We start from the raw sequence: 57671 nt of genomic DNA on the forward strand, positions 1-57671 counted from the left end.
GAACCCGGAAGCTAAGCCTTTCAGCGCCGATGGTACTGCAGGGGGGACCCTGTGGGAGAGTAGGACGCCGCCGAACAATTCTTCAGCCTCAACCCTCGAACTCCGGTTCGGGGGTTGAGGTTTTTTGCGTTGTGCCGGCGGCCCATCTCGAACAGCCTTTACAGGCGCCCGGCGGCCTTGAGCGCGAGGTACGCGTCTGCCAGGGCGGGTGCGATGTCGGCCGGAGGGGCGTCCACGACGGTGATGCCGTGACGGACAAGGCGCTCGGCGACGCGCCGGCGTTCCGCGCGGGCCTGTTCGGCGGCGGCTGCCGCGTAGACCGCGTCGATGGTGCCGCGGCCCGCGGCCATGTCGTCGACCCGTGGGTCGGCGACAGAGGCGATGAGGACCTCGTGGCGGTGCGTGAGCTGCGGGAGGACCGGCAGGAGGCCTTCTTCCATGGGGGCGGCGTCCAGGCCGGTGAGGATCACCACCAGGGAGCGGTGCGAGGTCCGTTGAAGCACGGTCGAGACGAGCCCCCGCGCATCGGATTCGACGAGTTCGGCATCCAGCGGGGCCATGGCGTTGACGAAGGCGGGGAGCATGTCGCGGGCCGCGCGGCCGTGCACGGAGGCACGTACGCGACGGTCGTAGGCGAGGAGGTCCACGCGGTCGCCCGCGCGGCTCGCCAGCACTGCGAGGAGCAGAGCCGCGTCCATCGCGGCGTCCAGGCGGGGCGCGTCGCCCACGCGGCCCGCGGAGGTGCGTCCGGTGTCGAGGACGACGAGGATGTGGCGGTCGCGTTCGGGTCGCCAGGTGCGGACGGCGACGGTCGACCGGCGGGCGGTGGCCCGCCAGTCGATGGAGCGGGTGTCGTCGCCCGGGATGTACTCGCGCAGCGAGTCGAACTCTGTTCCCTGTCCCCGGATGAGGACGGACGTGCGGCCGTCGAGCTCCCGCAGCCGTGCGAGGCGGGACGGTAGGTGTTTGCGGCTGTGGAAAGGCGGCAGCACACGGACGGTCCAGGGCACGTGGTGCGAGCCCTGGCGGGCCGCCAGACCGAGGGGGCCGGAGGAGCGGACGGTGACGCGTTCCGCGTGCCGGTCACCACGACGGGTGGGGTGGAGGACGGTGGTGAGGCGGCGACGCTCGCCGGCGGGGATCGTCAGTTCGTGCCGTGAGTACGTGACCTCGGTTCCGGGGCGCCAGCTGCTCGGCGGCCAGGCGTCGCGCAACGCGGCACGGAGCGGTCGACGACCCGGATTGGTCACGGTGAGCGTGACCTCCGCGACCTCGTCGAGTCGAACTGATGTATCACCGGTTCGGGTGAAATGGAGCTTTCGTACTGGCGCGGCGAGGGCGAGGTCGCACAGAATTCCGAAGAGAAGGACGCCTTCGACGAGCAGGATGCCGTTCCAGCCAGGGAGGAGCACCCCCACGACGAGGGCGCCGATCGCGGCGAGGAGGGCGGTGCGTCCGGTCAATGACATCGATCGGCCTGTCGGCTCAGCGGGGCACGGGGACGTGGGCGAGGACCGAGGTGATGACCGAGTCGGGGGTCGTGCCCTCCATCTCGGCCTCGGGCCGCAGTTGGATCCGGTGCCGGAGGGTGGGCAGTGCCAGGGCCTTCACGTCGTCGGGTGTGACGTAGTCGCGGCCGGTGAGCCAGGCCCAGGCCCTGGCGGTGGCGAGGAGAGCGGTGGCTCCGCGGGGGGAGACACCGAGAGCGAGTGAGGGGGATTCACGGGTGGCGCGGCAGATATCGACGATGTAGGCGGTGATGTCGGGGGAGACCGTCGTCTTGGCGACCGCGGCGCGGGCGGCGTCGAGGTCGGCGGGACCGGCGACGGGCCGGATGCCGGCGGAGTCCAGGTCGCGGGGGTTGAAGCCCTCGGCATGCCGGGTGAGGACGTCGATCTCCGTCTCGCGGGAGGGGAGGGGCAGCACGAGCTTGAGCAGGAAGCGGTCCAGCTGGGCTTCCGGAAGCGGATAGGTGCCCTCGTACTCGACCGGGTTCTGCGTCGCCGCGACCAGAAAGGGTTCCGGGAGGGGACGTGGGGTGCCGTCGACCGTCACTTGGCGCTCCTCCATCGCCTCCAGGAGGGAGGCCTGGGTCTTGGGAGGCGTGCGGTTGATTTCGTCGGCGAGGAGGAGGTTGGTGAAGACGGGGCCCGCTTGGAAGGAGAACTCGGCCGTCCGGGCGTCGTAGATGAGGGAGCCGGTGATGTCTCCGGGCATCAGGTCTGGGGTGAACTGGACGCGTTTGGTCTCCAGCTGCAGCGACGCGGCCAGTGTCCGAACCAGCAGCGTCTTGGCGACGCCGGGCACACCTTCGAGCAGGACGTGCCCGCGGCACAGCAGGGCCACCACCAGGCCGGTGACTGCCGGGTCCTGGCCGACGACGGCCTTGGCGATTTCGGTGCGCAGTGCCTCCAGGGAGGCGCGGGCGCTGTCGGCGGTGGGAGCGGCGCTCACGGGATTGCTTTCCTCTCGTTGCGCAGGATGCGGCGTTCGAGTGCGTCGAGGTCGTCGGCGAGGCGCAGCAGGGCGGCGTCGTCGGCCGGGGGAGGGCCGTGCAGCGTGATGTGCGGATCCGTGGAGGGATCGTCGAGGCGTGCGGCGACCGCGGAGGCGAGGGTACCCGGGTCGTGGGCCTGGGACGGCGGGATACCGAGGAGGGGAGCCAGCCGGTCCCGGGTCGCGGTGCGCAGTGCTTCGGCGGCGCGCGCGCGGGCGTTGCCGCGGCGGTAGAGACGCGCCCTCCCCTCGGTGGCCTCCGCGGCCCTCACGGTCGCGGGCAGGCGCTCGGCGACGATCGGGCCGAGCCGGCGGGCGCGCCAGAGCGCGGCGAGCCCTGCGGCGATGAGGAGCTGGAGGAAAGCCCAGTTCCAGCCGTCGGGGATGAGGTCGAGGAAGCTTTGTTGGCCGCCGTCGAAAGCGGCCGCGTCGTCGAGAGAGGGGAGGTACCAGACGAGTCGCGGGTGGGCACCGAGGAGCTGCAGGGCGAGCGAGGCATTGCCCTGGTCGTCGAGGTTCTCGTTCTGCAGGAGTGTGTGGGTTCCGAGGACGACGACGTCACCGTCCGCCGTCGGAAGGCGCAGGAGGGTGGGGTTGCCCGCGCCGGTGCGGTAGCACCCGTCGGCTCCTTCGGCGGTGGTCGTGTAGGTGGTGCCGCCGAGATCGGCGTCGCCCGCGCGGACCGCGGCGGGCAGGTCGCATCCGGCCCTGCGGGTCTGGACGGCGGTGGGGCCCGCGTAGTGGACCCTGGGGGCGAGTACGCCGAGGGAGGAGTCACTCGGGTCGAGCAGGACGGTGCGGCCACCGCCGGACTGCACCGTGGCCCGGTGCAGGCGAAGCTGCTGATGTGGCGTCAGTAGGTCGGGGACGGTGACGAGGAGGGTGGTGTCGGGGGTGACGGCGGCAGCGGCATCGTCGGTGGTGGTGACGACCTTGGTCGTGACGCCTCGGTGTTCGAGGAGTTGCGCCAAGGCCCGGCTTCCTGCCGGGTCGGGAGAACGGGGGTCCAGTGCTTGGTGGTTCTGACCGGATTGCAGAAGGGCGTAGAGGACGCCGAAGAACACCAGGGCGAGGCCCGCGGCCAGTAGGGCGCGCCAGCCGGTCCAGAGCTGATGTGCCGTAGGGGACACGGAAGTCGTGGCGGGAGCCGGCGTCGCGGCCGGGGCGGTGGTCACGGGCGGGCGCCCCCGGACGCCCCGGCTGGGGTCGCGGCGAAGTCGGGCTTGGTGCGCCCCACTTGGGTGTCCAGGTCGCGGAGGGCCGTGTAGGCCTCGGGGCTGCCCTGCCGGTTGCCGTAGGTGACGTCGTCGAAGCTGCGGGCGGCGTCGCGCAGCGCCGCGGCGTGGGCGGGCAGGTGGCGGCCGGCGTCGGCCACGGCCTCGTCGGCGGTGCGGCCAGGGCGTGGATCGATGACTGCGCGTTCCTCCAGGGAGCGCACGATCGCCCGCATCCGTTCCTGGACGGCCTCGGTCCAGACGCCGTTGCGGGCGTGCTCCTCGGCCGCGGCCCGGTGTTCCGCGGCGGTGCGCGGGCCCTTGGTGAACAGGCCGCCGCCCGGGGCCGGCTGGGAGCGCAGTGCGCCGAGCCGCAGTCGGAGGACGACGGCCAGCACGATGACGAGCACGATCACCGTGACCAGGCCGACGGTGCCTCCGGGGGCGGCCCCGGAGGCACTGTCCATCAGGTCGGAGAACTTCCGCCACAGCCACTCCAGGGCGCGCTGGAGGAGGCTGGGGTCGTTCTGGTGGTAGACGGCCTTGGACAGTTCGTCCTCGGCCGCCTCACGAGCCGGAACGCGCGGGATCGTGACCGGTACGTCCCCCGACACCGGCGTCAGGCCCCGGTGGCCGGACTCGCGCCGGGCGTACCGGTCGGCTCTCCGTATCCGGTGACGCCTGCGGCGCGGGCCAGGTCGATGTCGAGGGCCTCGCGCCGGATGCGCTGGTCCATGTAGAGCAGGGCGGTCACGCCCGCGCTGATCGGGAAGGTGATGGTGGATCCGATGACGGCGCCGATGCCGACGACGATCAGGTAGGACCAGCCGAGGCCGGCGGAGTTGCCCGAGGTGAAGGCGGACAGACCGTCGCCGCTGACGGCCAGGCCCACGAGCAGGAAGGGGATCTGGATGATCGACGTGATGAGGTAGACGAGCAGCGAGGAGAGCAACTGGATCCCCAGGACCCGCCACCACGAGCCGCGCACCAACTTGGCGGAGCGCGCCATCGACTTGACCACGCCCTGCTTCTCCAGCATCAGCGCGGGAGAGGCGAGGCTGAACCGGATCATCAGCCACACGACGACGACCAGCGCCGCCAGACCGCCGAACAGGGCGAGGCTGAGTCCGGCTCCGACGGAGCCGCCGACCGCCAGTGCCACCCCGGGGCCGATGCCGACGGTCAGGATGCCCACCGCTATGAGGGCGATCAGGAGGGTCAACCCGAGCAGCCGGGCGAACTGGGGCCGGGCGTCGGACCAGGCCTCGCCTGTGGTGACCTGGCGCCCCAGCACGGCCCTGCTGATCACCATGGTGAGCATCGCGGTGGCGATCACCACGCCGAGCAGCGTGATGATCAGGGTGAGCCCGGCGCCCGCGAGGCTGCCGCCGACGGCGTCCGCGACGTCGTTGAGGCTTGGTTCGGGGTTGTTCTCCAAGGCGTTGAGGCTGCTGTTGTCGTTGAGGGCCAGACCCTGCAGGAGCACCGAGGCGCCCTGGGTCACCAAGGAGACCACCAGGGCGATGCCGAGCACCGTCCGCCAGTGCGCGCGCATGGTGGAGACCGCCCCGTCCAGGATCTCGCCCACGCCCAGCGGCCGCAGCGGGATGACGCCGGGCTTGGGGGAGGGCGGGAGACCCCACTGGGGCGGCTTCCAGCCGGACTGTGCGGTGCCGCCCCAGGTGGGGGGCGGGGGCGGGTTGCCCCACCCTCCGCTTCCGGCGGCCTGCCACTGGCCGGCCGGAGGCTGCTGCTGGGTCCAGTTCGGGGGCGCAGAATCCTGCGGCGTGTCGGGGCCGTTCGTGTGCCCCGGCTCGTCGGAGGGGGAGGATCCGGGCGAGGCCCAGCCCGGAGAGTCGTTCATCATCGCTCCTTCGTTACTGCGCTACCCGATCGTTCAACGCCGGGACGGTGGCAATCGTGCCATGGGGTAAGTGGCCTTGTACCCGCGGATGCGGTGCACCGCAACCGTTCAAAACGTGCTGCCGTTCACGGCAGACTGGGCAGATGGGTGATCAGTACGTGGTATCTCTGGCCAACGAAACCAAGGGGAACCCCGACGAACCGCTCCCGGCGCTGCGCTGGGAGGAGCCGCCGGAAGGGCCCGTCCTCGTCCTGCTCGACCAGACACGCCTCCCGGCGGAGGAAGTTGAACTGGTCTGCACCGATGTGCCCGCACTCGTCGAGGCGATCCGCGGCCTCGCCGTGCGCGGGGCGCCGCTGCTCGGCATAGCAGGCGCCTACGGTGTGGCGCTCGCAGCCGTACGCGGCTACGACGTCGACGACGCCGCTGAAACGCTCGCGCACGCCCGACCCACCGCCGTCAACCTGGCCTACGGCGTCAAGCGCGCCGTGGCCGCCTACCGCGCCGCCCTCACCGGCGAGGCGCACGGCGACCCCGACCGCGCCGCGGCCGCCGCCCTCGCCGAAGCCCGCCGTCTGCACGCCGAGGACGCCGAGGCCAGCACCGCCATGGGCCGCAACGGCCTCCAACTGCTCTCCGAGCTCCTGCCCGGCGGTGGGTACCAGATCCTCACGCACTGCAACTCCGGAGCCCTCGTCTCCGGCGGCGAGGGCACGGCCTTCGCCGTCGCCCTCGCCGCCCACCGCCGCGGCCAACTGCGCCGGCTGTGGGTCGACGAGACCCGCCCGCTGCTCCAGGGCGCCCGGCTCACCGCCTACGAGGCCGCCCGCACCGGCATGGCGTACACACTGCTCACCGACAACGCCGCCGGTTCCCTCTTCGCCGCCGGGGAGGTGCACGCCGTCCTCGTCGGCGCGGACCGCATCGCTGCCGACGGGTCCGTCGCCAACAAGGTCGGCACCTACCCGCTCGCCGTCCTGGCCCGCTACCACAACGTGCCCTTCGTCGTTGTGGCCCCCACCACCACCGTCGATCTGGACACCCCGGACGGGGCGTCCGTCGAGATCGAGCAGCGCCCCGGCCACGAGGTCACCGACGCGGCCGGAGTCGCCATGGCTCCGCTGGGCACCCAGGCGTACAACCCCGCGTTCGACATCACGCCACCGGGCCTGATCACGGCGATGGTCACCGAGAACGGGGTGATCTCGCCGGTCACCGCGGATGCCCTGGCGGCACTGTGCTCGCCTCGTGCTCCAGGTCACGACCAGGCGCGGGGATGATCCCGGCCTGAAGCAAGGTGACGGCCCCCTGACCCGTGCGGACGCACGGGTCAGGGGGCCGTGCCATTGACCTGCGACCGCGTCCGTCGGCCGGCTCTCCCGCGCAGGCTGGTACTGGCAGTCCGTGGAAAACGAAGGCACTGGCTGCCACGGCCGCCGGCCCGTCCACTGGTCTGGGGTGAGGAGGCCGGCCACCGGCTCGATCCCCGTCGTCGAGCACCCGTGAAGGAGTCACCATGAGCACCGACCAGAAGATCGCCGTCATCACCGGGGCCAACCGCGGCCTGGGACGCGCCAGTGCCCTGCACCTGGCCGCGAGCGGCGTCGACGTCGTGATCACGTACCGGAACAACCGGGCCGAGGCGGAGGACGTCGTGGCGGCCGTCGAGGGTCTGGGCCGGTCCGCGGCCGCCCTGCGTCTGGACACCGGCGCCGTGAGCTCCTTCGCGGACTTCGCCGGGCAGCTGGCCGGCGAGCTCACGTCCCGCTGGGACCGGACGACCTTCGACTACCTGGTCAACAACGCCGGCCACGACCTGACGGCGTCCTTCGCGGAGACCACCGAGATGGACTTCGACGCCCTGGTCGACGTCCATCTCAAGGGCGCCTTCTTCCTCACCCAGACCCTGCTGCCGCAGCTCGCCGACGGCGGCGCCGTCGTGAACGTCTCCACCGGACTGACCCGCATCATCGCCCCCGGCCACGCCGCCTACGGCGCGATCAAGGGTGCGGTCGAGGTCCTCACCCGCTACCTGGCCAAGGAGCTCGGCGGACGCGGTATCCGCGTCAACACGATCGCCCCCGGAGCGACCGCCACCGACTTCGGCGGCGGTGGCATGAAGCACAACGAGCAGGTACGGGCGCGCGTCAGCTCGCAGGTCGCCCTCGGCCGCATGGGCGAGCCCGACGACATCGGCGCGGCACTCGCCGCGCTGCTCTCGGACGCGAACCGGTGGGTCACGGCACAGCGCATCGAGATCTCCGGCGGCCAGAGCCTGTGACACCGGCCCGAACCGGCCTGAACCGCCCCGAAGTGACCTTCGTCAGAGAACAGGGTCATACGACCCGTCGCGCAGCTCGCCATGAACCTGGCAGGGTGTTCACTGTCCGGAACCAGGTGTCCGGAGCCGGTACGCGGGAATGACCTCGACGGCCCCCGACATGCCAGGTCAACGGCAGATGTCAGTGGATGGAGATCACGGCGGAGTGACGACGAACACCATGGTCAAAGCTATCGATGCGAAAATGGGATGATGGTCGCTATGAAGGGACGCGTCCTGGTCGTCGACGACGACACCGCACTGGCAGAGATGCTTGGCATCGTGCTGCGCGGCGAAGGTTTTGAGCCGTCGTTCGTGGCCGACGGTGACAAGGCCCTTGCCGCTTTCCGTGAGACCAAGCCGGATCTGGTTCTCCTCGACCTCATGCTCCCCGGGCGCGACGGCATCGACGTGTGCCGTCAGATCCGGGCCGAGTCCGGGGTGCCCATCGTCATGCTCACCGCGAAGAGCGACACCGTCGACGTGGTGGTGGGACTGGAGTCCGGCGCCGACGACTACGTGATCAAGCCGTTCAAGCCCAAGGAGCTCGTCGCCCGCGTGCGAGCCCGGCTGCGCAGGGCGGAGGAGCCGACGCCCGAACAGCTCACCATCGGTGACCTCGTCATCGACGTCGCCGGGCACTCGGTCAAGCGGGACGGGCAGCCGATCGCGCTGACCCCCCTGGAGTTCGACCTCCTGGTCGCGCTCGCCCGCAAGCCGTGGCAGGTCTTCACCCGCGAGGTCCTCCTCGAGCAGGTCTGGGGCTACCGGCACGCGGCCGACACCCGGCTGGTCAACGTCCACGTCCAGCGGCTGCGCTCCAAGGTCGAACGCGACCCCGAGCGCCCGGAGATCGTGGTGACCGTCCGCGGCGTCGGCTACAAGGCCGGACCGGGCTGATATGGCGACCTCGTACGAGCGTGAGCGGCAGGAGAGCCGGCACGCGGACCCGCTCACGGGCCTGCTGCCGGTGCTCCGCTCGTGCGTGCGCTGGGCCCGGCGGCCGCTCCAGCCCGCCACCCGGCTGTGGCGCCGCAACATCCAGCTGCGCGTCGTCGCCACCACCCTCCTGATGTCGCTGGGCGTGGTGCTGCTCCTCGGCGTGGTCGTCATCGGCCAGGTCAAGAACGGGCTGCTCGACGCCAAGCGGCAGACCGCGCAGAGCCAGGCCGTCGGCGGCTTCGCCGTGGCCAAGGAGAAGGCCCGCAACGTCACCGACAGCGGCGACACCGGCACCGACGGGCGCAGCCAGACCGACACCGCGACCTGGCTCAACAACCTCGTCGAACAGCTCGCCAGCGGCGGCCAGGGCGTCTACTCCGTCGTCGCCCTCAGCTCCAACGCCGAGCAGCAGATGACCTACAGCACCCAGGCCGACAGCCCCGGCACCCACGGTCCCCGCGGCTCCGGCGGGGTGTGGCCCGAGGAGAGCGTGCCCGCCGACCTGCGGCAGTCCCTCGACGGCACGCTGGAGGTCTACGAGCGCTACACCTCGATGAAGAGCGACAGCGTCCCCCAGGGGGAGCCCGCCCTGATCGTCGGACAGCGCCTCAACGACCCCAACGGCAAGCCCTACCAGCTGTACTACCTCTTCCCCTTCGACCAGGAGGAGAAGACCCTCGGCCTGGTCAAGGGCACCCTCGCCACGGCCGGCATCTTCGTCGTCGTGCTGCTCGGCGCCATCGCCTGGCTCGTCGTGCGCCAGGTCGTCACCCCCGTGCGCATGGCCGCCCAGATCTCCGAACGGCTGGCCGCCGGCCACCTGCAGGAACGCATGAAGGTCACCGGCGAGGACGACATCGCCCGCCTCGGCGAGTCGTTCAACAAGATGGCACAGACGCTCCAGGTCAAGATCCAGCAGCTGGAGGACCTGTCGCGGATGCAGCGCCGCTTCGTCTCGGACGTCTCCCACGAACTGCGCACCCCGTTGACCACGGTCCGCATGGCCGCCGACGTCATCCACGAGGCCCGCGAGGACTTCGACCCGGCGACGTCCCGCTCCGCCGAACTGCTGCAGAACCAGCTGGACCGGTTCGAGTCGATGCTCTCCGACCTGCTGGAGATCAGCCGCTTCGACGCCGGTGCCGCGGCCCTGGAGGCCGAGCCGATAGACCTGCGCGACGTCGTGCGCCGGGTCGTCGACGGCGCCGAGCCGCTCGCCGAGCGCAAGGGCAGCCGCATCGTCGTCCACGGCGACGAGCAGCCAGTGACCGTCGAGGCCGACGCCCGGCGCGTCGAGCGCGTCCTGCGCAACCTCGTCGTCAACGCCGTCGAGCACGGCGAGGGCCGCGACGTCCACGTCCGCATGGCGTCCGCCGGCGGCGCCGTCGCCGTGGCCGTCCGCGACTACGGCGTCGGCCTCAAGCCCGGCGAGGCCACCCGCGTCTTCAACCGCTTCTGGCGCGCCGACCCCGCGCGCGCCCGCACCACCGGCGGCACCGGCCTCGGCCTGTCCATCGCGCTCGAGGACGCCCGGCTGCACGGCGGCTGGCTGCAGGCCTGGGGAGAACCGGGCGGCGGCTCGCAGTTCCGGCTGACCCTGCCCCGCACCGGCGCCGACAGCTTGCGCGGCTCCCCGATCGCCCTGGAACCCGAGGACTCCCGCCGCAACCGCGAGCTGAACGCGGGCACGGCCCACCGCACCATGCCCGCCGGCGCCACCGCGCTCGGCGCGGCCCTCGAAGGCGCGGCGGTCCAGCCGCACACCCCGGCCCTGCACGGCGTGCCGGTGTCGCGGTTCGCCGCGCCCGCCATCCCCAACATGCCGCTCAGCCCTCCCCGGCCCCCTGCCGCCGACCCCGCCGCGCTGCCCGGCAACGGCGCCCGCGTCGTCGGCCACCGCGCCGGCAGCGGCACGGCCACCCACACCACCACGGACCAGGCGCGGGAGGACGAGAGCTGATGCGCGCGAAGGGGGGCGGCCGACCGCGGCCGGTCAAGGCGGGCATGCTCCTGGGCTGCCTCCTCGTGCTGCTCACGGGCTGCGCCTCCATGCCCGACAGCGGCGAGGTGCACCGGGTCGGCGGCGAGCAGCACGCCGACAGCGACCCCCAGGTACGCGTCTACGGGGTGAAACCGCAGAAGGGCGAGACGCCCCGGGAGATCGTCAGCGGATTCCTGGAGGCGACCACCAGCGACGAGGCGAAGTACGACACCGCCAAGCTCTACATGACCAAGGAGCAGGCCCAGCGGTGGAAGCCGGACTCCGGCATCACCATCCTCGCCGACGGCCCTACCCAGGTGCAGGAGCCGGGATCCGCGGGCGACGGCAAGGCCGACGACGGTACCCAGATCAGCCTCACCGGTGAGAAGGTCGCCGCCGTCGACGCCCGGCACGCGTACCGCGCGGACGAGGGCACCTTCAGCACCGGCATCAGGCTGACCAAGGAGAACGGCGAATGGCGCATCGCCGGCGTCGCCGACGGGCTCGTGCTGAGCGAGGCCGACTTCACCCGCTTCTACCGCTCGGTGGACACCTACTACTTCGCCTCCCTGGGTCCTGATGCACTCGCCGAGGGAAAGCGCCGCGAGGCCCTGGTCGCCGACCCGCTGTACCTGCGCAAGCGCATCAACCCACTGGGCGCCACCGTCGACGCCCTGCTGGCCGGGCCCACCGAATGGCTCGAACCCGTCGTGGAATCGGCCTTCGCCAGCGGCATCCGCGCCACCAGGGTCACCCTCGACGACACCCAGCGCCTCACTGTCCGGCTCAACCGCGCGCCCGGCGACAGCCTCCGCTGCCGGCGGATGGCCGCCCAGCTCATCCAGACCGTGCAGGGCATGTCCTCCAGCCCCCTGCCGTCCGTGGACGTGCAGGGCCCGGGCAACCGCACCGCCTGCTCCCTGCAGCGCGAGCAGGCCGCCCGGGACTACGCCCCGGAGGGGCTGGCCGGGCAGGGCAACGAGCAGTACTTCGTCGACGCCGACCACCACCTCGTCAGCCTCAGCGGCGACGGAACCCAGCCCATGACCGTGTCCGGACCCTTCGGATCGGGGGCGCTCAAGCTGGGCACCGTCGCGGTGCGGCGCGACGAGCAGTCCGCCGCCGGGGTCACCGAGGACGGCGCCAACCTCTACGTGGCCCCGCTCGACGCCGGCGGCGAACTCGGGCCGGTCGTGGCCCACAGCCAGGCCGCCGACAAGAAGAACCGGCTCAGCGCCCCCAGCTGGGACGGCTACGGCGGCCTGTGGGTCGCCGACCGGGACCCGAACCGTCCCCGGCTGCTCATGTTCCGCAACGGCGCCGGCACGGCCGTCGACGTCACGGTGCCGGAACTCGGCAACGGGCGCATCGAGTCGCTGCGCGTGGCCGCCGACGGTGTCCGTATCGCCCTGCTGGTGAGCGAGGACAAGCACACCACGCTGCGGCTCGGCCGCATCGAGCGCACCGGGCCCTCCGACGACCCGCAGATCGCCGTCGCCGACCTGCGCCGGGTGACCCCGCAGCTGGAGGACGTCATAGCGGCCTCCTGGGCCGGGGTGAGCCGCCTCGTGGTCGTGGGCCGGGAGACCGGGGGCGTGCCCCAGATCCAGTACGTCGACGCGGACGGCTCGGCCTCCTTCACCCCGAGCCTGCCCGGCATCAGCGGCGTGAAGTCGGTGGCCGCGTCCGAGAACCAGGACAAGCCGCTGCTCGCGGAACTGGACGGCGGCATCTTCCGGCTGCCCCCGGACGCGAACTGGAAGGAAGTCACCCCCAAGGGCACCGCGCCGGTCTATCCGGGCTGAGTCTGCCCGGTGCCCGGTGCCGGACACCGGACGTCGGGCCGTCGGGCGCCGCTCCCACGAGGCCTTTTCCGGGCTGTCCCGGCCTCCTGCGAAGCTTTACCCACAGGAGTTATCCACAGGCCTGTGGAAGACCCTGGTGAATGTCGCCCCCACCCGGCATCGTTGAGTCATGCGAGGCCTACGGGGATGGTGGCGCGAGATCGCCGGGCTGGTGCTGCCGGGGGAGTGCGCGGGGTGCGGTGCGCCGCGCACCGGACTGTGTGAGGAGTGCGGGGCGACGCTGTACGAGCCGGGGGCGCGGCGCGTGTGGCCGGACCCGCCGCCCGCCGGGCTCCCGGAGGTGTGGGCCGCGGCCGTCTACGCCGACCAGCCGCGCGCCGTGCTGCTCGCGCACAAGGAGCGCGGTGCCCTCGGGCTGGCGCGCCCGCTGGGCGCGGCGCTGGCGGGCGCCGTCTACGCGGCGGTCAGGGGAGGGGGTGGGGGTGGGGCCCCCGAAAGCGGGCCGCTGCTCCTCGTCCCCGTCCCCTCCTCCCGCCGCGCCGTCGCCGCCCGCGGTCACGACGCTACCCGCCGCATGGCCCGCGCCGCCGCCGCGGAACTGCGCCGGGACGGGCTCCCCGTGCGGGTCGCCGCGGTCCTGCGGCAGCGCCGCGCCGTCGCCGACCAGGCCGGCCTCGCCGCCGCTGACCGCCTCGCCAACCTCTCCGGCGCACTGGAAGCCGTACCGGGCGCCGCCGGACTGCTCGCACGCAGTGCCGCCGTCCTTGTGGACGACCTGATGACCACCGGTGCCTCCCTGGTGGCCGCCGCGCGGGCCGTCGAGTCGGCCGGCGGCCACGTCCTGGGCGCCGCCGTGATCGGCGGCCCGGCCCCGCTGCGCCGCCGAACGGAGTAGCGGGCCATCGCACGGGGGTGTCGCGCGGCGGGCCGCGGCACGGCACGGACGAGCGCCGCGGACAGCGCGCTCCGGTGTTCGGGAGAGGGCCCGCGTACCCCTCGCGCGCGGGTGGTCACCTCCGCGCGCCGGCAAACGGAACCCCCCGGGCACCGGCGATGTTGCAGGTTGCGCAACCGCTCTTTCACCCGAACGGAGGTATAGCCCCGCTGGGGGTGCCGACCGTGGTGCTCCGGGTCTATGTTCGGTTGTGAGGGACGGAGCCGCCCGCGGTGGCCCGCCGTTCCGCGGACCGCGGGTTGTGGTTCACCCACCGTTCAGTGGATGTTGATCTTTCTCCCGGGGGAGGAGGAGGTGAGAGTCGCGGCTTCGCCGCCCCGGAAGGCCTCCGGAGGTGCGTGGAGCGGCAACGAACGTCGACGCCGGGCGGGACCTGGTGCCCGCCGGCCTCAGCGCAAGGGATCCGTCCTGTGCGAACGGGGCGATCCGGGAACGGAGTTCTGCGTGGACATCGTCGTCAAGGGCCGCAAGACCGAGGTGCCCGAGCGGTTCCGGAAGCACGTGAGCGAGAAACTGGACAAGATCCAGAAGCTCGACGGCAAAGTGATCAGCCTCGAAGTCGAGGTGTCCAAGGAACCGAACCCCCGGCAGGCGGACCGCTCCGACCGGGTGGAGATCACTTTGCTCTCGCGTGGACCGGTGGTCCGGGCCGAGGCCGCCGCTACGGATCCGTATGCGGCGCTCGACCTCGCGGTGAGCAAGCTCGAGGCGCGACTGCGCAAGGCCGCCGACAAACGCAGGGTGCACCACCGCGGCGGGAGCCGCGCAACCCTGAGCGTCGCGGAGGCGACGGCCGTCCTGGCCGCCGAGGAGCCCAACGGCACCCGGCCCGCGGACGAGTCCGCCGCCGGCGTGCCCACCACCAAGATGGGTTCCCTGGAGGTCCAGGGCGAAGGCCCCCTGGTGGTGCGCGAGAAGACGCACGCGGCAGCACCGATGACGCTCGACCAGGCGCTCTATGAGATGGAACTGATCGGGCACGACTTCTATCTGTTCATCGACTCCGACACGGAACAACCGAGTGTCGTCTACCGGCGGCACGGCTACGACTACGGCGTCATCCACCTGAAGGCGGACCCGTCCGTCATGGTGGCGCCGTCCGGCGCGGGAGGAGCGCTGCGCCGGTGATGTGACGGTCTCGGGTGGCGCCCCTGGGCGGGAAACGACCTCCGCCCGGGGGCGTTGCCGTGCTGCGGCATGGAATCATGGCCGGGCAGCCGACTTTCGGGCCGCATCGCCCGGTTGGCCTGGCACGAACGTGCACAAAAGCGTGCAACGACCACGGGCTGCCGGCCCGAGGGGGAGGAACCGATGGCCGACAGCTTCGAGCCCGCGCCGTCCGGTGTGGCGGAACCCGCCGGCGGGGCCGCGCGGGACGCGGGCGCGAACGACGCGCACGGCACAGGTGGTGCGCCGCGAAGGGAGCCCATCAGGGTCCTCGTGGTGGACGACCACGCGCTCTTCCGGCGGGGCCTGGAGATCGTGCTCGCGCAGGAGGAGGACATCCAGGTCATCGGTGAGGCCGGGGACGGTGCGGAGGCGACGGAGAAGGCCGCCGACCTGCTCCCGGACATCGTGCTGATGGATGTGCGGATGCCGAAGCGGGGCGGGATCGAGGCGTGCACCTCCATCAAGGAGGTGGCGCCCAGCGCGAAGATCATCATGTTGACGATGAGCGACGAGGAGGCCGACCTCTACGAGGCGATCAAGGCCGGCGCCACCGGCTACCTCCTGAAGGAGATCTCCACGGACGAGGTCGCCACCGCGATCCGCGCGGTCGCCGACGGGCAGTCGCAGATCAGCCCGTCGATGGCGTCCAAGCTGCTCACCGAGTTCAAGTCGATGATCCAGCGCACCGACGAGCGCCGGCTCGTCCCGGCACCCCGGCTGACCGACCGTGAGCTGGAGGTGCTGAAGCTCGTCGCGACGGGGATGAACAACCGGGACATCGCGAAGGAACTCTTTATCAGCGAGAACACGGTGAAGAACCACGTGCGCAACATCCTGGAGAAGCTCCAACTGCACTCGCGCATGGAGGCCGTGGTGTACGCGATGCGGGAGAAGATCCTGGAGATCCGCTAGCGACGGGCCGACGGGCCGACGGGCCGACCGGCCGACGGGCCGACCGCCCGACCGGTCGGCGGTCGACAGGGCAAAGACCGCCGGCGCGCGCCGCGGCCCCCGGGGTCACGCCACCGCGGCCCGCAGTGCGGCGGCCAGCGCGGGGTCGTCCAACCGCTCGACGCGGACACTGTCGCAGCCGACCCATTCCGCGGCTTCGCGCAGTGCTTGTGCCATGGGTTCCACGGCGCGCGCGGAATCCAGGGTGACCTGACGGGCGATCAGGGTGCTCCCCTCGCGTGCCGGGTCGGCGCGCCCGACGAGCCGGCCGCCGGTCAGCAGCGGCATCGCGAAGTAGCCGTGGATGCGCTGCGGTTTGGGGACGTAGGCCTCCAGGCGGTGCGTGAAGCCGAAGATGCGCTCGGTGCGCGGCCGGTCCCAGATCAGGGAGTCGAAGGGCGACAGCAGGGTCGTGCGGTGCCGGCCGCCGCGCGAGAGCTCCGCCAGGGCCGCGGGGTCGGCCCACGCGGGCTTCCCCCAGCCCTCGACCTCGACCGGGACCAGACCGGTGTCGGCGATCACGGCGTCCACCTGCTCGCCCTTGACGCGGTGGTAGTCGGCGAGGTCGGCGCGGGTGGCGACGCCCATGGCCGCGCCGGCCTGGGCGACCAGCCGGCGCAGGCACTCGGCGTCGTCGATGTCGTCGTGGAACAGGGCGTCGGGGACGGCGCGTTCGGCAAGGTCGTAGACCCGCTTCCAGCCGCGCCGCTGGGCGCAGACCACATCACCGGTGTCGAGCAGCCACTCCACCGCGATCTTCGTCTCGGACCAGTCCCACCAGGGGCCGCCGTTCTTGGCGCCGCCGAGTTCGGTCGAGGTGAGCGGCCCGTCGGCCTTGAGCCGGTCCAGCACCGCGGCGACGGAGCGTTCGGCGTCCTGCAGCACGTGCCAGCGGTGGCCGCGGGCGCGGCGGGCCCGGCGCCGGAAGGCGAAGTGCGGCCATTCCTCGACGGGCAGGATGCACGCGGCATGCGACCAGTACTCGAAAGCGTGGTTCTCGGTCCAGTACGCGGTCTCGACCGCGCTCCTGCCGACCGCGCCCAGCCGTGCGTACGGGATGAGTTCGTGCGAGCGCGCGAGGACGGAGATCGTGTCGAGCTGCACCGCGCCGAGCCGCCGCAATATGCCGCGCACGCCGCCGCGGCGCTCCGGGGCGCCGAGGAATCCTTGGGCGCGCAGTGCCATGCGGCGGGCCTCGTCGGCGGAGAGGGGCGCGGGCTTGTTCATGCGCCCCAGCGTAGAAGCAGGGTCCGACAGTCCTTCCCGGCGGCCCCGGTCCGCCCCGGCTCTCGGCGCCGCACCGTGGGGCGCGGGGTCACTCGCCCGGGTACGGCAGGTACGCCGTCGCGCCGCCCCTCCCGAGGTCGGAGGGGAGCAGTGAGCCGGTCCAGGCGTCCCGCCGGGTCCCTTGGTGGACGATCCGGGCGCGCAGGGTGCCCTCCATCCGGAAGCCCGCCTTGAGGGCGACCGCCCGGGAGCCGTGGTTGCCGGCCTCGGCGTACCACTCCAGTCGCTCGACGCCCAGGTCGGTCAGGGCCCAGCGGACCACGGCGGCGGCGGCCTCGGCGGTCAGGCCGCGGCCGCGGTGCTCCTTGGCGGTCCAGTAGCCGAGCTCGGCCTGGCGTTCCGCGCTGTGCAGTCGCTCCAGGCGCACCAGCCCCATGGCTCCCACGAGGCGCCCCTCGCCCCGGGTGACCACGGCGAAGTTGTAGACCAGGTCGTCGCGCCAGCCCTCGGTGCAGATGCGGCCGACGAAGTCCTCGGCGTGCTCGCGGGTGTACGGGGACGGCACCGAGGTCCAGCGCGGGATCTCGGGGTCCTGGCAGGCGGCGAGGACGGCGTCCGCGTCGTCCGGCCCGAAGGGGCGGAGCAGCAGGTGCTCGGTGGTGAGGGTTATCGGTTCCATGCGGCCTCCATGTGCGGGAGTATCCAGGAACGGGCGGTCGGTCACGACCGGATATCGCCTCTTGGGCGTGGTGGTTCGCGGGTGAGAACCGCCCGGCTTGATGACGGACCTCCCGGCCTGCTGGGGTCCTCGCTTACGATGGCCGTTGCAGCGGGGTGTGACCTGCTGTGCCCAGCGCGAGAACCCGTGCCAGGCCCGACCGGCAAGGAGCCAGCCTACGTGTCCGTCCTCAACAAGATCCTGCGTGCAGGCGAAGGCAAGATCCTGCGCAAGCTGCACCGCATCGCGGACCAGGTCAATTCCATTGAAGAGGACTTCGTCAACCTGACGGACGCCGAGCTGCGGGCCCTCACGGACGAGTACAAGCAGCGCTACGCCGACGGCGAGAGCCTGGACGACCTGCTCCCCGAGGCGTTCGCCACCGTCCGCGAGGCCGCCAAGCGCGTCCTGGGGCAGCGCCACTACGACGTCCAGCTGATGGGCGGCGCCGCCCTGCACCTCGGCTACGTCGCCGAGATGCGCACCGGCGAAGGAAAGACCCTGGTCGGCACGCTGCCGACGTATCTGAACGCGCTGTCCGGCAAGGGCGTGCACCTGATCACCACCAACGACTACCTCGCCGAGCGCGACTCGGAGTGGATGGGCCGGGTGCACCGCTTCCTGGGCCTGAAGGTCGGCTGCATCCTGGCGAACATGAACCCGGGGCAGCGCCGGGAGCAGTACGCCTGCGACATCACGTACGGCACCAACAACGAGTTCGGTTTCGACTACCTGCGCGACAACATGGCGTGGTCGAAGGACGAACTGGTGCAACGCGGCCATTACTTCGCGGTGGTGGACGAGGTGGACTCGATCCTCATCGACGAGGCCCGTACCCCGCTGATCATCTCGGGCCCGGCGGACCAGGCCACCAAGTGGTACTCGGACTTCGCGCGCCTGGTCACCCGCCTGAAGCCGGGCGAGGCCGGCAGCATGGGCAAGGCGGAGACCGGTGACTACGACTTCGACGAGAAGAAGCGCACCGTCGCGATCCACGAGAGCGGCGTCTCGAAGGTCGAGGACTGGCTGGGCATCGACAACCTCTACGAGTCGGTGAACACCCCGCTGGTGGGCTACCTGAACAACGCCATCAAGGCCAAGGAGCTCTACAAGAAGGACAAGGACTACGTCGTCATGGACGGCGAAGTCATGATCGTCGACGAGCACACCGGCCGTATCCTCGCCGGCCGCCGCTACAACGAGGGCATGCACCAGGCGATCGAGGCGAAGGAGGGGGTGGAGATCAAGGACGAGAACCAGACGCTCGCCACGATCACCCTCCAGAACTTCTTCCGCCTCTACGACAAGCTCTCCGGCATGACCGGTACGGCGATGACCGAGGCCGCCGAGTTCCACCAGATCTACAAGCTCGGCGTGGTCCCGATCCCGACGAACCGCCCCGTGAGCCGTCAGGACCGCGCGGACCTGATCTACCGCACGGAGGAGGCGAAGTTCGCGGCGGTCGTCGAGGACATCGTCGAGAAGCACGAGAAGGGCCAGCCGGTCCTGGTCGGCACGACCTCGGTGGAGAAGTCCGAGTACCTGTCGCAGCAGCTGAACAAGCGCGGCGTCCCGCACGAGGTGCTCAACGCCAAGCAGCACGAGCGTGAGGCGTCGATCGTCGCGCAGGCGGGCCGCAAGGGCGCCGTCACGGTGGCCACCAACATGGCCGGCCGCGGTACCGACATCAAGCTCGGCGGCAACCCCGACGACCTGGCCGAGGCGGAGCTGCGCCAGCGCGGCCTGGACCCGGTGGAGCACGTCGAGGAGTGGGCGCAGGCGCTGCCGGAGGCGCTGGAGCGCGCCGAGGCGGCGGTCAAGGCCGAGTTCGAGGAGGTCAAGGAGCTCGGCGGCCTCTATGTGCTGGGCACCGAGCGCCACGAGTCGCGGCGCATCGACAACCAGCTGCGCGGTCGCAGCGGCCGTCAGGGCGACCCGGGCGAGTCCCGCTTCTACCTCTCGCTCGGTGACGACCTGATGCGCCTGTTCAAGGCACAGATGGTGGAGCGCGTCATGGCGATGGCGAACGTGCCGGACGACGTGCCGATCGAGAACAAGATGGTCACCCGTGCCATCGCCTCCGCCCAGTCGCAGGTCGAGCAGCAGAACTTCGAGATCCGCAAGAACGTCCTGAAGTACGACGAGGTGCTCAACCGGCAGCGCGAGGTCATCTACGGCGAGCGCCGCCGCGTCCTGGAGGGCGAGGACCTGCACGAGCAGGTGCGTCACTTCATGGACGACACGATCGACGACTACATCGCGATCGAGACCGCCGAGGGCTTCGCCGAGGACTGGGACCTGGACCGGCTGTGGGGCGCCTTCAAGCAGCTCTACCCGATCACGGTGACCGTCGAGGACCTCGAGGACGCCGCCGGGGACCGGGCGGGCATCACCGCGGACTTCATCGCGGAGATGGTCAAGGACGACATCCACGAGCAGTACGACGCGCGGGAGAAGCAGCTCGGCTCGGAGATCATGCGCGAGCTGGAGCGGCGCGTGGTGCTGTCGGTGCTGGACCGCAAGTGGCGTGAGCACCTGTACGAGATGGACTACCTGCAGGAGGGCATCGGCCTGCGGGCGATGGCGCAGCGCGACCCGCTGGTGGAGTACCAGCGCGAGGGCTACGACATGTTCAAGGCCATGATGGACGGCATCAAGGAGGAGTCCGTCGGCTACCTGTTCAACCTGGAGGTCCAGGTCGAGCAGCAGGTCGAGGAGGTGCCGGTGGACGCCGGTGCCGAGGACGCGGTGCCGACGCTGGTCAAGCAGGACGCCCGTCCGGAGATCCGCGCCAAGGGCCTGGAGGCCCCGAAGCGGGCGGACCGGCTGCACTTCTCCGCCCCGACCGTCGACGGCGAGGGCGGCGTCGTGCAGGGCGAGTTCGACAACGGCGACGGCGACGTCCCCGAGTCGGACGGCCTGACCCGGGCGGAGCGCCGCCGCGCGGCCAAGGGCGGCCGGCGCCGCAAGAAGTAGGCGGCGACGGCGGAGCACATCCGCGGTGTCGCGCGCGGCCGGGGCCGGTCTCCTTCGGGAGGCCGGCCCCGGCGGCGTTCAGCGGGCCTCCACGGCGGTGCAGCGCCAGCAGCCGGGGCCGCCGCCCGGCCGAGTTCCGTCGCGCTCCAGGCGGAAGGCGAGCGCCCGCACGATGTCCGGGGCGAGGACGACGGCGGCGGCGACCTCGACGGCCCTGCCGTCGGAGGAGGGGGACACGTGCGGCCTCCTGAGCAGCCGCGGCGTGTGCCCGCGGGCGACGTAGGCCCAGTCGGTGCGGGTGTTCACCAGGTTCCACAGGTGGTCGTACGCCTCCGGGCGCACGCGTCCCGCCAGGCCGGCCACGGGCCGCCGTCCGGTGAGGACGTCCAGCAGCCGTCCGGCGAACCAGATGTGGGGCGGCAGGGCGGTGACGTTGTGTGCGCGAATGATCGCGCTGCGTGATGGTGTGGTGACAGGCATGTGCGGACCCCCGTGGTCTACCGATTGGTAACCGGGTTGTACGGGGGGCGCCGCCGGACGGGAAAGCCGGGCGGGGGCGGCGCGGGAGGCGGGCCGGGATTCACCTATCCGGGGTGCCGCGCACGTATGCTGACGCCATGCGCGTCTACATCCCCACGACCCTTCCCGGCCTGGCCGAGGCGCACAAGGCCGGTGAGCTGGGCCCCGCCCCGCTGGACGCCTTCGCGGTCACCCCGAGCCTGCGCGAGTGGTACGTCTCCGACGACATCGAGGAGCTGGAGTACGCCGCCCTGACCCGGGCCGCCCAGAGCTCGCTGCGGCAGCTGGCGCTCGCCCCGGACGCGCCGCGCCGCCGTGTCGTGCTCGCCGTGGACGTCGCCGACGCCGCCGTCTCCTTCGACCCCGACCGCGCCCTGGACCCCTCCGCCCTCGGCTCGGTCCGCCTGTCCGCGCCCGTGCCGATGGCGCGCGCCGCCGCCGTGCACGCGGACGCCGACGACGCCGAGCGGGACATCGCCGCGGCCGCGGACGCCCTGGGCGCGGCCGACGCCGGCGACGACGACGCGCGCTTCACGGTCGACGGAGCCGAGGACCACGAACTGCTCTGGTTCGCCACCCAGGAGATCCCCGCGCTGATCGCGTGACGCGTGACGCGTGACGCGTACCGCGCGGAGGGGTGTCCCGGGGACCCGATGTCTACGATGCGGCTTCGTATGTGACCTCGGCACTTGCCTTGGGCCGGGAGGGTCTGGGTACGGTTTCGGATGTGAACGCGCATCTGGTGTGGGACTGGAACGGCACGCTGCTCCACGACATCGACGCGGTGATCGAGGCGACGAATGCCTCCTTCGCCGAGATCGGCCTTCCGCGGATCACGCTGGAGCGCTACCGCGAGCTGTACTGCGTGCCCGTGCCGAGGTTCTACGAGCGGCTGATGGGACGCCTGCCCACCGAGGACGAGTGGGAGGTGATGGACGAGATCTTCCATCGCCACTACTGGGCCCTGGCCGGCACCTGCTGCCTCGCGGAGGGCGCCGCGGAGATCCTGGCCCGCCGGCGGTACGAGGGGCTCACCCAGTCCCTGTGCTCGCTGGCCCCGCACGAGCAGCTGATACCGATCCTGCGCACGCACGGCATCGAGAACCACTTCCTGCGCGTGGACGGCCGCACCGAGGGCAGCCACACCGGCAAGTCCGAGCAGATGGCCCGGCACCTGGCGGCCATGGACGGCATAGTCGCCGGCCGGGTCGTGGTCATCGGCGACGCGGTCGACGACGCGGTGGCCGCCCAGCACGTGGGCGCCCTGGCGGTGCTGTACACAGGCGGCTCGCACAGCCGGGCCAGCCTGGAGAAGGCCGGCGTCCCGGTCGTGGACACCCTGGTCGAGGCCGTGGAGACGGCCGAGGCCCTGGTCGCCTGAGGGCCCCGGCCGCCGGGGCGGACCCGGCGCCCGCCTCAGGTCACCGGCGCCTTGGACCGCAGCACGGTCAGGAACTCCCGCATCCACGAGGGGTGGTCCGGCCAGGCCCGCGAGGAGACCACCATGCCGTCCACGACGACGGCGGTGTCCTGGAAGCCGGCGCCCGCCGCCTCCATGTCCATCTCCAGCGCCGGGTAGGCGGTGACCCGGCGGCCGCTGAGGGCGCCCACCGCGGCCGTCAGCAGCGGTCCGTGGCAGATCTGGGCGACCGGCTTGTCGGCGTCGAAGAAGGCCTTGAGCACCTTGCGCAGCTCGGGGTCGTTGCGCAGGTACTCGGGGGCGCGCCCGCCGGGGACGACGACGGCCGCGTACGCGCCGGGGTCGACGTCGGCGAAGGACAGGTCCGCCTGCCAGGTGTAGCCCGGCTTCTCGGTGTAGGTGTCGAAGCCCTCCTCGAAGTCGTGCACGACGAACCGGAGCTTCTTGCGGGTGGGTGCCGCGATGTGCACCTCGTAACCCTCTTCGAGGAGTCGCTGGTACGGGTACATGACTTCGAGCGACTCGGCAGCGTCGCCGGTGACGATCAGGATCTTGGTGGCCATGACCGGGTTTCCCGTCCCTTCCCGTCGCGTGTGTAAACGTCTCGCTACGACCTCCGTACGGTCACCTCCTCAACCTGCACCCGTGCGGCCGGACTGTCCAGTTCGTCAAAGATTGGTTCGTGGTTTTGTACACAAAGAGCCCCTGACAGCCCCCCCGGCCGTAGCGATAGCCTTACAGCGTGATCAGCGCTGATCCATCGATCACCACGACCTACGTCACGCAACGGCGCGCGACAGGGAGCATGAGGACATGCAGACCAAGCTGGACGAAGCCAAGGCCGAGCTGCTGGAACGGGCGGCCCGCGTGGGCCCCGGACCTTCGGCGGGGGGAACGCCGGCTCCCGGCACGGCAGGGGCGGGCGACGGCCAGGGCCCGGTGAAGGAGGCGCTGGACTCCTTCCTGCAGCGCTACTACCTGCACAGCGCCCCCGAGGACCTCCTCCACCGCGACCCGGTGGACGTCTACGGCGCCGCGCTGTCCCACTACCGCCTCGCCGAGGTCCGCCCGCAGGGCACCGCGAACGTCCGCGTGCACACGCCCTCGGTCGAGGAGAACGGGTGGACGTGCAGCCACACCGTCGTCGAGGTGGTCACCGACGACATGCCCTTCCTCGTCGACTCCGTCACCAATGAGCTGTCCCGGCAGGACCGCGCGATCCACGTGGTCGTCCACCCGCAGATGCTGGTCCGCCGCGACCTGACCGGCAACCTGCTGGAGGTGCTGGAGGCCGTCCCCGGCGACGGCGCCCAGCTGCCGCACGACGTGCTGACCGAGTCCTGGATCCACGTCGAGATCGACCGCGAGACCGACCGCGAGGACCTCAAGCAGATCGGCGCCGACCTGCGCCGCGTGCTGTCCGACGTCCGTGAGGCCGTCGAGGACTGGCAGAAGATGCGCGACGGCGCGCTGCGCATCGCCGACGAGCTGGCCGCGACCCCGCCGCCGCTGCCCGAGCAGGAGGTCGGCGAGGCCTGGGAGCTGCTGCGCTGGCTGTCGGACGACCACTTCACCTTCATCGGCTACCGGGAGTACGCGCTCACCACGGAGAGCACCCCCGAGGGCCAGGAGGACGTGCTCACCGCGGTGCCCGGCACCGGGCTCGGCATCCTGCGCTCCGACCCGCACCACCACGACGCCGAGGGCCGCCACAACGCCCACCCGGTGTCGCCGTCGTTCAACCGGCTCCCCGTCGACGCCCGCAAGAAGGCCCGTGAGCAGCGGCTGCTGATCATCACCAAGGCGAACAGCCGGGCCACCGTGCACCGGCCGTCGTACCTGGACTACATCGGCGTGAAGAAGTTCGACGCCGACGGCAACGTCATCGGCGAGCGCCGCTTCCTCGGCCTGTTCTCCTCGGCCGCGTACACCGAGTCGGTGCGCCGGGTCCCGGTGATCCGCCGCAAGGTCGCCGAGGTGCTGGAGGGCGCCGGCGTCTCGCCGGACAGCCACGACGGCCGCGACCTGCTGCAGATCCTGGAGACCTACCCGCGCGACGAGCTGTTCCAGACCTCGCCGGACGAACTGCGCGAGACCGTCACCAGCGTGCTGTACCTGCAGGAGCGCCGCCGGCTGCGGCTGTTCCTGCGGCAGGACGAGTACGGGCGCTACCTGTCCGCGCTGGTCTACATGCCGCGCGACCGCTTCACCACGGCGGTCCGGCTGCGGCTGACGGACATCCTCAAGGAGGAACTGAACGGCGTCACGGTCGACTTCACCGCCTGGAGCACCGAATCGGTGCTCTCCCGGCTGCACTTCGTGGTCCGGGTCGCCCCCGGCACGCGGCTGCCGCAGCTGAGCGACGGCGACGTCGAGCGGATCGAGGCCCGGCTGACCGAGGCCGTGCGTTCCTGGGCCGACGGCTTCGCCGAGGCGCTGAACGCCGAGTGCGGCGAGGAACGCGCCGCCGAGATGAACCGCCGCTACGCGCACGCCTTCCCCGACGGCTACCGCGCCGACTTCACCCCGCGTGCCGCCGTCGCCGACCTGCAGCACCTGGAGCGGCTCAACGGCGAGGACTTCTGCCTCAGCCTGTACGAGCCGGTCGGTGCCGCCCCCGGCGAGCGCCGCTTCAAGATCTACCGCACCGGTGCGCCGGTCTCGCTGTCCGCCGTGCTGCCGGCGCTGCAGCGGCTGGGCGTCGAGGTCACCGACGAGCGCCCCTACGAGCTGCGCCGCACGTCCTCCTCGTCGCAGGCCGGCGAGGAGGGCGCGGGACGCGCCTGGATCTACGACTTCGGGCTGCGGATCGACCCCAAGCTCGGCGACCTCGGGTACGACGCCCGCGAGCGCTTCCAGGACGCCTTCACCGCGACCTGGACCGGTCAGGCCGAGAACGACGGCTTCAACTCGCTGGTGCTGAGCGCCGGTCTCAGCTGGCGGCAGGCGATGATGCTGCGCGCCTACGCCAAGTACCTGCGGCAGGCCGGCACGGCCTTCTCGCAGGACTACATGGAGGACACCCTCCGCAACAACGTCCACACCACCCGGCTGCTGGTCAACCTCTTCCAGGCGCGGCTCTCCCCGGACCACCAGCGGGCCGGCAGCGAGCTGACCGACGCCCTGCTGGAGGAGGTGGACGCCGCCCTGGAGCAGGTCGCGAGCCTGGACGAGGACCGCATCCTGCGTTCCTTCCTCACCCTGATCAAGGCGACGCTGCGCACCAACTACTTCCAGCGCGCCGAGGGCGGCAGGCCGCACGCCTACCTGTCGATGAAGTTCGACCCGCAGGCGATCCCGGACCTGCCCGCGCCGCGCCCGGCGTACGAGATCTGGGTCTACTCCCCGCGGGTGGAGGGCGTGCACCTGCGCTTCGGCAAGGTCGCCCGCGGCGGCCTGCGCTGGTCCGACCGGCGCGAGGACTTCCGCACCGAGGTGCTCGGCCTGGTCAAGGCGCAGATGGTGAAGAACACCGTCATCGTGCCGGTCGGCGCCAAGGGCGGCTTCGTCGGCAAGCGGCTGCCCGACCCCGCGGCCGACCGCGACGCGTGGCTGGCCGAGGGCATCGCCTCGTACAAGACCTTCATCTCCGGCCTGCTCGACATCACCGACAACCTGGTGGGCGGCCAGGTCGTGCCGCCCGCCGACGTGGTGCGCCACGACGGCGACGACACCTACCTGGTGGTCGCGGCCGACAAGGGCACCGCGTCGTTTTCCGACATCGCCAACGAGGTCGCCGACTCCTACGGCTTCTGGCTCGGCGACGCGTTCGCCTCCGGCGGCTCGGTCGGCTACGACCACAAGAAGATGGGCATCACCGCCCGCGGCGCGTGGGAGTCCGTCGAGCGGCACTTCCGCGAGATGGGCCACGACACCCAGAACGAGGACTTCACGGTCGTCGGCGTCGGCGACATGTCCGGTGACGTCTTCGGCAACGGCATGCTGCTCAGCGAGCACATCCGGCTGGTCGCCGCCTTCGACCACCGGCACATCTTCATCGACCCTCAGCCCGACGCGGTGACCTCCTACGCCGAGCGCCGCCGGATGTTCGAGCTGCCGCGCTCCTCGTGGGCGGAGTACGACGCGAAGCTGATCTCGCACGGCGGCGGGATCTTCCCGCGCAGCGCCAAGGCGATCACGATCACCCCGCAGATCCGCAAGGCGCTCGGCATCGAGCAGCCGGTGGCGAAGATGACCCCGGCCGACCTGATGAAGGCGATCCTCAAGGCCCCGGTGGACCTGCTGTGGAACGGCGGTATCGGCACCTACGTCAAGTCGTCCGCCGAGTCGCACCTGGACGTCGGCGACAAGGCCAACGACGCCATCCGCGTGAACGGCGCCGAGGTGCGCGCCAAGGTCATCGGCGAGGGCGGCAACCTGGGCCTGACCCAGCTCGGCCGCATCGAGTTCGCCCTGGCCGGGGGCCGGGTCAACACCGACGCCATCGACAACAGCGCCGGGGTGGACGCCTCCGACCACGAGGTCAACATCAAGATCCTGCTCAACGCGGTCGTCGCCGAGGGCGACATGACGGTCAAGCAGCGCAACACCCTGCTGGCCGAGATGACCGACGAGGTCGGTTCCCTGGTGCTGCGCAACAACTACGCGCAGAACGTCGCGCTGGCCAACAGCATGGCGCAGGCCCCCAGTCTGCTCCACGCCCACCAGCGCTTCATCCGCCGGCTGGTGCGCGACGGCATGCTGGACCGGGCGCTGGAGTTCCTGCCCACGGACCGGCAGATCCGCGAGCGGCTGGCCGCCGGCCAGGGGCTGACCCAGCCGGAGCTCGCCGTCCTGCTGGCCTACACCAAGATCACCGCCGCGGAGGAACTGCTCGCCACCGACCTGCCGGACGACCCGTACCTGCGGCGGCTGCTGGACGCGTACTTCCCGAAGGCGCTGGGCGAGCGCTTCTCCGCGCAGATCGACGCCCACGCGCTGCGCCGCGAGATCATCACGACGGTGCTGGTCAACGACACCGTCAACACCGGTGGCAGCACCTTCCTCCACCGCTTCAAGGAGGAGACCGGCGCCACCAGCGAGGAGATCGTCCGGGCGCACACCGCGGCCCGCGCGATCTTCGGGCTGAGCCGGATCTGGGACGACGTCGAGGCGCTCGACAACGTCGTGCCGGCCGATGTCCAGACCCGCGTGCGGCTCCACTCGCGGCGGCTGGTGGAGCGGGCCTCGCGCTGGCTGCTCAACAACCGGCCGCAGCCGCTGCGGATCGCCGAGACCATCGAGTTCTTCCACGACGGGGTCACCCGGGTCTGGGCCGAGCTGCCCAAGCTGCTGCGCGGCGCGGACCTGGAGTGGTACCAGTCGATCCACGACGAGCTGACCGGCGCGGGCGTGCCGGAGGAACTGGCCACCAAGGTGGCCGGGTTCTCCTCCGCCTTCCCGGCGCTGGACATCGTGGACGTCGCCGACCGCAGCGGCAAGGACCCGCTGGCGGTGGCCGAGGTCTACTACGACCTGGCCGACCGCCTGCAGATCACCCAGCTGCTGGACCGCATCATCGAGCTGCCGCGCGCCGACCGCTGGCAGTCGATGGCCCGTGCCTCCATCCGTGAGGACCTGTTCGCCGCGCACGCCGCGCTGACGGCGGACGTGCTGTCGGTGGGCAACGGCTCCTCCACCCCGGAGCAGCGGTTCAAGAAGTGGGAGGAGGCCAGGGGCGCCCTGGTCGCCCGGGCCCGCACCACCCTGGACGAGATCCAGGGGTCGGAGGCGTTCGACCTGGCGAACCTTTCGGTGGCGATGCGGACCTTCCGCACGCTGCTGCGCACGCACCACTGACGGTCCCCGCGAGGGCCGCGGCACAACGGGAGGGGCCGGGGGAGATCCCCCGGCCCCTCCCGTGCGGTCGGCGCCCGGTCACCCGATCCGGTACAGCCGTTCGTGCGTGCGCGGGCCGGTGGCGACCAGGGAGGTGCCCGGCGGGACCGGGGCCTTGGGAGCCGTCATGATCCAGCGGACGTGGTAGCGGCGGGCGATGGCCTGCCGCAGGTCCGGCGCGGTCGTAGGGGCCAGGAAGGTGCGGACGTCGGCGGCGCGGCGCCCCCGCTCAGCCGCCGTGGTCGACGGGTCGGGCCAGGTGGGGGCGACCAGGAACGCGCCGTAGGCCGGCATCACGTGGGAGGGACCGTAGGCGTCGGTCAGGACGACGTCGCCGACCGCCACGTGCCGCTGCGCCCACTGGTAGCTCGGCCAGTGGTTCAGCCGCTGCAGGTGCACCGCAGGCGGCACGTAGCGCTTCGGGACGATCGCACCGGCCTGCGCCACCAGGCCGACGCAGGCCGCCACGGCGGCGAGCGGTGCCAGCACCGTGCGCAGCAGCGTCCACGGCGGGGCCTCGGCGAGCTCGACCGCCAGCGCGAACTGCAGCGGCACCAGCAGCAGGCCGAAGATCCGCCCGTAGGAGTACTCGCCGCTGAACCAGCCGTACGCGGCCACCGCGCAGTCCCCGGCGAACATCAGCACCAGCGGGTCCAGCGGGTTCAGCCGCAGCCGGTACAGCAGCGCCGGCAGGCCCGCCAGGGCGAGCCCGTACCACTGCCACAGGTCGCCGTAGAGCTGCCGGTGGATCCCGTCCACCGTCGGGTCGCCGAGCAGCGCGGAGACACTGAAGTACGGCCACCACCCGGCCACCGCGAAGGCGACGGCGGCGGTCAGCGCCCAGCGGCCCAGGATCCCGGCGACGATCGGGGTCTGCTGCAGGCCGAGCACCAGGGCGGCCACGCCGATGACGGCGCCCATCGCGGTGAACGGGTGGACGAGCAGGATGACGCCGAGCAGCAGTCCGAGCCCGGTGTGCAGCCACGGGCCGCCGACGCCGCGCCGCGCGGTGCGCGCGGTGATCGCCCACGCCCAGAAGGTCAGGCCGATCGCGAACGCGCTCGGGTAGGTCAGCCCGCGGGTCATCGACTGCAGTGAGAGGAAGCCGCTCCACTCCTTGTGCTCCGGCCCCCACAGCAGCACGAACGCCGCCAGTGCCAGGACCGGCGCCCAGCGGCGGGTGCTGAGGGTGCGGGTGAAGGCGCCGATGCCGGTGACGACCAGGGCGAGGTTGAGCGGGCCGCAGGCCTTCAGCAACTGCCAGCCCGGCACGCCGGTGAGCTTGCTCAGCAGCCCCAGCAGCACCGTGTACGGGGTGAAGTAAGGGCTGCCGGTGCCGGGCATGTCGAGCAGCGGGTTGGACGGGTGCCGCCAGTCCGCCGCGATCCGCTCGATCGCGGCGGCGTGCTGCCCGAAGTCGGCGGCCGGTACGGCGTCCCAGGTCTTCAGGGCCACCACCAGCCAGAACAGGGTGCCCAGAATCAGGTACGGCGAGGGGCGCCGCACCCGGCGCAGCTCGTAGGTCTGGATGCGCCAGTCCCGCTGGGTCGTCAGAACGCCGGTCACGCAGCCCTCCCGGCCGTCGTCAGCTCGTCACCACGATGTTCGATCGTGGCACGCGGTGCTGCATCCCCGGCGGGTCCGTACGGGGACGTGTCCGCGTGCGGCCACCCGTTCGTGGGAGGGGCTACGGCCGACTGGCGGCCTCCCCGTGCGGCGGCCGGGGCGCGGGTGCCCGCCCGCTGCGGCGCCGCCGGTACTCCGGCAGCACGTGGTCCGGGCGGGAGATCCGCTCCGCGGTGGGCACCGTCGTGTACGGGACCGGGGCGCTCGCGGACGCCGTCGCCGAAGGCGAAGCCGTGCCCCCGGCGCAAGCCCCTGCGGTGGACCCGGTGGGAGGCGATCGCGAACAGCCCCAGGAACTCCGGGCGTTCGGTGACCGGAAGGCCTCGGTGCCGGCGGAGGACGGCAGGTCCCGCACACGGCTCTTCCCGGCGGTGTCCCACCGGTAGGTGCGCGCATGGTCGAGGTGAGGAGGTCAGGGGCGCCGTCCTGGCGCGGCCGCCGTGCGGCCGCCGCCGGCGACCCGGGGCAGGGTGTCGTCGCCGTCGAGGAGGAACAGGGGCTCCCCGGTGGCCCGTTCGGCGTCGGTGCCGCGGGACCGCCCGGCGCCCGGGTCGCGCTCGTGGTGCACCGCGACGACCCGCGGTTCCCGGGGCCGGCGACGGGCTGGGGCGGCACCGGGTCCACGGCAGGCGCGGGGGGAGCGCGGGGACCGGCGGACGGACCGTTCAGCGGCGTGCGGTGCCGCCGAGGCCGAGCAGGCGGTCGGTGGCGCGGGCGGCGGCCCCGCCGTCGTCGAGGTGGCAGAAGGTCGCGCGGAAGTGGGCGTACGCGTCGGCGCTGTGCCGTGCCACGGTGTCCAGGTCGCGCAGCGCGCCGGCGACCTCGGCGGTGGAGTGCAGCAGCGGACCGGGCGCCTGGGCCTCGAAGTCGGGGTAGAAGCCGCGCAGGGTGTCGCGGACGTGCTCCAGGTCGGGCACGAGGAAGAGCATCGGGCGGCCGGTGTTGGCGAAGTCCGCGGCGAGCGAGGCGTAGTCGGTGACCAGCACGTCGGCGAGCAGCAGCAGTTCGGCCGCGTCGGGGTGCGCGGACACGTCGCGGACGAAGCCGGAGCGGCCCGGCCGCAGCCGGTCGGCGACCATCGGGTGCGAGCGGTACAGCAGCACGTGGTCCCTGCCGAGGGCGGCCTCGGCGCCCGCCAGGTCCAGGTGGGGGGAGCGGCGGTAGTGGCCGGCGTCGTACGCCCGGTCGTCGCGGCGCGTCGGGGCGTAGAGCACCACGGTGCGGCCCCGCGGGATGCCCAGCCGGTCCCGCAGCGAGGCGGCGATCTTGTCGCGGTCGTCGGCGAACAGCACGTCGGTGCGCGGCAGTCCGGTCTCGGCGACCTCCCCGTCGAAGGCGAGCGCCGTGCGCAGCGCGCCCGTGCTGTGCGCGTTCGGCGACAGCAGCACGCTCCACTGCCGGCCCGTGTCGCGCGGCGGGCGCGGCAGGTGGGCGAGCTCCGCGCACAGGGTGCCGGCCAGGTCGCGGCCGGTGCGCTTGACCGGAGCGCCGTGCCAGGTCTGCAGCACCCGCTGGTCGGGGCGGCGGACGAACCACGGCGGCAGGTGCGTGTTGGTGACCACGTAGCGGCTGCGCGCCAGCGCCTCGTACCAGGCGGCGCTGTGCAGGACCACGGGCCGCGCGGTACCGGGCGGCACCGCCTGGCCGTCCCGCACCACCCACAGGTGCTCCAGTTGGTCGGCCTCGCGGCGGCGCAGCAGTTCCTCGTGGACCGCGCGCGGGGAGTCGCCGCTGCTGCGGCCGTCGAAGGAGCTGTAGAGCACGGTGTCGCGGCGCGGCAGGCCCCGGGTGCGCGGGTAGTGCGTCTCGCGCAGCACGCGCTGCCGGTAGGGGCCGCGCTGCGGCTCCGGCACGGTCGCTCCGGCCTCCACGAACAGCCGGTCGTGCCGGTGCCGGTCCACGGTGAACGCCTTGCCGCCGGAGCCCGCCGCCATCGGCAGCGCGTCGAACGCCGCGGGGGCCACCCGCACGGGCGCGTCGTGCCCGCCGGCCCGCAGCCACAGGTCCCAGCGGCCCTCGGCCAGCGGCACGGTCCCGGCGAGGGTCTCGATGCGGCCGGGGCGCACGGTCACGGTGAAGCGGCGCCCGTCGCGGTGCCGGGCCCGGCCCGCCGGGGCCGGCGACGCGGCCGCGCTGTCCAGGCGTACGGGGAAGGCGTGCTCGGCGCTGAACGTGCCGTGCCGCAGGACCAGTTCGGCCCGGCCGGGCGGGGTGTCCGGCGCCAGCCGGCCGGTGAGGACGAGCGCGCCCTCGGCGGTCCAGCCGACGGCGTCCACGACCGGCTGGGGTGTGCGGTCGCGCAGCACCAGCCGGCCTGCGGCGTCGGCCTCGACCAGCAGCTCGCGGTGGACACCGGCGAACCGGGCGTCCGTGCCGAGCGGGTAGTGGCCGGCCGGCAGGTCCCCGTCGAGATGGACCGGGTCGGTGCGGCCCGGCCGCATCAGGACGGCCTCCCACGTCTCGGTGGTCTCCGGGGCGATCTGCCGGGGGCCGGGTTCCAGCGCGGGCCGGGCGTCCCCGAGGTCGGCGAGGCGCACGCGGACCCGGCGGACGCCGTGGTCCGCGTCCTGGACCGGATACGTGAGGACCGCCCGCGTCGAGGCGAGCGTCAGGCGCAGCGCGGTGGCGTCCGGCGCGCCGGTGACGTCCAGCTCCACCGTCTGGTCGGGGCCCGCCCGGTGGTCCACCACTGTCCGGGTCACCGGGTCCACCGACAGGTGCAGCCGTCCCGCCCGGTGGTACGGCACCACCCGGGTCCCGTCGCCCGCCGGGTACGACTGCGGGGAGGCACCGGAACCGAGGTCCGCGGCGCGCAGTCCCGCCGTGCGGATGACACCTCGCGCGGCGACGACCACCGCGATCCGCCACCTGCCGGGCCGCAGCCGTGCCGGGTCGACGGTGATCTCGAAGCCCGACCAGTCGTAGCAGTGTTCCTCCTGGCGGGAGCCGACGGTCGCGGCCGGTTCCTGGTGGATGCGCACCGGCAGCAGCAGGACCTTGACCCGGCGCCGCCGCCCGCTGAGCGCGACGGCGGTGATGTGGGCGTCGCCGGGCTGCCCGGCGTCGATGTTGCGCAGGTAGGCGTGGCCGCGCAGCACCAGCCGGCCGTTCTCCCGGGACACTTCGGCGACCTCGGCGTGCACGGACAGGTCGGCGCGGCGCAGCCGCACCACGGAGGGGGGCAGTGCCATCGGGGTGCCGTCCGCGGCGGCGACCACCGCGCGCTTGCGCAGCGGCGGCCCGGCGACCGTGAACCCGGACGGATTGGCGCGCTGGTGGTCCAGGAACGCGACGAGGTCGTCGAGCCGGTCCTTGGCGACCAGGTGCCAGATGATCCGCTGCGCGACGGGGAGTTCGGGGAAGACGCCGGGGTCGGCACGGCTGAGGAAGTCCCGGCAGCGCTCCATGAACACCCGCCGGTACTCCGGTCCCGCGATCGGCAGCGCCTCGACGAGGTCCTGCAGGTCGTCGGTGAGCACCGAGCGGTCGTAGGCGCGCTTGTACGCGCCCCGGGCGGGGTGCGCCGGGTCGGCGAGGAAGCGGCTGACCGAGTCGACGGCCGCGACGCGGTCCGCCGCGCCGCGCGCGCCCCGCACGCCTCGCACCTCGGTGCGCCGCCCGGCGGCCGAACCCTCGTGGACCCGCCGGTAGTGGACGTGGTCGTGCAGGACGTCCACGGCCTCGGCGAGGAAGTGCGCGCGAAGGGTGAGCGGGGCGTCCTCGTACTGCAGGTCCTCGGGGAAGGCGAGGTGGTGCCGCTCCCAGAAGTCACGCCGGAAGACCTTGTTCCAGGCGGCCCGGTCGGAGAGCAGCGCCGGGTCCCGGGTGACATGGGTGCGCGGCACGGTGCGGCTCGTGTCGCGCCGCGGCCAGGCCTCTTCGCGGCCGTCCTCGGTGAGCCGCCAGGCGTTGCCGGTGGCGAAGTCCGAGCTGGAGGCGTCCAGCATCCGCACCAGCGTCTCGTACGCGCGCGGCGGCAGGACGTCGTCGCCGTCGAGGAAGGCGAGGTAGGAGGTGGCCGGATCGGCGTGCCGGACACCGGTGTTGCGGGCGTGGCCCAGGCCCGCGGCTTCCTGGCGGACCAGCCGGAAGCGGGGGTCGCGGTCGGCGAAGGAGCGCGCGATCTCGGCGCCGGCGTCCGTGGAACCGTCGTCCACGACCACCACGTCGAGCGCGTCGAGGGTCTGCGCGGCCACCGAGGCAAGGCACTCCGCCACGTGCGCCTCGACGTTGTGGACCGGGACGACGACGGTGAGGCGGGGCGTGCGCGGGGCCATCGGCTGACGTCACCCTTTCCGGGTACGGGCGGTGTGCGGGGACGAGGAGTTCAACTCGCCCCGGCCGCGTCGGTCACCTCCTCTGAGCCGAACGGGTGAACCGCTGGGGACGTCAGGCGCCGGGCGCCGGGTCGCGGGTCTGGTCGTACACCCCGCCGGGCTCCTGCGCGCAGGCCTGCGCCCGGGCCTGCGCCCGGACCTGCTCATGGGCCCGGTCCGGGGCGGGGGCCGGGCGGCGGCCCCGCGCGGGAGCAATCGGGGGCAGGCCGCCCGGCTCGCCCAGGAAGACCCGGCGCACGACCCGCTCGGCGGCCTGCCCGTCGTCCCACGGGCAGTAGCGCTCCCGGAAGGCGGCGCGCAGCCGGGTGGACAGCGGGCCGCGCCAGGCGCCGGTGCGCAGGATGTCGAGAAGTTCGTCCCCGGACCCGGCGACCAGCCCCGGCGGCTCCGCGGTGATGTCGAGATAGGCGCCGCGCGCGATCCGGTACGCCGTCCAGTCCTCGGCGTGCACGACCACCGGCCGGTCCAGGACGGCGTAGTCGAACATCAGGGACGCGTAGTCGGTGATCAGCCCGTCGGATGCCAGGCACAGCTCCTGCACGCTCCGATGCGCGGAGACGTCGAGCACGTTGCCCGGCAGGTCCTCGGGGAGGCCGGCCGCGCATCCGCGGTCCGGGTGCTCGCGCGGTGCCCGGTACAGGATCATGAATCCCGGGCCGAGTTCCCGGCCCAGCCGGGCCGGGTCGGCGGGCGGGCGGAAGCCGTGCCGGTGGTCGCGGTGGGCCGGGGCGTACAGCAGGGCCGTGACGCCCTCGGGCAGCCCGAGGGCGGCGCGCAGCCGCAGCACGTCGTCCGCGGAGGCCCGGAGCAGCACGTCGTTGCGGGGCTGGCCGTACTCCAGGGTGACGTAGCCGGCCGGGTAGGCGCGCTCCCAGACCACCGAGGAGTGCGGGTTGGCGGACAGGCAGTAGTCCCAGCGGTCGGTGTGGGCGAGCATGCGCGCGAAGTCCCGGCCGGCCGAGGCGGCGGGGTCGCCGTGCACGTCCAGTCCCATGTGGCCGAGCGGGGTGCCCTGGTGGGTGTGCAGGTTCACCTGGCCGGGGCGCTTGACGTACGCGTGCGGGAAGTTGACGTTGTTGACCAGGTACGTGGCCCGGGCCAGCGCCGTCCAGTACGCGGGCGAGTCCGGCTGGAGGCGGCGCACCCCGGGCGGCAGCGTTCCGGCGTGCTCCTCGGTGGTGATCCAGGCCGTGCGCAGGTGCGGGGCGAGGCCGCGGACGGCGGTCTCCAGGGCGGCGGGGTTGCAGGCGTAGCCGCCGTACCGGTCGGCGGCGAAGACGGCCGACCGCGGGTCGAGGGGCCGCCGCCGCTGCAGGCGGTAGTGCGCCCGCAGGGCCGCCGTGCGGACGGTGAGACGGGCGGCCCCGGCCAGCGCGCGCAGCCGCCCGCGCAGCGCGCCCGCGGCCCGCACCGCGTCGAAGACGTGGCGGGCGCCGAGCCGCACCAGCAGCCGCCGGGGCTCGCCGCCGCGCCCGGGGCGGCCGGCCTCCGGGGGCCGCAGCCGGCGCAGGAGCAGACCGCAGCGCTTGAAATAGGCGGCGCGCGACGAACGGGGCAGCCGGTCGGCGCTGTTGTAGATCAGCAGCAGGTGGTCGGCCATCCGCCGGAAGAGCGCGGGCCGCCACGGGTCGTGCGCGGGGTGGCGGTCGAGGAAGGCGAAGAGCCGCTCGTACTGCTCGAAGACGTCGAAGTGGCGGGTGCTGGTGGTGCGCGGGACGCTGCCGTGGCGGCGCTGCCGGTCGTGCACGCAGACCCGGTCCAGCACGGCGACGCTGCCGGCGCCGAGCAGCGCGGGGTACGTGAAGGGCACGTCCTCGTACCAGCCGGGCGGGAAGGACAGGCCGCGCCGCTGGACGAACTCCCGCCGGTAGGCCTTGTTCCACGCCACCGGCAGCAGGCGCAGCAGACCGGGCCGGTCGGCGAGGGGACCGGGCGGCGGCCCGGCGTGGGAGAGCGGGCCGGCGTGGCGGCCGCGGACGACGCGGCCGTCCCAGTACGTGCGGGCGTGGTCGAAGACCAGCACGTCGGGTTCGGCGGTCTCGGCCAGCCGGTCGGCCACGGCCCGCAGCGTGCCGGGTGTGAGGGTGTCGTCGCCGTCGAGGAAGAGCAGGTAGTCGCCGGTGGCGTGGGCGATGCCGGCGTTGCGGGCCCGCCCGGGGCCCACGTTCTCGGCCAGGTGCACGGCGGTGACCCGGTGGTCGCGGGCCGCGTAGGACTCGACGACCGCGCCGCAGCCGTCGGGGGAGCGGTCGTCGACGGCGATCAGCTCGACGTCGGTGAAGCTCTGCCCGAGCACCGACTCCAGGCACTCGTGCAGATAGGCCTGCACCTTGTGGACGGGCACGATGACGCTGAACCGGGGCAAGGCAGCACATCCGTAGGATCGACGTACGCGGCTTATGCCCGTTATATCCTGACGGGCGTGCCGCGTCCGGCGACCGTTCCGGCCACGGAGTGTTGCCCGGCCCCGGCCCTGCCCCGCGCGCCTACTTCACGGCGCCCGCCATGACGCCGGAGACGAACTGCCGCTGGAAGGCGAAGAAGACGACCAGCGGGACCACCATCGACACGAAGGCGCCCGGCGCCAGGATGTCGATGTTGTTGCCGAACTGCCTGACCTGCTGCTGCAGTGCGACGGTGATGGGCTGCGAGTCGGCGTTGGAGAAGATCAGCGCCACCAGCATGTCGTTCCACACCCACAGGAACTGGAAGATGCCGAGCGAGGCGATCGCCGGACCGCCCAGCGGCATGATCACCCGCGCGAACAGCCGCAGCTCGCCCGCCCCGTCCAGCCGCGCGGCCTCCAGCAGCTCCCGCGGGATCTCCGCGAAGAAGTTGCGCAGCAGGAAGATCGCGAACGGCAGGCCGAAGCCGGTGTGGAACAGGACGACGCCGATGATGTCGCCGAAGATCCCGATGTCACCGAAGAGTTTGGCCACCGGGACCAGCGCGATCTGCACCGGCACCACCAGCAGCCCGACCACCAGCAGGAACAGCCAGTCCCTGCCCGGGAACTCCATCCAGGCGAAGGCGTAGCCCGCCAGCGAGCCGATGACCACCACCAGCAAGGTGGCCGGCACCGTGATGAGCGCGGTGTTCAGCAGCGACGAGGTGACGGCGTCGTTGCCCAGCAGCTCGCGGTAGTTGGCGGCGGTCAGCTGCGAGGGCGCGGTGAACACCTTCCACCAGCCCGTGGCGCCGATGTCCACCGGTCCGCGGAACGAGGAGATCAGCAGCCCCACGGTCGGCATCAGCCAGAACAGCGCGACCAGCACGAGGAACACGCGCAGCACGCCGGCGCCGGCCCGCTCCACCAGGCGCGCGGCGAGCGGCGCCCTGGCGGCCCTGCCCGCGGTCTCCGGGCCGGCGGGCCGGGCCGGTCCGGCGGGTTCCGCTGTGCCTGCGACGGTCGTCATCGGCGGGCCTCCCTGCGCAGACGGCGGATGTTGAACACCATGACCGGGACGACCAGGAGCAGCAGGATGACGCCGATCGCGCTGCCGACGCCCTGGTTGTTGCCGCCCCCGAAGGACGACAGGAACAGTTGCAGCGCCAGGACGTTGGCGTCGTCCTGCGAGGTGCTGGGCGCGATGATGTAGACCAGGTCGAAGATCTTCATCACGTTGATCATCAGCGTGACGACCACCACGACCAGCACCGGAGCCAGCAACGGCACGGTGATCCGGCGGAACACCTGCCACTCGTTGGCGCCGTCGATCCGCGCCGCCTCCATCAGCTCGCGCGGCACCCCGGCGAGCCCCGCGGCGATCAGCACCATCGCGAAGCCCGCCCACATCCACAGGTAGGCACCGATGATGGCGGGCGTCACCAGCGTCGGGCCGAGCCAGTCGATGCCGTTGTACGGCTGCGCGAAGTTCGAGGCGGGCAGCCGCAGTCGGGCGCCGGCCGCGGACGCCGGGAGCGCGAAGGTGCCGTCCGCGCCGGACGTCGCGGAAGCGACCACCCGGCCGTCCTTCACGGCCTCGACCCGCACGCCCTTCAGCGCCTTCTCCCCGGCGTCGACGGCGCCCGCCGTGCCTCCGCCGCCCGGCTTGAAGTCCAGCCACACCGTGCCGGTCACCCCGGGCCCGGCGGCCGCCTGCCGGGCGGCGCCCGTCCCCGCGGGGAGCTCGGCCGCCGGGATGCCGATCAGCGGCAGCGCGACCGCCGTGCCCTGCCGCGCCGCCTGCTGCGTGGTGTACGAGCCGCCGCCCGAGGCCGCCAGCTCCCCGCCCGGGCGGGGTCTGGCCCCGGGGTAGGCGGAGGAGTCGGCGAAGGTGTCGTGGACGCCGACGACGACCGCGTTCGCCGCGCCGCGCGCCGGGTCCTGCTCGTACACCAGCCGGAAGATGATCCCGGCCGCCAGCATCGAGATCGCCATCGGCATGAAGACGACCAGCTTGAAGGCGGTGCCCCAGCTCACCCGTTCGGTCAGCACCGCGAAGACCAGGCCGAGCGCCGTGGCCAGGACCGGCGCCACGACCACCCAGACCGCGGTGTTGCGCAGCGCGGTCAGGGTGCTGTCGTCGCTGAAGACCGAGCCGTAGTTCTCCAGCCCGACGAAGCCCGATCCCGCCTTGTCGAAGAGGCTGCGCCAGAGCGTGTACGCGATCGGGTACACCACCAGCGCCCCCAGCAGCACCAGCGCGGGCAGCAGGAAGACTGCCGCCACCCAGCGCCGGGTGCCCGTCACGCCCTTGCGCCGCGCCGCGGGCACGCCGCCCGGGGCGGCCGGACCCTGCACGGTCGCCGCCGTCGCTATCGCGGCCGCCTCAGCCGGCGTACGCCTTGGCGGCGTCCGCTTCGAGCCTGGCCTGCGCGCCCGCCACGTCCGAGGGGTTCTTCAGGAAGTCCTGGAGGTCCTTCCACTCGCCCTTGCCCGCGGTGCCGCCGAAGGCCGCCGGGGCCTGGTCGGACATGTCGAAGCGGAAGTCGTCGCCCGCCGACACCAGGCCCTTGGCGATGGAGCGCGAGACCTCGTCCGGGTACACCGACAGGTCCAGGGACTTGTTCGGCGACACGAAGCCGCCCGAGGACGCCCACACCCCGGCCGCGTCCGTGGAGGCGAGGAAGGTGACCAGCGCCTGCGCGCCCTTGGAGTCCTTCAGGACGACGCCCACGTCACCGCCGCTGACCACCGGCGCCTTGCCGGAACCGACCGCCGGGAAGGGGAAGACCTTGGCGTCCTCGCCGACCTTCGCCTTGGTGTTGTCGCCGATGAACGCGCCCACGAAGTCGCCCTCGTAGACCATCGCGGCCTTCGGCGGGTTGCCGGTGAAGGTCTGCGTCACCGACTTGGGGAAGTCGGTCTGCAGGGCGCCGCTCTGGCCGCCGGCGATGAGGTCCTTCTTGCCGAAGAGCCCGCCGAGGGTGGTGAGCGCCTCCTTGACCGAGGGGTCCGTCCACTTGATCTTGTGCTCGGCGAGCTGGTCGTACTTCTCGGGCCCGGCCTGGGAGAGGTAGATGTTCTCGAACCAGTCGGTGAGGGTCCAGCCGTCGGCCCCGCCCACCGATACCGGCGGCGTGCCCGACTCGAAGATCGTCTCCGCGGTCTTGAGGAAGTCGTCCCAGGTGGCGGGAGGAGCGGAGATGCCGGCGTTGTCGAAGGCGGCGGTGTTGTACCAGACCAGCGACTTGTTGGCGGCCTTGGCGTAGACGCCGTACTGCTTGCCCTCGTACGCGCCGAGGTCCTTCCAGCCCTGCGTGAAGTTCTTGTCCAGCTGGGCCTGCGCCTCGGGGCCGAGCGGCTTGAGCCAGCCCTTCTGCGCGAACTGCCGCAACACGCCGACCTGCGGCAGGAACGCCACGTCCGGCGGCTGACCGCCCTCGATCTTGGTACCGAGGAAGGTGGAGACGTTGTCGCCGGTCGGCACGAACGTGACCTTGGCGCCGGTGCGCTTGCCGAACTCGTCGATGACCTTCTGGAAGTTCTTCTGCTCGGGGCCGGTCCACACCGCGGCGACCTCGAGGCTCTGCCCCTTGAGGTCCGGCAGCGCCACGCCGCCGTTCCCGCCGCCCGAACCGCTGGGCGACGCCGCTCCGTTGTCACCGGTGCCGCCGTTGTCGTCGTCGCTGCCGCCGCAACCGGCCGCTGTCAGTGCCAGGGCGGCCGCCGCCACCGCGGCGACGACGGCCCTGCGCGTACCTCGCGTGCGCCTGCTGGATGTCCGCATCTGCCTGCCCATCCCCTCAGCGCGGAAGCACGCCGCGGTGGCAGCCCGCCGGTTGGCCGAGGCAGCTGCGCCGGGCGTCCCGTCCCCGCGTCATCCGCTGTTCCGCGTTCAGTGTTACGCCCGGTCTGATAACCGCCGCAATACCGCCCACGCACAAGGCCGTTGGATCGTGACCTTCATGTGACCGGCGAACCGGTCGAGCGGGCGAGGGCGCCGTCGGCACGGCGGACGTAGAGAGTGAGCGACTTCGCGGAACCGGTGAGCGTGGCGCCGGTGCGGCTGGTGGCGCTCACCGGGACGGGCGCCCAGCCGGACCCGGCGCCCACGGCGGCGGCCAGGGCGCCGCCGCCGGACGGGGCCAGGACGTACAGCCGGCCCCCCGACACCGCGGCCTCCGGACGGCCGGTCGCGTCCAGGCCGGGGACCAGTTCCGAGGGCCGCCAGGCGCCGTTGACGTACGGCAGGCGCAGCACGGCCCCGTCGGCCTTGCGCACGACGAAGGCGTCCAGGGTGCCGCGGGCGCGCGACACCAGGCCGGGCGCGGAGGTGATGCGGCCGGCGGTGGGCACCAGCGCCCAGGCGTTCCACCGGCCGTCGACCCAGGAGGAGGTGACCAGGTCGCCGTCGGAGCGGGCGACCAGGTCGATCCGGCCGGGGGCGGAGGACGCGGCGGCCGGGGTGGTGTCGAAGGTGGCGGGCTGGTCCACCTGGTACCAGCCGCCCCAGGCGCCGTCGCTGAGGGTGCGCCGGTAGACCTTGTGGTCGGTGCCGAGCGCGAACACGTCGAGCTGCCCGGCGCGCGAGGAGACCGCCGAGGGGTCGTCGGCGACGCTTATCCCGGTGAGCCGGTGCCAGCCGCCGTCCACCAGGTACCACAGGTTCCGGTCGGTGCCCCGGGTGAAGACGTATGTCGCCCCTGCGGCGGAGACCGCCCGCGGCCTGCCGGTGGTCTCCACCCCCGCGACCGGGAGCGGCGGCAGCGCCGTCAGGCCAGACCAGTGCAGCGACGCCTCCCCGGCCGTGTCGGCGGCGTCGGCGGGGGAACTGACGGCACCCTGCGGGGAGGCCGCGGCGCCGGTGGGCGCGGTGGGGGTGGGCGCGTGCGTCGTGGAGTCGCCCGGCTCCCGGTCCTCACGGCTGGTGGAGCCGCCGTCGTCGGAGCCGGAGGCGGCGATGGCCCAGCCGCCGAGCCCGGCGGCCACCAGGGCGGCTGCGGCGGCCGCCCCGATCTTGGCCCGGCGGCGCTGCGGCGAGTCCGCGACGGCACGGTGCCGGTGCCGGGCCCGGCTGCCGCGGGGGTCGTCGCCCGCGGCGCGGCCGGCGGCGAGTTCCTCGGCGGTCGGCAGCTTGATGCTGGTGTGCGTGTCCCGGGTGGAGTCCGGGGCGGCGCCCCTGACCAGCGGGACCGCGCCGCGCCGGCGGCCGGCCGGCGGGTCGTACGGCTCGCCGGCGCCCGCCGGTTCGGCGCCGAAGCCGCCCGCGTCCTCGTGGTGGTGGTCGCCGGGCGCGTCCACCTCCAGCGGCGGCAGCCCGGCCAGGTCCGGCAGCAACTCGCGCAGCCGCGTGGCCACTTCGGCGGCCGTCAGCCGCGAGGCCGGCGCCTTGGCCAGGCACTGGGAGAGCAACTGCCACAGCTCGTCGGGGAGGTCGGGCAGCGGCGCCACCGACTCGGTGACGTGCCGGCGCAGCACGGCCCCGGGGTGGCCGCCGCCGAACGGCGTGAAGCCGGCCAGCAGTTCGTACAGGACGGTGGCGAGCGCGTAGATGTCGACCGAGGCGCGCGGCGGCAGGCCCTCGATGATCTCCGGCGCGAGGTAGTCCGGGGTGCCGATGATGCGGGTGGCGCGGGTGCGGCGCGGGGAGTCCACCAGTCGCGCGATGCCGAAGTCCGTGAGCAGCGCCGGGGGCGCCCCGCCCGGTCCGGGCGGCGCGGCGGAGTCCAGCAGCACGTTCTCGGGCTTCACGTCGCGGTGGACGACGCCGGCCGCGTGCGCGGCGGCCAGGCCGTCGGCGACGTCGGCGGTGACCGAGACGGCGGCCTCGGGCGCGAGCCTGCGCTCCCGCTCCAGGCGGGAGCGCAGGTCGGTGCCGCGCACGAGGTCCATCACGAGCGCCAGGTCGGAGCCGTCGACCACCAGGTCACGGATGCCGACGATGTGCGGGTGGTGCAGTGCCAGCAGGGCCGTGCGCTCCTGGACGAAGCGGCCGACGAGGTCCTGGTCGGAGGCGAGGTCCTCGCGCAGCAGCTTGATGGCGACCGGGCCCTCGGGGCCCTCGCCCAGCCACACCGTGCCGGCGGACCCGCGCCCCAGCACCTGGTGCGCGGTGTACCGGCTGCCGATCTTCCGTCCCAAGGCTGCTCCGACTCCTCCGACGTGCCGTCGTGTTGGCGACAAAGCTACGCGGATGCGAGCCGGTTGGGGGAACCAGTCCGGGGTGAGTGCGGCTTCTGCGGAAGAAATCACCCTCCAGAAGTCGACAAATCACCACCATGGGCAGTCTCAGCCGGTGAACGTGAACCAGTTGAGATTGACGAAGTCGGCGGGCTGACCGCTGGCGAAGGTCAGATAGACGTCGTGCGTCCCGGTGATCGCCGCGGTGTTGGCCGGAACCGTCGTCCAGTTCTGCCAGCCCCCGGTGCTGCCGACCGCGAAACTGCCCACGGGGGTCGCGGTGGGACTGTCCAGCCGCACCTCGACCAGCCCGCTCACCCCCGCCGCGGCGCCCGAGGCGACCCGGGCCTTGAACTGGTGGGCGGCGGTGGAGCCGAAGGCGACGCCGTTGTAGCGCAGCCAGTCGCCGCCTCCGATCCAGCCGACGTCCTGGCCGCCCCCGGTGTCGGTGGTGGTCTCGGTGGCGGTGCCGGACTGGGCGGCGTACGACTCGGCCTGGATCGTGCCGTAGGCACCCGTGCCGCCGCCTCCGCCGCCTCCGCCCCCGCCGCTGCCGGCGGAGTTCCAGACGGCCACGTAGTCGACCAGCATGGGCACGCCCGAGGCGGTCGAACCGGTCGGAGTGCCGCTGCCCGCGACCCCGTTGGGGAAGGCGCCGCCCATCGCCACGTTCAGCAGCACGAAGTGGCCGTGGTGGGTGGCGTTGGCCCAGGTCGTCGCGTCCATCTGCGAGGCGTTGACGGAGTGGTACTGCACACCGTCGACGTACCAGCGCAGTGTCTCCGGGCTGACGCTGCGGTCCCACTCGAAGGTGTACGTGTGGAAGGCGCCCTGGCAGGCGCTGCCCGGGCACGCGTGGACGGCGCCGAGGCCGTTGGTCTCGTTGCAGGGGCCGCCGGGGTTGCCGCCGCAGTGCAGCGTGCCCCAGACCTGGTTGATCCCGTTGACGTTCTCCATGATGTCGAACTCGCCGATGCCGGGCCAGTTCTGGTAGTTGCCGCGGTAGTCGGCGCCGAGCGTCCAGAACGCCGGCCAGTAGCCGGCCGCGGCGGCGCCGGTCACGTTCGGCATCTGGATGCGCGCCTCGATGCGGGCCCGGCCGCCCGCGGCCGCCTGGAAGTCCGTGCGGCGGGTCTCGATCCGGGCGGAGGTCCAGCGGCCGGAGCCGTCGCGGACCGGGGTGATGCGGAGGTTGCCGCTGCCGTCCTGCTGGAGGTTGGTGCTGCTCGCGGTGTACGTCTGCACCTCGCCGGTGCCCCAGTTCGCGGGGCCGCCGGGGTAGGAGGTGCCGGTGTCGGTGATCCAGTCCGTGCCGGAGGGGGCCGACCCGGCGCTGCCGGTGAAGTCGTCGCTCCAGGTCAGGGACCAGCCGGTGCCGGGTGGGGGGACGCTGGCCGAGGCCGGGCCCGCGAGGGCCGCGGCGAGCGCGAGCAGTGCGGCCGCGCCGGCCCGGACGAGAGGTTTGGACGCGCGCATGACAAGTCCTCCTGTGGGGAGAGGTGGGGGAGCGCGTGAAGGGGGGTGCCCGGGCAGTTCACTGTCCGCCCGGGCTGACGAGGCGTCAAGACGTGGCGCTTGAAAACGCTCTCAGAATTTCCCGCCGTCACTCCTTGAAGCCAGGAGCTGCCGCACTCTTTGGGAGCAGGAGCTGCCGCGCTTCCTGTCGCGCTACTGGCTGGGAGTGCCGCTGGTGGAGTCACCCAGCGAGCTGATCCCGTTCCAGATGTCGCTCACCCATGTGGACAGGGTGTCCCAGAGTCCCTTGCCGGTGTCGAACCAGCCCTGCAGCGGCCCGAAGTACCAGGCCAGCAGGAAGATGACGACCACGACGACGATCATCGTGAAGCAGCCCTTGAGGCAGCCCAGGCCGGGGATGCGCATCGGGTTGGCGCTGCGCCGGCGCGGTTCGCGGGCCGGGGGCGGCTCGGGGGCGGGTGGCCGCTGCGGCTCGTACCGCCGGGGCTGCTGCTGCTCGTAGCGCGGCGGCACCGGCTGCTGCTGCGGCCGGGGCGCGTACTGCTGCTGCGGCTGCTGCTGCGGCGCGTACTGCTGCGGTTGCGGCTGGCGGTGCTGCGGCGGGCGCGGGGGTTGCTGGTGCTGGGGCTGCTGCGCGTACCCCTGCCCACCGGGCTGCTGCCGCTGCTGGTAGGACTGCGGGGGCTGCTGCGGCGGCTGGCCGCCCGGCTGACGGCGCGGGCGGCGCCGCAGGGGGTCCTGGTCGGGGTCCAGGTACTGGATCTCGGTCTGCTCGGCACGCGCCCGGGCCCGGTTGAGCTGCGACTCCCACGGGTGCGGGCCCTGGGGCGGCTCGTTCGGCGGGCCACCGGGCACCGGCGGCATCACACGGGTGCCGTCGGCGCCGCCGGCCGGGCGGGAACCGCCCTGGATGACCTGGGTCGGGTCGGCGCCGCTCTCGGCCCCGCCGGCGGACAGCACACTGGTGGCGGCCGTCGGGTCGTACCCGGCCATCGGCGAGCGGTTGGGCAGCACCTGGGTGGGGTCGGCGGTGCCCGGCGGCACCAGGGGGGTGTCCGGCACGGTCGCCGGTGCGGGGTCCGGGGCGAGCAGCGCGGCCACGCCGATGGCGGCCTCGGCCTGCGCCGGGGAGGCGTGGACGCCCACGCCCGCGGCCACCACGCGCAGGGCGCGGGCCAGGTTCTCGGCGCTGGGGCGCTCGGCGGGCTCCTTGCGCAGGCAGCGCTCGATGACCGTCCACAGCGGTTCGGGGACGGTGGTGGGGCGGCGCGGTTCCGCGCTCAGGTGCCGCTGCAGCACTTCGAGCGCGCTCTCGCCGTGGAACGGCGGACGGCCGGTGACCAGCTCGTACAGCAGGATGCCGGCGCCGTAGATGTCCACCGCGGAGGTCTGCGGGCGGCCCTGCGCGGACTCCGGCGCTATGTAGGCGGGGGTCCCCACGAATTCGTGGGTCCGGGTGAGGCCGGGCGAGTCGGCCAGCCGGGCGATGCCGAAGTCGGTCAGCATCGGGTGCATCTGGGCGCTGCCGTCCGGGCCGGTGACGGTGGCGAGCAGCACGTTGGCGGGCTTCAGGTCGCGGTGCACGACGCCGTCGGCGTGGCTGGCGGCCAGGGCGTCGGCGATGGCCGCGGTCAGCAGGGCGCCGCCCACGGGGGAGAACGGACCGTTCTCGCGCAGGTGGCGGTAGAGGTCCGGGCCGTCGATCAGGTCCATCACCAGGGCCAGCAGGTCGCCCTCGACGACCAGGTCGCGCACGCGGACGATGTGCGGGTGGCGCAGCCGCAGCAGCACCGAGCGCTCCCGCAGGAAGCGCATCACGACGTCGGGGTCGCTCGCGAGCTCTTCCTTGAGCACCTTGATCGCGACGGTCTCGCCGGTGTCCCGCACCTGGGAGCGCCACACGGTGCCCGTGGCACCGCGTCCCAGCGGCTCCACCAGTTCGTATTTGCTGCCTACCGGCCGCACGTCTCGCACTCCCTGGATCTTGGCCTGGTCCGTGGCCTGTGTGCGCCCACTGTAGTGCCGCGTCATGGGAGCGGAGCTCGTTCACGCACGGGGCGGGCGTGGGATTAGGACGCGGAGTACGGTCGTTTGGTTGCTTTTTCCGCCCAATGCTGATCATTCAAGATCGTGAAGGTGGGCACCGGCGGCAACCTGTCGGTGGCGAGTGGGAGGATGCGCGTGCGGATCGCGGATCGCTGAGCAACGGGAGCCGGTCGGTTCGTTCTTGTACGTGTCGATGTGCCCGGACACGGCGGGTGGGGCGAGGCCCCTTCCCGCCTTCGGACCGGGCAGAAGGGACCGTGGACGGAGATGCAGATCCGGCTGACCGTTCTCGGGCCGCGCGGCGGCCGGGGGGCGCGCTCCTCCGACGTGCTCGTCACCGCGCCCGCGGGCACCCTCCTGGGGGCCGTGGCGGGTGCCCTGACCTCCGGCACGGGCGGCTCCGGGCAGCCCGCGCGGTCCACGGCGTCCCTGAGGTCCCTGCCTCCGCTGTACGCCGGTGCCGAGCGGCTGGACCCGGCGACCGCCGTGCTGGGTGTGCCGCCGCTGCTCGACGGCGCCGTGCTCTCGCTGCACGCCCCGGCCGACGGCCACCACGAGGAACGACCCTCGGCCGCGGCCCGGCTCCATGTCATAGGCGGTCCCGACGCCGGCGGGGTCCACCTGCTGCAGGGCGGGCAGATCCGGGTCGGGCGGTCCGCCGACGCGGACGTCCCCCTGGACGACCCCGACGTCTCCCGGCTGCACTGCGCCATCACCGTGGACGCCGGGGGCCGGGTCACCGTCCACGACCTCGGCTCCACCAACGGCACCACGCTCGACGGGCAGCCGGTCGGGCCCCGCGGTGTCCCGTTCGCCCCCGGGGCCCTGCTGCGCATCGGCGAGTCCGTCCTCCAGCTGGAGCCCACCCCGCCCGGGTCCACGGTCCCGCCGCCTCCGGCTTCCGTCCCCGCCATCCCGGACGCCGAGGGCCATCTGCACGTCACCCTCCCGCCGGCCTCCTGGCCCGACGGCGAGGCGGTGGCGGCCTGGCGGCCCGCGCGGTCCGCGGAGCGCCCGGCCGGGCCCGCCTCCCCCGGCGGGGCCGCACCGGATCCCCGCCCGGCGCCCGCTCCCGGCGCGGCGCAGGCGTCCCCGGCACCCGCGGTACCTCCCGCGGCCCCCGTCGCCGCCTCAGGAGGCCGCCGCGACACGCCGCAGCGCGGCCTGTCGGAGCAGACCCGGGCGGTCCCGCCGGCGCAGGCCCGGCGCACCGCCGGCCGGGCCGCCGAGGCCGGGAGCCGGATGGCCGGGGCCATAGGAAGCTGGGCCCGTCGGCTGGCCGCGGGGCGTGGCCCCGCCGACGGCACGGGGCCGGACGGGGCCGCCGGCCCGGGCCACGACGTCACCGACGCCGCCGGGCTGCGCGACCGGTGGCCGGACCCCGCCGCCGTGCTGCTGACCGCCCTCGGGCCGGGCCCGCGGCTGTGGGAGCGCGCCCCCGGACACCCGGACACGCTGACCGTCCGCCTGGGCACCGCCGACCTCCCCGCCGAGGACGGCTACCGCACGCTGCCCGCCGTCCCCTTCACCATCGACCTGCGCGACCCGCACACCCAGGTGCTCGGCCTCGCCGGCCCGCGCCCGCGGCTCACCGGGCTCGCCCGGGCCGTGATCGCCCAGCTGTGCGCCCTGCACGCGCCCGGCGCGCTGGAGGTGGCCCTCCTGGCGGCCGACCGCTCCCGGCCCGCGGAACAGCGCGCGGAGGAGTGGGCCTGGCTGCACTGGCTGCCGCATCTGCGCCCCGCCCACGGCCAGGACTGCCGGCTGCTCACCGCGACCGACCGCGAGCAGGCCGAGGCCCGCGTCGCCGAGCTGGTCCGGCGCATCGAGGAGGGCCCGCTCGGGAACGGCTGGGCGACGGCGACCGCGGAGGCGGTCGCCAAGGCCGCCGCCGATCGCGAGGGTCCGCACACCCTGCTGGTCGTGGACGGAGACCCCGGCTCGGCCTACCTCGGCGAGGCCGTCGACCGGATCGCCGCCACCGGGCCGTCCGTCGGCGTCCATGTGCTGTGCCTGGCCGAGAGCGCGGAACGGCTGGCCGCCCAGTGCGGCGCCGTCGCCGTCCTGGAGGGCGACGTGGCCACCACCTTGCGCATCGAGCCGCACGGCCCGGAACGGATGACGGTCGAGGCGGTCTCCACCGCCTGGGCCGAGCGGTTCGCCCGGGCCCTGGCACCGCTGCGCGAGGGCGACGCCGCCGCGCCCCGCGTCACCCGCACCGCGCTGCCGCGCACCGCCCGCCTCCTGGACGAGCTGGACCTCGGCCTGGCCACCCCGGCCAAGATCGCCGCCCGCTGGGCCGAGCCCGCGCCCTCCGGCGGTGCCGCCGCGGCCGTCCTCGGCGCGGGCCCCGGCGGCCGCGTCCTGGTCGACCTGGTCGCCGAGGGCCCCCATCTGCTGGCCGGCGGCGCGCCCGGCTCGGGCAAGACCGAACTGCTGCGGTCCGTCGCCGCCGCCCTGGCCGCCGCCGAGCGCCCGGACCGGCTCGCCCTTGTGCTGGTCGACGGCGCGGGCACGGAGCGCGGCGAGGGCCTGCGGGTCTGTACCGACCTGCCGCACGTGTCCACGTACCTGTGCGCCTCCGACCCGGTGCGGATGCGCGAGTTCGCGCAGGCCCTGGCCGCGGAACTGAAGCGGCGCGAAGAGCTGCTGGACGGGCTGGACTTCCGGCAGTGGCACGACCGCCACCGCGTGCCGGTGGTGCCGCGCCAGGCCGAGCCGGGCCGCGCGCCGGCCGCCGCGGGGGAGACGCAGCCACAGGGCGCGGTCCGCGTGCAGACGCGCACCGCGGCACCGCTGCCCCGTCTCGTCGTCGTGGTCGACGACTTCGACGCGCTCGTCGCGCCCGCCCTGGGCAGCCCCGGCCGGCCCGCCGCCGGCTCCGTCGTCCGGGCGCTGGAGAGCGTGGCCCGCGACGGCGAGCGTCTGGGCGTGCACCTGATCGCCGCCACCGGCCGTCCCGAGCGCACGGCCGGAACCGAGGCGGACGACGCCGCGCGGCTGCGTATCGCGCTGCGCACGGAGGAGCCGGAGTCCGCGGCCCTGCTGGTCGCCGTCGAGGAACCGGCCGCCCTGGACGACACGCTGCCCGGCCGCGGCTATCTGCGCCGCCCCGACGGGGCCGTCACCGCCTTCCAGGCCGGCCGGGTCAGCGGCCGCATCCCGCGGACGGCCACCCTGCGCCCCACCGTCGTCCCCCTGGAATGGGACCGCATGGGCGACCCGCCGACCCGCCGCCCGGTCCGCGAGCTCGGCAACGGCCCCACCGACCTCGCGCTTCTGGCCAGTGCCCTGCAGCGGGCGGCGGAGTCCGCGGCCGCGGATCCCGCGCCGCCGCTGCTCTGACCCGGGGGTGACCGCCACCGCATCCCCGGGCCCGCGGGGTGCGGGAACGGGGGTGCGGTGGCGGGACCGCCGAAGCTTCGCCGCCCACCCGGTACGCTGGGGGACGTGGCAGTCCTGGATGTATCCGAAGAGCTCAAGTCCCTCTCCTCGACCATGGGGTCGATCGAGGCCGTTCTGGACCTCGACAAACTGAGGGCCGACATCGCCGTGCTCGAGGAGCAGGCGGCGGCGCCGTCGCTGTGGGACGACCCCGAGGCGGCCCAGAAGATCACCAGCAAGCTGTCGCACCTGCAGGCCGAGCTCCGCAAGGTCGAGGCGCTGCGCGGCCGGATCGACGACCTGGCGGTGCTCTTCGAGCTCGCCGAGGCCGAGGACGACGCGGACACCCGCGCCGAGGCCGAGGCCGAACTGGACTCGGTCCGCAAGGCGCTGGACGAGATGGAGGTCCGCACCCTCCTGTCCGGCGAGTACGACGCGCGTGAGGCGCTGGTCAACATCCGCGCCGAGGCGGGCGGCGTCGACGCCGCGGACTTCGCGGAGCAGCTCCAGCGCATGTACCTGCGCTGGTCCGAGCGGCACGGCTACGCGACCGAGATCTACGAGACCTCGTTCGCCGAAGAGGCCGGCATCAAGTCCACGACCTTCGTCGTCAAGGCGCCCTACGCCTACGGCACACTCTCCGTCGAGCAGGGCACGCACCGCCTGGTGCGCATCTCGCCCTTCGACAACCAGGGCCGCCGCCAGACCTCCTTCGCGGGCGTCGAGGTGCTGCCGGTCGTGGAGCAGAGCGACCACGTCGAGATCGACGAGACGGAACTGCGCATCGACGTGTACCGCGCCTCCGGCCCCGGCGGCCAGGGCGTCAACACGACCGACTCCGCGGTCCGGATCACCCACATCCCGACCGGCATCGTGGTCTCCTGCCAGAACGAGCGCTCCCAGATCCAGAACAAGGCCAGCGCCATGAACGTGCTGCAGGCCAAACTGCTGGAGCGGCGCCGCCAGGAGGAGCAGGCCAAGATGGACGCCCTCAAGGGCGACGGCGGCAACTCGTGGGGCAACCAGATGCGTTCCTACGTGCTGCACCCGTACCAGATGGTCAAGGACCTGCGGACCGACTTCGAGGTCGGCAACCCGCAAGGCGTCCTCGACGGCGACATCGACGGCTTCCTGGAGGCGGGCATCCGCTGGCGGAAGCAGCAGGAGCAGGCCGCGGCGGTCTGACGCCGGCGTCGAGCGTTCACCGTTCACATCTTTTCGTCGTTCGCACAACTGCCGTCCTCATGGGCGGCAGTTGTGCGTTTCGGATTACGGCGGAGCAAGCAATCGGCCGCCACCGCAGGTCATTCCAGGTAATGCGGCCGGAATGACCTTGACGACGGTGCGCATTCTGGGAATCGTCGTGCACGGCATGCGTATGACCGGGGCGTGAGCGAACGGGGGCGAGCCCGGGCCGGCCCGGATCCGGATCCCGAGTACGTCCCGTTGAGGCTCCCCTGTGCACGCCGCTCCCTTGACGCGTGCCGCGCAGGCCGGACGGCGCCACCGGTACCAGCACGGACGGCACCGCTACGGAAGGCGCCGACGGGGCCACGACCGGCGAGACCGCGACGGACGGTCGCAGCACCACGGACGGCGGGTCCTCGGCCGACGGCGGCTCCACGGGCTCCGACGGCGGCACCCGCACCGACGGCGGCAGCACCACCGGCGATTCCGGCGGCGACACCGCCCGCGCCGTCTCCGGTGACAGCGTGAGCTGCGTGGAAGGCACCGGCACCGACGACGCGGGCAGCGGCGAGGTCGTCACCCAGGGTGACACCAAGGAGGGTCTGGCCGGGACCGGTGCCGGGGAGACCGGTTTCCCGCTGATCGGCGCCGCCACCATGATCGCGGGGGGCATCGGATTCCGCCTGATGCCGCGCCTGGCCGGCGGGTCGCAATACCACCGTGTGATCACGCGATTGCGTACGGCGAGGGGCCCGGGACGTCATCGACGACCCGGGCCCCTTCCGCTGCGGGTGGTGCCGCTACGCGGTGGCCTCGTGAACCACCCATGCCACGGCGAGCAGCGCCACGAGCAGGGCGATCAGGGCCGCCGGCGTGATGGCGGCGAAGGGGTTCTCCTGCTGCAGGCGTGCACGGTGGGCGCGGCAGACCGCGCAGCGGCCTTCGCTGACGGGGCCGGCGCAGTTGGCGCACACCAGTCGGTCGACTGTCATGCGGTCGCCTCCTCCCAATGCGGCCCTACGGCCGCTCCATGAACAACGCGCGTCGGGGACGGTCCGTTCCCGGGTCCCCCCACCACTGTGCCAGTTTCCGGGGCGGCAGGCGCGCCCCGCGCGATTCCCGCGACTCCGAAGAGTGACCCGCGAGGCCAATGCCCACTTTGTCTGCTTTGGCCGGTGAATAAACGCACCAACCCGGACCGCGAACTGCGCGGCCCCTCGGCGTTCGCGTAAGGTCGCCTCCGATCCCCTGTATCCGGAGTGCGACCGTGATCCGATTCGACAACGTCTCCAAGACCTACCCCAAGCAGAACCGTCCTGCACTTCGGGACGTTTCGCTGGAAATCGAGAAGGGCGAGTTCGTCTTCCTGGTGGGCTCCTCGGGCTCCGGGAAGTCCACCTTCCTGCGGCTCCTGCTGCGCGAGGAGCGCACGGACACCGGCACGGTGCACGTCCTCGGCAAGGACCTGGCCCGGCTGTCGAACTGGAAGGTGCCGCACATGCGCCGCCAGCTCGGCACCGTCTTCCAGGACTTCCGCCTGCTGCCCAACAAGACGGTCGCGGAGAACGTGGCGTTCGCCCTCGAGGTGATCGGCAAGCCGCGCGGCACCATCCGCAAGACGGTCCCCGAAGTGCTCGACCTGGTCGGCCTCGGCGGCAAGGAGGACCGTATGCCGGGCGAGCTCTCCGGTGGTGAGCAGCAGCGTGTCGCGATCGCCCGCGCGTTCGTCAACCGCCCGATGCTCCTCATCGCGGACGAGCCGACCGGAAACCTCGACCCCCAGACCTCGGTCGGCATCATGCGCCTTCTGGACCGCATCAACCGCACCGGGACCACGGTGGTCATGGCCACCCACGACCAGAACATCGTCGACCAGATGCGCAAGCGCGTCATCGAGCTCGAGAAGGGGCGGCTGGTGCGCGACCAGTCGCGCGGCGTCTACGGCTATCAGCACTGATCCCCGGCCCTGGACATCGCAAGCCCGCTGAAAGGACATCATGCGCGCCCAGTTCGTGCTCTCGGAGATCGGCGTCGGCCTCCGCCGGAACCTGACCATGACCTTCGCGGTCATCGTCTCCGTCGCCCTCTCCCTCGCGCTCGCCGGCGGCTCGTGGCTCGCCCGCGAGCAGGTCGACTCGATGAAGGGGTACTGGTACGACAAGGTCCAGGTGTCGATCTTCCTCTGCAACAAGAACGACGCCAAGACCGACCCCAACTGCACCAAGGGCGCCGTCACCGAGGAGCAGAAGCAGGACATCGAGAAGCAGCTCAAGGCGCTGCCGCTCGTGGAGAAGTACTTCCACGAGAGCGCGGAGGACGCGTACAAGCACTACAAGGAGCAGTTCTCCGACTCCCCGCTGGCCGATTCCCTGACGCCGGATCAGATGCAGGAGTCGTTCCGGGTGAAGCTCAAGGACCCGACCAAGTTCCAGGTGGTCGCCAGCGCCTTCCAGGGCCGCCCCGGCGTCCAGGAGGTGCAGGACCAGAAGGCCCTGCTGGACAACCTGTTCGGGCTCCTCAACGGCATGACGCTGGCCGCCCTGGTGGTCCTGGCGTTCATGCTCGCGGTGGCGATGATGCTGATCGTCAACACCGTGCGCGTGTCGGCGTTCAGCCGCCGCCGCGAGACCGGGATCATGCGCCTGGTCGGCGCGTCCAGTTTCTACATCCAGATGCCGTTCATCATGGAGGCCGCCTTCGCCGGCCTGGTCGGCGGCGGCCTGGCGTGCCTGATGCTGCTCGTGGGCCGCTACTTCCTGATCGACCACGGCCTGTCGCTGCAGACCAAGGTCCCGCTGATCAACTTCCTCGGCTGGGGCGAGGTCGTGCAGGTGCTGCCGCTGGTGCTGGTCGTGGGCATGCTGATGCCCGCGGTGGCCGCCCTGATCGCGTTGCGCAAATACCTCAAGGTCTGATTCGCGCAAAGGGCGCCGTACGGCCAACTTTCCGTACAGCGCCCGGTTCTCGCCTAGACTGCCCGACGTGCTGAGCCACTGTCTGTCCGGGAAGCCGCGCCGCGTCGGCCGCGCGGCCGCCCTGACCTTGGTGTTCGGCGCGGTTCTGGCCACCGGGGCGGCCACCGGTTCCTTCGGTGACGCACTCGGCGGGGACCGGCAGGCGCGGAGTTCCACCCGCATCCCGGCGGGTGCGGTGGCCGACACCGACGAGATCGCCGAGGCCATCGCCGACGGCAAGGTCGGCCCGCAGGCCGCGGAGGCTCTGGTCAGCCGCAGCGGCGACCGCTGGTCCTCGTTCTACACCGCCCAGGAGTACGAGGGCTTCCAGCACTCCCTCGACGGCCGGTATGTGGGGGTCGGGCTCTGGGTGCGCCGCGTCGAGAACGGCCGTATCGAGATCGACCGCGTGCAGTCCGGCAGCCCCGCCGCCCGGGCCGGCGTCCGCGCCGGGGACCGGTTGCGCACCATCGACGGCACCGATGTCACCGGCCGCCCCGTCACCGAGGCCGTCTCCCGGCTGCGCGGCGTGGGCGACGCCGGCACCACCGTCGTCCTCGGACTGGAACGCGGCGCCCGCTCCTGGGAGGTCGCGCCCCGGCGCGCCCTGCTGCCGACCGAGTCGGTACGGGTGCGGCACCTGCCCCACCGCATCACCGCCGTCAAGGTCGACGCCTTCACCAGGGGCGCGGCCGGGCAGGTCCGCCGGGCGCTGGCCGCCCGCACCGCGGGCGAGGGCATACTCCTGGACCTGCGCGGCAACTCCGGCGGCCTGGTCACCGAGGCCGTCGGCGTGGCCTCGGCCTTTCTCGACGGCGGCCTCGTCGCCACGTACGACGTCCACGGGCGGCAGCAGGCGCTGTACGCCGCCGACGGCGGCGACACCGAGACGCCGCTGGTCGTCCTCGTCGACGGCGGCACCATGAGCGCCGCGGAGCTGCTGGCCGGTGCCCTGCAGGACCGGGGCCGGGCCGTGGTGATCGGCTCGCGCACCTTCGGCAAGGGCTCCATCCAGATGCCCAGCCGCCTCCCGGACGGCTCCGTCGCCGAACTCACCGTCGGCCACTACCGGCTGCCCGCCGGGCGCAGCGTCGACGGACGCGGTGTCGAGCCGGACCTGAAGATCTCCGGCGGCACCGATGCCGGTGCCGAGGCCCTGGAGATCCTGGACGGCCTCGGCGCCTCGGCGCGCTGACCTCGCGTCCCCGGCGGCCCGCCGCGGAATCCGGTACCCCGAGCGGCCCCAGAGTGCGAGAATGGCCGCGCTATGGCAAAGGAAACGGGTCGCAAACTGATCGCGCAGAACAAGAAGGCGCGGCATGACTACCACATCCTCGACACGTACGAGGCCGGCCTGGTGCTGACCGGCACCGAGGTGAAGTCGCTGCGTCAGGGGCGTGCCTCCCTGGTCGACGGCTTCGGCCAGCTCGACGGCGGCGAGGCGTGGCTGCACAACGTCCACATCCCCGAGTACACGCAGGGGACGTGGACGAACCACACGGCGCGGCGCAAGCGCAAGATGCTGCTGCACCGGGCGGAGATCGACAAGCTCGTCCAGAAGTCCCAGGAGACCGGGCACACGATCGTGCCGCTCGCCCTGTACTTCAAGGACGGCCGGGCCAAGGTCGAGATCGCGCTCGCCCGCGGCAAGAAGGAGTACGACAAGCGGCAGACCCTGCGTGAGAAGCAGGACCGCCGCGAGGCCGACCGGGCGATCTCGTCGGCGCGCCGCCGGCAGCGCGAGGGCTGACCGCGCCGCCGTGGCGCGCCTGCCCGGCACGCCGGACTGACACTCCGTCCGGCCGCGCTGTCCGGCCCGCCGGAAATACGCTGGCCTCGGTGCGTGTTGTTCACGTACGATGGCGGCAGCACCACCGGACGGCGACGCCCGGTGTGCAGCTTGAAAAATCAACATGGGGATGATCGGTTTCGACTGGGGATGTCGAAGCAGGGGAAGCGAGCCGAGAAAGCGGCAATGATCTCGTAAACCATATGCCGAAAACAACAATCGCCAACTCTAAGCGCGATTCCTCCGCCTTCGCTCTCGCTGCCTAATTAGCAGCTAGCGAAGACTCCGCGGAGTGTCAGCCCGGGGCTGTTCCCGACCCGGATCCTGGCATCAGCTAGGGAACTAAACCACTGAGTCCGGCCACGGGACTCGGTGGGAAATCAAACAGTGGCTGGGCCCGTCGGCGGCTTGTCCGCGTGACTGCCGGGGCCGAGAAAAGCACAGCGGACTGCGCTCGGAGAAGCCCTGGTTCCGCACCACAGGACGCGGGTTCGATTCCCGCCATCTCCACATCCCTCGGGAGGCGTCGCCTGCCCGCGCACTGCGCGGCGGACGGCGCCTTTCGTCATTCCCGGGCCGGGGCCGCCCGCAGGGTCACCGCCGCGATCAGCGCGGCGGCGGCCGAGGCCGCGGCGGGCACCGCGTACGCGGCGGCCGGGCCCCGGCTGTCCGCCACCGCGCCCGCGACGAAGGAGCCGGCCGCGATGCCACCCAGCAGGGCGGTGACGGCGAGGGCCATTGCCTCGTTCAGGCGCCCCGGCGGCACCGTCCGCTGGATGCGCGCCATGCCGTTGATCATCGTCGGCGCGGTGGCCATGCCCGCGACCAGCAGTGCCGGGGCGAGCAGCCACAGGCCGCCCAGATGTGCCGCGAGCAGCGGGAGGAGCATCAGGCCCGCCATCGCGGCGACGCTCGCCGCGAAACGGTCGCGGGGCGGCCGCAGCCCGTACAGCAGTCCCGCCGCGCAGGAGCCGGCCGCCTGGAGCGCCAGGACGGCCCCGGCGGCCCCGCGGTGCCCCTGCGCGGCGGCGAAGGCGACGGTGGTGACCTCCATCGCGCCGAAGACGGCCCCCGTCGCCAGGAACGTGCACAGCACCGGCGGCACCGCGGCCCGCCCCGCGGCCCCCTCCCGCGGGCGCGGCACCGGCGGTGGCTCCGTGCCGCGCTGCGCCGCGAACAGCACGATCCCGCAGAACAGCAGCACCGCCCCGGTCACCGTGCCCGCCTCCGGGAAGAGCGCGGTGCACAGGAAGGCGGCCAGCACCGGGCCCAGCATGAAGCACACCTCGTCCGCCGCCTGCTCGAAGGACTGGGCGACGTGGCGGGCCCGCTCGTCGTGCCGGTACAGATGCGCCCAGCGGGCCCGGGACATGCCGCCGGTGTTCGGGGTCGTCGCGGTCGCCGCATAGGCGGCGAAGAGCGTCCAGGGCGCCGCGTGCAGCCGCACGCACAGCACCAGGGCCAGCGAGCCCAGCGCGGCCAGCGCCGCCGCCGGGACGGCGATCCGGCCCTGCCCGTACCGGTCGGTCATGCGGGCGGTCCAGGGGCCCACCACGGCCGTGGCGGCCAGTCCGGTGGCGGTGACCGCCCCGGCCAGTGCGTACGAGCCGTAGCCCGCCGAGATCATGACGACCGCGCTGACCCCGAACATGCCCGCGGGGAGGCGGGCCATGAGGTTGCCGGCGGTGAAGGCGAGGGCGCCGGGCGGGGCGAAGATCCGGCGGTAGGGCGCGAGGCTGCTGATCACCCCACCACCCTCGCCGCGGGCCCCCGCGGCGGTCCAACACCTGATCAGCGCCCATTGACGCACTTTCGTTGTGAGTGCGGGGCGTGTTGAATGAGCGGATGCCCCACGACCTCGACCCCCGTCTGCTGCGGGCCTTCACCGCCGTCGCCGAGGAGTTGCACT

General features: G+C 72.9%; 41 protein-coding genes, 1 rRNA gene and 1 other RNA gene (1 of these 43 running past the window's edge). 22 read left to right on the top strand and 21 right to left on the bottom strand.

What is annotated here, in order from left to right; translation table 11 throughout:
• A 5S ribosomal RNA gene (gene rrf, locus ACIP98_RS33035) occupies nt 1-76 on the top strand; the annotation flags it as partial.
• An 82-nt stretch (nt 77-158) separates the two neighbouring features.
• On the opposite strand, the gene ACIP98_RS33040 is transcribed toward rrf, so the two are convergent.
• The 5 genes from ACIP98_RS33040 to ACIP98_RS33060 are packed head-to-tail and all read right to left on the bottom strand — an operon-like array spanning nt 159 to nt 5574.
• Nucleotides 159-1469 carry a DUF58 domain-containing protein gene (locus ACIP98_RS33040; RefSeq protein ID WP_401979455.1) on the bottom strand — a complete coding sequence of 437 codons (1311 nt, stop codon included), beginning with the start codon at nt 1467-1469 and terminating at the stop codon, nt 159-161.
• Nucleotides 1470-1485: 16 nt separating this feature from the next.
• Nucleotides 1486-2454 carry an AAA family ATPase gene (locus tag ACIP98_RS33045; protein WP_401979457.1) on the bottom strand — a complete coding sequence of 323 codons (969 nt, stop codon included), beginning with the start codon at nt 2452-2454 and terminating at the stop codon, nt 1486-1488.
• A complete protein-coding gene (locus ACIP98_RS33050) occupies nt 2451-3671 on the bottom strand; it encodes a DUF4350 domain-containing protein (protein WP_401979459.1) in 1221 nt (406 codons plus the stop codon). The genes ACIP98_RS33045 and ACIP98_RS33050 overlap by 4 nt, the downstream gene beginning before the upstream one ends.
• Nucleotides 3668-4324, bottom strand: coding sequence for a DUF4129 domain-containing protein (locus ACIP98_RS33055; RefSeq protein ID WP_319665671.1), 657 nt, complete (start codon nt 4322-4324; stop codon nt 3668-3670). Before ACIP98_RS33055 ends, ACIP98_RS33050 begins: the two co-directional genes overlap by 4 nt.
• A gap of 5 nt (nt 4325-4329) precedes the next feature.
• The gene (locus ACIP98_RS33060) at nt 4330-5574 is read right to left on the bottom strand and encodes a glycerophosphoryl diester phosphodiesterase membrane domain-containing protein (protein ID WP_319665672.1); all 1245 of its coding nucleotides are present in this window, start codon (nt 5572-5574) and stop codon (nt 4330-4332) included.
• Nucleotides 5575-5717: 143 nt separating this feature from the next.
• Between ACIP98_RS33060 and mtnA the strand changes: the two genes are divergently transcribed.
• The 8 genes from mtnA to ACIP98_RS33100 all read left to right on the top strand — a co-directional run bounded on the left by mtnA (nt 5718) and on the right by ACIP98_RS33100 (nt 15659).
• Nucleotides 5718-6854, top strand: a complete 1137-nt coding sequence (mtnA, locus tag ACIP98_RS33065) for an S-methyl-5-thioribose-1-phosphate isomerase (RefSeq protein ID WP_319665673.1) — start codon at nt 5718-5720, stop codon at nt 6852-6854.
• 236 nt (nt 6855-7090) lie between these two features.
• Nucleotides 7091-7855: an SDR family NAD(P)-dependent oxidoreductase gene (locus ACIP98_RS33070; protein WP_401979462.1), complete on the top strand. Its 765-nt coding sequence runs from the start codon at nt 7091-7093 to the stop codon at nt 7853-7855.
• Nucleotides 7856-8104: 249 nt separating this feature from the next.
• Nucleotides 8105-8794 carry a two-component system response regulator MtrA gene (gene mtrA / locus ACIP98_RS33075; protein WP_078620260.1) on the top strand — a complete coding sequence of 230 codons (690 nt, stop codon included), beginning with the start codon at nt 8105-8107 and terminating at the stop codon, nt 8792-8794.
• A gap of 1 nt (nt 8795) precedes the next feature.
• A complete protein-coding gene (gene mtrB / locus ACIP98_RS33080; protein WP_401979464.1) occupies nt 8796-10796 on the top strand; it encodes an MtrAB system histidine kinase MtrB in 2001 nt (666 codons plus the stop codon).
• Nucleotides 10796-12622 carry an LpqB family beta-propeller domain-containing protein gene (locus tag ACIP98_RS33085; RefSeq protein WP_401979466.1) on the top strand — a complete coding sequence of 609 codons (1827 nt, stop codon included), beginning with the start codon at nt 10796-10798 and terminating at the stop codon, nt 12620-12622. The genes mtrB and ACIP98_RS33085 overlap by 1 nt, the downstream gene beginning before the upstream one ends.
• Nucleotides 12623-12791: 169 nt before the next feature.
• Nucleotides 12792-13517, top strand: coding sequence for a ComF family protein (locus tag ACIP98_RS33090; protein ID WP_401979468.1), 726 nt, complete (start codon nt 12792-12794; stop codon nt 13515-13517).
• A 504-nt stretch (nt 13518-14021) separates the two neighbouring features.
• The gene (hpf, locus tag ACIP98_RS33095) at nt 14022-14705 is read left to right on the top strand and encodes a ribosome hibernation-promoting factor, HPF/YfiA family (RefSeq protein WP_401979470.1); all 684 of its coding nucleotides are present in this window, start codon (nt 14022-14024) and stop codon (nt 14703-14705) included.
• Nucleotides 14706-14888: 183 nt separating this feature from the next.
• Nucleotides 14889-15659: a response regulator gene (locus ACIP98_RS33100; RefSeq protein WP_401979472.1), complete on the top strand. Its 771-nt coding sequence runs from the start codon at nt 14889-14891 to the stop codon at nt 15657-15659.
• Between the two features lie 105 nt (nt 15660-15764).
• Here the strand turns inward: ACIP98_RS33100 and ACIP98_RS33105 are convergent, their stop codons facing one another.
• Complete coding sequence (locus ACIP98_RS33105) at nt 15765-16925, bottom strand: winged helix-turn-helix domain-containing protein (protein WP_401979475.1); 1161 nt, start codon at nt 16923-16925, stop codon at nt 15765-15767.
• A gap of 88 nt (nt 16926-17013) precedes the next feature.
• On the bottom strand, nt 17014-17604 hold the full coding sequence (locus tag ACIP98_RS33110; RefSeq protein ID WP_319665679.1) for a GNAT family N-acetyltransferase: 591 nt from the start codon (nt 17602-17604) through the stop codon (nt 17014-17016).
• A gap of 219 nt (nt 17605-17823) precedes the next feature.
• Here ACIP98_RS33110 and secA point away from each other — a divergent pair, with 219 nt between their 5' ends.
• The gene (secA, locus tag ACIP98_RS33115) at nt 17824-20619 is read left to right on the top strand and encodes a preprotein translocase subunit SecA (RefSeq protein ID WP_319665680.1); all 2796 of its coding nucleotides are present in this window, start codon (nt 17824-17826) and stop codon (nt 20617-20619) included.
• A 78-nt stretch (nt 20620-20697) separates the two neighbouring features.
• On the opposite strand, the gene ACIP98_RS33120 is transcribed toward secA, so the two are convergent.
• A complete protein-coding gene (locus ACIP98_RS33120) occupies nt 20698-21099 on the bottom strand; it encodes an Rv3235 family protein (protein WP_319665681.1) in 402 nt (133 codons plus the stop codon).
• Between the two features lie 137 nt (nt 21100-21236).
• Here ACIP98_RS33120 and ACIP98_RS33125 point away from each other — a divergent pair, with 137 nt between their 5' ends.
• Together ACIP98_RS33125 and ACIP98_RS33130 are read left to right on the top strand one after the other, a co-directional pair.
• The gene (locus ACIP98_RS33125; protein ID WP_401979478.1) at nt 21237-21743 is read left to right on the top strand and encodes a DUF6912 family protein; all 507 of its coding nucleotides are present in this window, start codon (nt 21237-21239) and stop codon (nt 21741-21743) included.
• A gap of 122 nt (nt 21744-21865) precedes the next feature.
• A complete protein-coding gene (locus ACIP98_RS33130; RefSeq protein ID WP_319665683.1) occupies nt 21866-22519 on the top strand; it encodes an HAD family hydrolase in 654 nt (217 codons plus the stop codon).
• Nucleotides 22520-22554: 35 nt separating this feature from the next.
• Here ACIP98_RS33130 and ACIP98_RS33135 read toward each other — a convergent pair whose 3' ends face one another.
• A complete protein-coding gene (locus tag ACIP98_RS33135) occupies nt 22555-23121 on the bottom strand; it encodes a DJ-1/PfpI family protein (RefSeq protein ID WP_319665684.1) in 567 nt (188 codons plus the stop codon).
• A 250-nt stretch (nt 23122-23371) separates the two neighbouring features.
• Between ACIP98_RS33135 and ACIP98_RS33140 the strand changes: the two genes are divergently transcribed.
• Nucleotides 23372-28357, top strand: a complete 4986-nt coding sequence (locus ACIP98_RS33140; protein WP_401979480.1) for an NAD-glutamate dehydrogenase — start codon at nt 23372-23374, stop codon at nt 28355-28357.
• A gap of 78 nt (nt 28358-28435) precedes the next feature.
• Here ACIP98_RS33140 and ACIP98_RS33145 read toward each other — a convergent pair whose 3' ends face one another.
• Nucleotides 28436-29962 carry a hypothetical protein gene (locus tag ACIP98_RS33145; protein ID WP_401979482.1) on the bottom strand — a complete coding sequence of 509 codons (1527 nt, stop codon included), beginning with the start codon at nt 29960-29962 and terminating at the stop codon, nt 28436-28438.
• Nucleotides 29963-30057: 95 nt separating this feature from the next.
• On the opposite strand from ACIP98_RS33145, the gene ACIP98_RS33150 reads away from it, so the two are divergent.
• Complete coding sequence (locus tag ACIP98_RS33150; RefSeq protein ID WP_401979484.1) at nt 30058-30408, top strand: hypothetical protein; 351 nt, start codon at nt 30058-30060, stop codon at nt 30406-30408.
• A gap of 26 nt (nt 30409-30434) precedes the next feature.
• Here ACIP98_RS33150 and ACIP98_RS33155 read toward each other — a convergent pair whose 3' ends face one another.
• The 9 genes from ACIP98_RS33155 to ACIP98_RS33195 all read right to left on the bottom strand — a co-directional run bounded on the left by ACIP98_RS33155 (nt 30435) and on the right by ACIP98_RS33195 (nt 46366).
• Complete coding sequence (locus ACIP98_RS33155; protein ID WP_401979487.1) at nt 30435-30590, bottom strand: hypothetical protein; 156 nt, start codon at nt 30588-30590, stop codon at nt 30435-30437.
• Nucleotides 30591-30687: 97 nt separating this feature from the next.
• Entirely contained in the window at nt 30688-34299 is a 3612-nt protein-coding gene (locus ACIP98_RS33160) for a CDP-glycerol glycerophosphotransferase family protein (RefSeq protein WP_401979488.1), read from the bottom strand.
• A gap of 112 nt (nt 34300-34411) precedes the next feature.
• A complete protein-coding gene (locus ACIP98_RS33165) occupies nt 34412-36724 on the bottom strand; it encodes a bifunctional glycosyltransferase family 2 protein/CDP-glycerol:glycerophosphate glycerophosphotransferase (protein ID WP_319665689.1) in 2313 nt (770 codons plus the stop codon).
• Between the two features lie 121 nt (nt 36725-36845).
• Nucleotides 36846-37775 (bottom strand): carbohydrate ABC transporter permease, encoded by a 930-nt coding sequence (locus ACIP98_RS33170; RefSeq protein WP_319665690.1) that lies wholly within the window; start codon nt 37773-37775, stop codon nt 36846-36848.
• On the bottom strand, nt 37772-39103 hold the full coding sequence (locus ACIP98_RS33175) for a carbohydrate ABC transporter permease (protein WP_401979490.1): 1332 nt from the start codon (nt 39101-39103) through the stop codon (nt 37772-37774). Before ACIP98_RS33175 ends, ACIP98_RS33170 begins: the two co-directional genes overlap by 4 nt.
• 28 nt (nt 39104-39131) lie before the next feature.
• The gene (locus ACIP98_RS33180; protein ID WP_319665692.1) at nt 39132-40532 is read right to left on the bottom strand and encodes an ABC transporter substrate-binding protein; all 1401 of its coding nucleotides are present in this window, start codon (nt 40530-40532) and stop codon (nt 39132-39134) included.
• Nucleotides 40533-40708: 176 nt separating this feature from the next.
• Entirely contained in the window at nt 40709-42886 is a 2178-nt protein-coding gene (locus ACIP98_RS33185; RefSeq protein WP_401979493.1) for a protein kinase, read from the bottom strand.
• A gap of 147 nt (nt 42887-43033) precedes the next feature.
• Nucleotides 43034-44401, bottom strand: a complete 1368-nt coding sequence (locus ACIP98_RS33190; protein WP_401979496.1) for a glycoside hydrolase family 16 protein — start codon at nt 44399-44401, stop codon at nt 43034-43036.
• A gap of 192 nt (nt 44402-44593) precedes the next feature.
• Nucleotides 44594-46366, bottom strand: coding sequence for a protein kinase (locus tag ACIP98_RS33195; protein WP_401979536.1), 1773 nt, complete (start codon nt 46364-46366; stop codon nt 44594-44596).
• A gap of 348 nt (nt 46367-46714) precedes the next feature.
• Here ACIP98_RS33195 and ACIP98_RS33200 point away from each other — a divergent pair, with 348 nt between their 5' ends.
• Together ACIP98_RS33200 and prfB are read left to right on the top strand one after the other, a co-directional pair.
• The gene (locus ACIP98_RS33200; protein WP_401979498.1) at nt 46715-49792 is read left to right on the top strand and encodes an FtsK/SpoIIIE domain-containing protein; all 3078 of its coding nucleotides are present in this window, start codon (nt 46715-46717) and stop codon (nt 49790-49792) included.
• Nucleotides 49793-49897: 105 nt separating this feature from the next.
• The gene (gene prfB / locus ACIP98_RS33205) at nt 49898-51016 is read left to right on the top strand and encodes a peptide chain release factor 2 (protein WP_319664536.1); all 1119 of its coding nucleotides are present in this window, start codon (nt 49898-49900) and stop codon (nt 51014-51016) included.
• Nucleotides 51017-51819: 803 nt separating this feature from the next.
• On the opposite strand, the gene ACIP98_RS33210 is transcribed toward prfB, so the two are convergent.
• A complete protein-coding gene (locus ACIP98_RS33210; RefSeq protein WP_319664535.1) occupies nt 51820-52011 on the bottom strand; it encodes a hypothetical protein in 192 nt (63 codons plus the stop codon).
• A gap of 275 nt (nt 52012-52286) precedes the next feature.
• Between ACIP98_RS33210 and ftsE the strand changes: the two genes are divergently transcribed.
• The 5 genes from ftsE to ssrA all read left to right on the top strand — a co-directional run bounded on the left by ftsE (nt 52287) and on the right by ssrA (nt 56275).
• Nucleotides 52287-52976, top strand: a complete 690-nt coding sequence (gene ftsE, locus ACIP98_RS33215; RefSeq protein WP_319664533.1) for a cell division ATP-binding protein FtsE — start codon at nt 52287-52289, stop codon at nt 52974-52976.
• A 40-nt stretch (nt 52977-53016) separates the two neighbouring features.
• The gene (gene ftsX / locus ACIP98_RS33220) at nt 53017-53934 is read left to right on the top strand and encodes a permease-like cell division protein FtsX (RefSeq protein WP_319664531.1); all 918 of its coding nucleotides are present in this window, start codon (nt 53017-53019) and stop codon (nt 53932-53934) included.
• A gap of 67 nt (nt 53935-54001) precedes the next feature.
• Complete coding sequence (locus ACIP98_RS33225; protein WP_319664529.1) at nt 54002-55168, top strand: S41 family peptidase; 1167 nt, start codon at nt 54002-54004, stop codon at nt 55166-55168.
• Nucleotides 55169-55240: 72 nt separating this feature from the next.
• The gene (gene smpB, locus ACIP98_RS33230) at nt 55241-55723 is read left to right on the top strand and encodes an SsrA-binding protein SmpB (RefSeq protein ID WP_319664528.1); all 483 of its coding nucleotides are present in this window, start codon (nt 55241-55243) and stop codon (nt 55721-55723) included.
• A gap of 165 nt (nt 55724-55888) precedes the next feature.
• Nucleotides 55889-56275: a transfer-messenger RNA gene (ssrA, locus tag ACIP98_RS33235) on the top strand.
• Between the two features lie 52 nt (nt 56276-56327).
• Here ssrA and ACIP98_RS33240 read toward each other — a convergent pair.
• Complete coding sequence (locus ACIP98_RS33240; RefSeq protein ID WP_319664551.1) at nt 56328-57434, bottom strand: MFS transporter; 1107 nt, start codon at nt 57432-57434, stop codon at nt 56328-56330.
• A 173-nt stretch (nt 57435-57607) separates the two neighbouring features.
• On the opposite strand from ACIP98_RS33240, the gene ACIP98_RS33245 reads away from it, so the two are divergent.
• Nucleotides 57608-57671 carry the 5' portion of a LysR family transcriptional regulator gene (locus ACIP98_RS33245; protein WP_319664527.1) on the top strand. Its footprint extends 917 nt past the window's final position, so only the first 64 of its 981 coding nucleotides appear in the window; the start codon lies at nt 57608-57610; the stop codon falls past the right edge of the window.

Source organism: Streptomyces sp. NPDC088354, assembly GCF_044753585.1.
Lineage (GTDB): Bacteria > Actinomycetota > Actinomycetes > Streptomycetales > Streptomycetaceae > Actinacidiphila.

Coding starts and splice junctions, on each gene's coding strand:
- ACIP98_RS33040 (WP_401979455.1), bottom strand. CDS start 1,469: ATGTCATTGACCGGACGCACCGCCCTCCTCGCCGCGATCGGCGCCCTC.
- ACIP98_RS33060 (WP_319665672.1), bottom strand. CDS start 5,574: ATGAACGACTCTCCGGGCTGGGCCTCGCCCGGATCCTCCCCCTCCGAC.
- mtnA (WP_319665673.1), top strand. CDS start 5,718: ATGGGTGATCAGTACGTGGTATCTCTGGCCAACGAAACCAAGGGGAAC.
- ACIP98_RS33070 (WP_401979462.1), top strand. CDS start 7,091: ATGAGCACCGACCAGAAGATCGCCGTCATCACCGGGGCCAACCGCGGC.
- mtrA (WP_078620260.1), top strand. CDS start 8,105: ATGATGGTCGCTATGAAGGGACGCGTCCTGGTCGTCGACGACGACACC.
- mtrB (WP_401979464.1), top strand. CDS start 8,796: ATGGCGACCTCGTACGAGCGTGAGCGGCAGGAGAGCCGGCACGCGGAC.
- ACIP98_RS33085 (WP_401979466.1), top strand. CDS start 10,796: ATGCGCGCGAAGGGGGGCGGCCGACCGCGGCCGGTCAAGGCGGGCATG.
- ACIP98_RS33090 (WP_401979468.1), top strand. CDS start 12,792: ATGCGAGGCCTACGGGGATGGTGGCGCGAGATCGCCGGGCTGGTGCTG.
- ACIP98_RS33100 (WP_401979472.1), top strand. CDS start 14,889: ATGGCCGACAGCTTCGAGCCCGCGCCGTCCGGTGTGGCGGAACCCGCC.
- ACIP98_RS33105 (WP_401979475.1), bottom strand. CDS start 16,925: ATGAACAAGCCCGCGCCCCTCTCCGCCGACGAGGCCCGCCGCATGGCA.
- ACIP98_RS33110 (WP_319665679.1), bottom strand. CDS start 17,604: ATGGAACCGATAACCCTCACCACCGAGCACCTGCTGCTCCGCCCCTTC.
- ACIP98_RS33120 (WP_319665681.1), bottom strand. CDS start 21,099: ATGCCTGTCACCACACCATCACGCAGCGCGATCATTCGCGCACACAAC.
- ACIP98_RS33125 (WP_401979478.1), top strand. CDS start 21,237: ATGCGCGTCTACATCCCCACGACCCTTCCCGGCCTGGCCGAGGCGCAC.
- ACIP98_RS33135 (WP_319665684.1), bottom strand. CDS start 23,121: ATGGCCACCAAGATCCTGATCGTCACCGGCGACGCTGCCGAGTCGCTC.
- ACIP98_RS33140 (WP_401979480.1), top strand. CDS start 23,372: ATGCAGACCAAGCTGGACGAAGCCAAGGCCGAGCTGCTGGAACGGGCG.
- ACIP98_RS33160 (WP_401979488.1), bottom strand. CDS start 34,299: ATGGCCCCGCGCACGCCCCGCCTCACCGTCGTCGTCCCGGTCCACAAC.
- ACIP98_RS33170 (WP_319665690.1), bottom strand. CDS start 37,775: ATGACGACCGTCGCAGGCACAGCGGAACCCGCCGGACCGGCCCGGCCC.
- ACIP98_RS33180 (WP_319665692.1), bottom strand. CDS start 40,532: ATGCGGACATCCAGCAGGCGCACGCGAGGTACGCGCAGGGCCGTCGTC.
- ACIP98_RS33190 (WP_401979496.1), bottom strand. CDS start 44,401: ATGCGCGCGTCCAAACCTCTCGTCCGGGCCGGCGCGGCCGCACTGCTC.
- ACIP98_RS33200 (WP_401979498.1), top strand. CDS start 46,715: ATGCAGATCCGGCTGACCGTTCTCGGGCCGCGCGGCGGCCGGGGGGCG.
- ACIP98_RS33210 (WP_319664535.1), bottom strand. CDS start 52,011: ATGACAGTCGACCGACTGGTGTGCGCCAACTGCGCCGGCCCCGTCAGC.
- ftsX (WP_319664531.1), top strand. CDS start 53,017: ATGCGCGCCCAGTTCGTGCTCTCGGAGATCGGCGTCGGCCTCCGCCGG.
- smpB (WP_319664528.1), top strand. CDS start 55,241: ATGGCAAAGGAAACGGGTCGCAAACTGATCGCGCAGAACAAGAAGGCG.
- ACIP98_RS33240 (WP_319664551.1), bottom strand. CDS start 57,434: ATGGCCCGCCTCCCCGCGGGCATGTTCGGGGTCAGCGCGGTCGTCATG.